This is a genomic window from Pseudomonas sp. 34 E 7 (assembly GCF_900005715.1).
Classification (GTDB): domain Bacteria; phylum Pseudomonadota; class Gammaproteobacteria; order Pseudomonadales; family Pseudomonadaceae; genus Aquipseudomonas; species Aquipseudomonas orientalis_A.
This window is the reverse complement of the sequence record NZ_CVTX01000076.1, coordinates 1-44082: the sequence shown is the minus strand read 5'-3', so window position 1 is coordinate 44082 and position 44082 is coordinate 1. Positions and strand designations below refer to the sequence as shown.

Below are 44082 nucleotides of genomic sequence, written 5' to 3'. Positions count from 1 at the left end.
CGCCGCAATGGGCCATCCCTGGCCCAGTGCGGCTAACCCGGCGTCCTGCCGGGTTGCCCACGGATTCAAGCCTGCGTTCGGCCAGCGTGGTTTACGGGGCGCCTGAGATCAAAAGCAAAAGCGCGGCGGCCTTAGAGCCGACCGGTATCGTGTGTCGATCCGCGATCCAAATGTGGGAGGGGGCTTGCCCCCGATGGCGGCCTCTGGGCCAGCCAGTATCTTGGATCAGACCGAGTACATATCCGTTGCTGCGGTAACGGCTGCTTAGGGTTCCGCCCTGACGGCGGCTCACTTTTGAAAAGCGCAAAAGTAAGCAAAACGCTCTTGCCCACCACTCGGCACCTCGCCTGCGTTCGGCCAGCGTGGTTTAACGGGGCGCCTAAGATCAAAAGCAAAAGCGCCGCGGCCTTAGAGCCGACCGGTATCGTGTGTCGATCCGCGATCCAAATGTGGGAGGGGGCTTGCCCCCGATGGCGGCCTCTGGGCCGACCAGGATGCCGGGGGCACATCCGCTCCTGCGTTCAGCCAGCATGGTTTGACGGGGCGCCTGAGAGCAAGATCAAGAGCGCCTCGCTTCGCATCGTGGTTACGTTTGGCGCTGCAGCGTTGTGTAGATGCCTATGGTCAGTAGCGAAGCCTGACGGTGGTGCCAAGCGTGCGTTCGCTGCCGGTCATGACGCCGTAGTCACCGGCGCCGAGCAATGAGTACACGGCGCTGATGTACTGGCGGTCGAAGGCGTTGCGCACCCAGCCTTCCACTTCCCAGGCACGGTCCTGGCTGCGTAACCCAAGGCGCAGGTTGGTCAGGCCGTAGCCGGGTTGATAGCTGCCTTCGCCGCCTTCGAGGGTGCCGTAGTAGCCGGTCCTGAAGCTGTAGTCGATAGCGCTGTAGGCTTGCAGTCCATACGCAAGCGGGTGGACGTGGTCGAGGCCGGCGCTGAAGCTCCATTGCGGCGCGTTGTAGAGACGATCGCCGCTGAGGTCGCAGTTCCACTGGCCCGAGGCCGGGGGGCACGGGGCGTTAGGGAAGCTGCGGTAGCGCGCATCGCTCCAGGCTATGCCCAGGCGGGCGGTGAGTGGGGCGGCGAGTTGCCAGGAGGAATCCAGTTCGATGCCGCGCAGGCGGACTTTGCCGACGTTGATCAGGTTGTCGCGCAGCGGTGGCGCGAACGGCGAGGTCGGCGGGCTGTAGGTGAGCGCCTGGTAGTTGTCGACGTCGGTCTGGTAGACGGCAAGGTCGAGCATCGCGCGCTCTTCCCAGAAGCGCGTCTTCACGCCCAGTTCCAGCGAGGTGGCGCGCTCCGGCTCGAACGTGGGGGCGGCGAACGGGCCGACCACGTCGAAGTTGATCCCGCCGGCCTTGTAGCCCCGCGACCCACTGACATAGCCCATCACCGCATCGTTGAAGCGGTAGCTGGCGCTGAGCAGGCTGGAGAGGCTGTGTTCTTCAATCGAATCTTCGCGGTAATAACCACCGCCGAGTGCGATGCCACGCAGCAATTGCCCGCCCGCCTGGAAAGCCGGAGGCAATCCATTCAGCGGAGCGAGGTGGCTGACGTCGCGCAAGATCCAGCCGTCCTTGCGTTCCTGGCTGTAGCGCAGGCCGCCGGTGAGTTCCAGCCGATCTATCGGACGCCAGGACACCTGACCGAAAACGGCGCGGCTGTCGCCTTTCTGTTCGCCATCGGAGCGTTGCCGGGCGCCCTCCAGCAGCATGGCCGGGACCTGGTCTGGCGCGGTGAAGGTGATGCCATAGTTTTTTTTCAGCGACGCCAGTTGGTCGCCGACGAACCATGGCGCGGCGTCCTTGCCGAATTCGACGTCGATCCTGCGGTCGAGCTGCTGACGCAGGAAATACAGCCCGGCGACATAATCGATGGACGGGCCGGCCGTGCCGGACACACGCCATTCCTGGCTGAACTGCCGGTGACCCAGCGCGGTTTCGGACTCGGCTACCGACAGCGCCGTGCTGTCGCCGTCGCGGGTCGCGCGGTAATCCCAGTCGCGGTAGGCGGTGATGCTGGTAAAACGCGTGGCCGCGTCCAGGTCCCGGTTCAATTCCAATGAGACACCGTTCTGCACGGTCTGCGGACGGCCCGGTGCGTCGACGCGTGTCTCGCGTTGGTAAGGGGAGGGTTCTGCCAGCGCATAGCCAAGGAACCTGGCGCGCTGGCGCGTCTGGGCGCTGTAGTGGTTGGCCAACAGCACATTGCCGGCCTCGTTTTGCTCGGTATGGTCGGCGATCAGGCGCGCGCTGAACTCCGGGTTCGGCGTCCACAGCAATTGCCCGCGCAGGCCCTGGCTGTCGGTGTCGCCGAGGCGCGTGCCATCCTGCAGGTTGCGCACTGAGCCATCAGCCGAACGGTTGAACACGTTGAGGCGCGCGGCCAGTACGTCATCCTGCAGCGGCCCGGAAACCACGCCGCGGTATTCGCGCAAACCGTGCTCGCCCTGGCTGGCTTCAAGGCTGGCTTCAGGTTCAAAGGTGGGTGGGCGGGTGATGATGCTCAGCGCGCCGGCGCTGGTGTTCTTGCCGAACAAGGTGCCTTGCGGCCCGCGCAGGACTTCGATGCGCTCGATGTCCATCAACTCGGTGAAGGCCATGCCCTGGCGCGCCAGGTAAACGCCATCGACGTAGGTGCCGACGCTGCCTTCCAGGCCATCGTTGTAGGGGGTGGCGCCCAAGCCGCGCAGTCCTAACCCGGCGAAGCGGGCGTCATGACCGGACACCACCAGGCCAGGTACTCGCTGCTGGATGTCCTGAAGCCGATGCAGGCCGGCCTCGTCCAGTTGATCACCATAGAGCACGCTGATTGGCATCGGTACGTCTTGCACCGCTTCCTCGCGGCGCCTGGCGGTGACGGTTGATTCATCCAGCGTGAGCAGGCCGGGTGCTTCTGGTGCGGCATGTGCCGGCGCCCAGGGCAGTGCCACAACACAGCCGAGCCAGAGCAGCCGATAACCCGGATCCGGCATGCTAAACCTCCGTGGCCATCTCGCGACGCACCGTGTCCGGGCAGGCCAGCGCCTTGACCCAGGCCAGCAATTCTCGGCTGTCGGCGGGCTTGAGCAGTACCGCGTCGAACGCCAGGGCATCCGGATAATCCTGCGGCCGGCGTGGCGGGACCGCTGAATACAGCATCACGGGCAGAGGCCCGCAGTGATTGCGCACCTGCCGCAGCAGCTCCCAGCCGTCCATGCCGGGCATCATCTGGTCGCTGATCAGCAGATCGACCGTTTGTGCAGCCAGGCAAGCCAGGGCGGCTTCGCCGTCCGCCGCCAGGCTCACGTCAAACCCATAGCCGGCCAGCAGGTCGTACAGCCATTCGTTGTTCTGCAAGGCGTCATCCACCAGCAGAATATGTTTGCCCCGGCCGTCGAGCGGCGCGGCGTTGTTGTCGACGATGCCCAGTTCCAGATCCTGTTCCCCGGCGCAGTTGAGTCGCAGGCAAAAACTGAAGTGGCTGCCGCCCCGTTCACTGGCCTTTGGTTCGAGCCGGCTGTCCATGCGCGCCAGCAACTGCGTGACAATCGACAAGCCCAGCCCGCTGCCGTCATAGCGCTGTGCATTGCGGCCCCGGCGGAACGGTTGCAGCAGGTGTTCGAACTCATGTGGGTCGATGCCGATACCGGTGTCGATCACGCTGAAGCGCAGCGCCACGCTCTCGGCCGTCGCGCCCGGGTCAGCGCTGACTTCAAAACGGATCTGGCCGTCGCGGGTGAACTTTGCCGCGTTCGCCAGCAGGTTCATGAGGATTTGCCGAAGACGTGTGAAGTCGGCCTCGACCAGTGGCGGCAGGTCATCGGCCAGCCGCGCTTCGAAGGTGTTGCCCTGGCGCGCGGCGAGAAAGCCGGCCTCATCAATGATTTCCTTGAGGAAACCGTACAGGTAACCCGGCGCGAGGGTCAGTTGCATGTGCTCCAGCTCGCCACGGGAAAATTCGAGCATCTCATCGATCAGTTCCAGTTGCTGGCGCGCATTGCGTTCGATCGTGGCTGGATAATCGCGATTCGGCCCGGCGTGCAGCAGGCGCGCATAGTCGATGATGCGTACCAGCGGCGAGCGCAGGTCGTGACTGATCCGTGCCATCAAGGCGCTGCGCGCCGCCAGGGATTCGCGCAACTGCGCGGTGCGCAGCGCCACCGTGGTTTCCAGGCGTTCGTGCTCGGCCTGGCGTTGTTGTTCAAGGCTGGACAGCGCGTGCCTTTCACGGTCGCGGCTGCGCACGACTTCCATGATCAGGGTGCACACCAGCAACGCCACGCCCGCCAACGTGGACGATAAGCTGTATTTGCTGGCCGGCGACTGCCAGGGCAACTGTTCCTGCGGGAAGAACATCCGCATCAGCAATTGGCCCAGCAAGAGCCCCGGCACCAGCCAGGCCATCCAGCTGTAACCCAGGCGTCGGCGCCAGGCCATGCATAACGTGGCGAGCAGCACGACATAAAAGCTGATCAGCGACCATTGGACCAGTTGTGCGCCCTGGACCGGATCGACATTCAGCCACCAGAGTCGGCCCAGAATGCAGCCCGACAGGGGCAACCCATAGCTCCAGCCAATGGCTTTGGGCAGGCGCGATACCTGCAGCAGCACGCGCATGTAGGCCACAAACAGGATGAACGAGATTACGCTGGCGCAGGTCAGCCACTCGCGCGTCCAGCCCAGCGCAGCGGGCCAGTAGACCAGGTAGCCGTTGAGGATGCCGGTCAGCAGGATGTAGCTGAGCACCGCGCCCGCATTCACGGTCAGCAACCGGGAGCGCAGGATCCAGCCGACGATCAGGCCGAACGGCACGACCAGCAGGACGATGCCAAGGGTGAGTCCGTCGCTCAGGTAGGTCTGTTGCTGACTGCGCAGCAGCGCCGGTTCCGACCACAGTTGCGGCTCCAGCAGCAGTTGGAAATGGCTGGTCACGCGGATGAGCACCGTGACGTGTTCCCCGGCGGCCAGCGAGATCGGGAACGCGGGCTGACGCGTGGGGGGCTGCGGCCAATCGGCCAAGGGATGGGCGCTGCCGGCACGTGCATCGCTCCAGTGTCCATCGGCGCGCTGGTAGACGCGAATGTCCTCCAGGCGCGGCGCCCCGACCACCAGCAGGCGCGAACATGTCACGTCGCTCGCGTTGGTGAGCTGCACGCGCAACCAGAACGCCGAGCGGCTATAGCCTTGGGTCGGCCAGCCTGGGCGTGGGGTGGCGAAACGCGCTTCGGGCAGTCGAGCAACATCGTCCACGCCCAAGCGGGCCTGGGTATCCTCGAACACATGCAGCGTGGGCATCAGGTCCAGGTGCTCGGCCCGGCACATATCCACGGGGGCGGCGCGCAGCAGGCCCGCGAACAGCAATGCCATTGTCAGCAACAGGCATTGTAGAAATCGCATCAGGCCTGCTCGTTGCCCAGCGAGTGCTGGCGGAACTGGCTGGGCGTCATGCCGATGCGCTGGCGGAATGCGGTGGTGAAGTTGCACGCATTGCGAAAGCCCACCAGTTCGGCGACGTCCTGCACGCTCATGGCGCTTTCGCAGAGCAGTGCCTGGCCCCGACGCAGCCTTGCATCGCGAATGTAGGCGAACACGGTCAGCCCCAGGTGCTCACGGAAAATCGCCGAGAGGCGTTTTTCATGGGTGCCGACTTTTTGTGCCAGGCAGGGCAGGGAGGGTATGTCGTCCAGTTGATGTTCAATCACTCGCATGGCCGCCCTCAACACGATTTCATCGCCTTGCGGTGCTGGCTCGGCCAGGCTGGCCTGAACGGGTGGCGGCGCTCGCCAGGTCAATTGCAGATGAATCCTGATACGTGCCAGCACTTCCTCGGGAGCGTAGGATTTGGGGATGTAGTCCACCGCGCCCACGGCCAGCCCTTCGAGGCGTTCCAGTGAGGTATTTGCCGATGACAGGAACAGGATCGGCGTATGCCGGGTGGCCGGCGCTTCGCGTAACAGCCTGCACAGGCTGAAGCCGTCCATGTGTGGCATGTGAACATCCAGCACGATCAGGTCCGGACGCAGGGCAAGTGCCCGTTGATAGCCCTGATGGGCATCGCTGGCAACCGAGACGCGCCAGGACTGGGTCTTGAGCAGAATGAGCGTGGCACGGATATCTTCAGGGGCGTCGTCGATCAGCAGAATATGCGGCACCGCGTCCTGCGCAGTCGCTGCCTGCCTGTCGTAGTGGCCATTGTTCATTCGCCAGGTTCTCTTATCTGTTTTGTTGCCGCGACATCGTCAGCGAACCCGGGGGGATTCGTCGGCAGGCCTTCGTTCGAGCGTTGTCTGCCTGCCGGATTGCCGCACTTTAGAGCGTTTTGCAGCGATAAGTCACGTCACGCCTTCTTGTGGAAATGCAGCTCTTCAGCCACGGCGATGAACTGGCGCAGCAGGCGGGTTTCGATCATTTCTTCTGTTCCTTCATTGAACTGATCAGCAGGCTTACATGGGCTCGACATTAACTTGATATTAATCAGGTATCAACTTTGGCCACCGTTAGTATTAAACAGGTTCGACAGACATTGTTAGGGTAAAGGGCACTCCAGAGGAAATAGCCAATGAACTTTACCGGAAGAACTGCGATTGTAACGGGCGCGGGTCGGGGGCTCGGCTTTAGTTATGCGCGCCGGTTAGCCACCTTGGGCGCCAACGTCGTGATCAGTGATGTCGGGGCCGATAAGCTCGGCGCAGGGGGCGATGGTTCGATTGCCATGCACGCGGTGCAAACCCTCAATGCGTTGAGCATGGAAGGTGCACCCGTGGGCATCCTGGTCAACGCGGTATCGCCGGTGGCCAAAACGCGTATGTGCGGCCCCGTCGATCTGGCCCGCGTCAAAGCCGCCAGTGCCGAGCAGGTTGTCCAACGCGGGAACGAAATCAAGGAGTGTTGAGTATTTCTACTCAGCAAGCGGTGACTTTTCCGAGGTCGAGTTCTCTGCTCTTTGGTGATGGGATCTTTCGACGTACGTTTTCGTACACCACGTGCTAAAGAAATAAAAAGCGCGCCGATATAATCGTTGAGGTTTGAGTAAACCAGGTGTTCTGCGGGTTTGCCTTCGTAGTGTGCATTTACACGCCTCTATACGGCCAGGGAAAGGCCCATCTCGGGACTTACACAATGCTCAACAAACTCAGCATTTCGCAAAAGCTCTATGTCAGCTTCTTCATTATTGTGTTGTTGATTGGACTGTTGGTAATAAGCGCTTACCGGGGCTTCGGGCAGGTTGAAGAGGCGACCAGGAGTAACGTTCACAGCTATGAGGTTCTCAGTGGCATTCAGGTAGCGCTTGAACAATTGATCAATATTGAAACCGGCATGCGCGGTTTTGTCATATCGTCAAAAGATGCTTTTCTGGAACCGACGATAGCGGGAGAAAAACGCTTTGGCGAAGTGTTGGCCCTACTGAAAAACCTGACGGCCGATAATGCGCAGCAACAGCAACGCCTCGCTGCATTGGGCGACGCCCAGAAGCGTTGGATCGACGAAGATGTCCACCCGATCATTGCCCAGCGCCGAGATTTGACCCAGCGCAATGCACCTGACGAAGAGCTGGACCAGCGCATTGCATCGGGCGCCGACAAGACCAAGATGGACAGCATGCGCGCTGTGTTATCGCAGATTGCTGACGCCGAGAACAAACTCCTGGATACCAGAACTCAGCAAATGACCGACGCCAAGCATTTTGCGTTGCTGGTCCTGTTTTGCGGCGGCGTTGCAGCGGCGATTCTGTCCGTGATTCTGGCCACGTCTTTGGGCCGAAGCACCACCGCGCGCCTGCAACTGGCGATTGACGCCGCCACGGCGATTGCCAACGGCAGACTCGACACCGTGATCGACACAAGCAGCCATGACGAGTTGCCCAAAGCCTTTGACCGTATGCAGAACCGCCTGCGTGAAATGATTCAACAGATCAGTCAGGCCGCCAGTCAACTGGTCGTGGCTGTGCAGCAAATATCCGGTGCATCCGAGCAGCTTTCCGGCGCCATTCAAGAACAATCAACGTCGGCGTCGATGATGGCGGCCACCGTCGAAGAACTGACGGTCAGTATTCATCACGTCTCCGAAAACGCGGATGAAGCCCACAAGTTGGCGACCCGTTCAGGCCAGCAGTCGAACGACGGTGCGCAGGTCATTGAAAATACCCTGTCCAGCATGATGGGGATTGCCAAGACGGTGCAGCTTTCCTCCACGCAGGTCGCGGGGTTGGGTCAACACTCGGAGCAAATTTCCTCGATCGTCAGTGTCATCCAGGGCATCGCTGATCAGACCAATCTACTGGCACTCAACGCCGCGATTGAGGCGGCCCGCGCGGGTGAGCAAGGTCGTGGGTTCGCGGTGGTAGCCGATGAGGTGCGGCTGCTGGCGCAGAACACTGGCAAGTCGACCAAGGAAATCGCGAGCATGATCGAGAAAATTCAGCTTGGCGTACGCGACACCGTTGAAAGCATGCGCAGCGGCGTTCAGGAAGTGGATCATGGCGTGGAAATGGCGGGTACTGCCGGTCACGCCATTGTCGATATCCGCGACAGCTCGGACAAAGTCCTGAAAGTGGTCGATCAAATCTCGTTTGCCTTGCGTGAACAAACGGCTGCAAGCCAGGATGTTGCGCGTAATGTCGAGCGCTCAGCGCAGATGGCTGAGCAAAATAATATGTCCGTCCAGGAGTTGCTTAAAACCAGCGGCGGATTAAAAAGCCTTGCCACCAGCCTGCAACTTGAAGTGAGCAAGTTTCAGCTCTAGCGTTCTGGTTGTTGGAGCAAGAGGCAAATACGCCAGCCGGAAAACAGACAGGTGTGTGGACGTGACGCCATTGTCCGGCGAACACACCTGTCTGCTGCCATCACCTGAGGTGAAGGTGTCGCAACTCATCGGGCAGGCGATCTGCCCCACCAGAACGCTGGTTGGCGAACAGCTCGTCTTCCAGTTCCGCGCGGGACTTTGCTGGGTATGAGGAGAACTCATATCCCCATGACTTTTAATGGTTACAGCCCCTTCGACCCCCGATGTTAAAAAATCGCAAACACAGCTCATCAATAACAAAAAGAGCGTTTGCAATCATGACTAAGCCCCTCTGCCGCGTCCTCGCCAGCCTCGTGTTGCGCTCTTCTTACCCCGATGTTTACCACGCGATCTTCAAGACCTGCGTGCGCTTCTGATCACCCAAAATAAATCCAAAAAGAGTAATGACTCATGAAAGAACTCGACCTGTACATCGGTGAAGGTTTTGAAGGACCAGGCGTGAACGCCGCACACATCAACATTCTGATCGGCCCGCGTAACGGTCCGGCGGGGCAGGCGTTTGCCAACAGCCTGGCGTCGCCGAGCCAGGGGCATTGCCCGTTCATGGTGATCGCCCAGCCGAACATCCCGGTCAAGCCGATGACGCTTTACGTCAACAAAGCTGCGATCAGCAGCGACTTGCATGGCAACGCCACCTGGGGCGCGTCCCAGGCCGGGATCGCCAAGGCTGTGTTGGAAGCGCTGCTGGACGGCACCTTGCCGCCGGAAGCCGAAGACGAGTGGGCGATTGTCACGGCCAACTGGGTCAACCCGGCCTGCGATGACCTCGATGCGGTGTACCTGAACAACTACAACGCCTGCCGCACCGCGATCCGCGCCGCCCTGACCGGCAAACCGGAAACCGCGCAACTGGCGGATGTGGTCGCTCACATCAGCAACCCTTTCTACACCCCAAAAGCCTGAGGTCTGCGCCATGCAATACATTCGTTTGGGCAACTCCGGCCTGCAAGTCTCCCGCCTGTGCCTGGGCACCATGAACATGGGCACCCCGGACTGGAAACCGTGGATCTTCGATGAAAAGCAAAGTGAGCCGATCGTCGCCCATGCCCTCGACAACGGGGTGAACTTCATTGACCTGGCAGACTTCTATTCCGCCGGCGTCGGCGAGGAAGTGGTGGGGCGCATCGTCAAGCGCCTGGCTCGCCGCGAAGACCTGGTGATCACCACCAAGGTTGGCTACGGCACCCGCAACGGCATCAATGCCAGCGGCCATTCGCGCAAGCACATCATGGACAGCATCGACGCTTCGCTCAAACGTCTGAACATGGATTACGTCGATGTGTTCATGCTGCATTACTTCGACCTGAATACCCCGGTCGAAGAAACCATGAGCGCCATGAATGACATCGTGCGCGCCGGCAAAGCCCGCTATATCGGTGTCTCGACCATGCTCACCGGACAACTGGCAAAAATCCTCATGGCCTGTGAGCGCAATGGTTGGGTCAAGCCGATCAACATGCAGTTGCAATTGAACTGCGCCTACCGCGAAGAAGAGCGCGAGATGATTCCGTTCTGCCGCGACCAAGGCCTCGGCGTCTCGGTGTTCAGCCCGCTGGCTCGCGGCTTGTTGACCGGCGATGTGCAATCGACCCGCAACCAGACCGACTTTTTCACCCAGCAGATGTACAGCGATGAAGCCTCGTTCGAGATCGCTCATTCGGTGCAGCGCGTGGCGCGGGCCCGTGGTGTCTCGAACGCGCAGATCGCTCAAGCCTGGGTTGCCAATCATCCGGGCGTCGATTGCATGCTGGTCGGCGCCGACACCACCGCGCAGTTCGACAGTGCCTTGGCAGCCTTGGAAACCAGGCTCGACGCCGAAGAACTGCATGAGTTGGAACGCAACTACACCCCGTGCGACGTGATCAACGATTACACCGCCGGCAAACGCATCCTGCGCTCGGCTCGTCCGGCTCTGGAACGCTTTACTCTGACCGAGGCTGTGGCATGAACACGCTGATCCGTAACGGCAATTTTATCGACGGCCAATGGTCGAGCGGTGGTGCGACCTATCCGGTGTTGAACCCGGCCAATGGCGAAGTGATCACTGACGTGCAAAAGGCCGGCGCCGAGGAAACCAACCTCGCCATCGCCGCCGCCAACCGTGCCTTGCCGGCCTGGCGAAAATTGACCGCCAAAGAACGCAGCCAGCGCCTCAAGCGCTGGAGCGAACTGATGTTGAGCAACCAGAAAGACCTGGCCACGTTGCTCAGCCGCGAACAGGGCAAACCGCTCGCTGAAGCCATGGGTGAAGTGGTCTACGCTGCAAGTTTTCTGGAATGGTTCGCCGAAGAAGCCAAGCGCGCTTACGGCGACGTAATCCCGAGCCATAAGGCTGATGCGCGAATCATTGTGGTCAAGGAGGCCATCGGCGTGGTTGCGGCGATCACCCCTTGGAACTTCCCGCTGGCGATGGTCACGCGCAAGGTCGGTCCGGCGCTGGCGGCGGGTTGCACAATGATTCTCAAACCATCGGAAGAGACGCCTTTGTCAGCTTTCGCCTTGGCGGTGTTGGCCGAGCAGGCGGGGATTCCGGCCGGCGTGTTCAACGTCATCTCGGGTGATGCAGTGGCGATTGGCGGCGCGCTGCAAGCGAGCGGCATCGTGCGCAAACTCTCGTTCACCGGCTCGACCCGCACCGGCAAGCTGCTGATGCGCCAAGCGGCGGATACGCTGAAAAAAGTCTCGCTGGAACTGGGCGGCAACGCGCCCTTCATTGTGTTCGACGACGCCGATCTGGACGCTGCCGTCAAAGGTGCGATGGCCTCGAAATTTCGCAACACCGGGCAGACCTGCGTCTGCGTGAACCGCTTCTTTATCCAGGACGGCGTGTACGAAGCGTTCACCGGCAAACTCGCCGAAGCGGTCGCCGCGATGCGCGTCGGCAGTGCACTGGACGGTGAAACCGAGCAAGGTCCACTGATCAACGCGGCGGCGTTGGCCAAGGTTGAGTTGCACGTGAGTGACGCCTTGAAGAAGGGCGCCACGTTGTTGTGCGGCGGTCGTCGTCATGCGCTGGGCGGCACCTTCTACGAGCCGACCATCCTCTGCGACGCCAACAGCGACATGCTGATCGCTCAGGATGAGACCTTCGGCCCGGTAGCGGCGTGCTTCCGCTTCAAGGACGAAGCCGAAGTATTGCAACGGGCCAATGACACACCCTACGGATTGTCGGCGTACTTCTACAGCCGCGACATTGGCCGCGTCTGGCGCATGGCCGAGGGCCTGGAGGCCGGCATGGTCGGAATCAACGAAGGCATCATCTCCACGGAAGTCGCGCCGTTCGGCGGCATCAAGGAGTCGGGCCTGGGGCGCGAAGGCTCCAGGTACGGTCTGGAAGACTATCTGGAAATCAAATACCTGTTGATGGGCGGCCTCTGACCCCCAACCGTAATCCCTGTGGGGGCGAGCGAACTCACTCCCACAGGTTCAAGCGCTGTCGATTCATTTCTCCGTCAATAACAACAATTGGAGACGAACATGTCCGCTCAATCGATAAAGATCGATGACCTGCCCATCGGGCGCTTTCATATCAAAATTGCCGGTCTCACGTTCGGCGCGCACTTCACCGACGGCTACATCCTCGGCCTGATCGGTATTGCTTTCACGTTGCTCAGCCCGCAGATGCAGCTCGATGCCTTCTGGCAAGGCCTGATCGGCGCTTCGGCACTGATTGGCCTGTTTCTTGGCAGCCTGTTCTTCGGCTGGATTTCCGACAAGGTAGGTCGGCAGAAAATCTTCCTGGTCAGTTTTGTCCTGATCACCATTGCTTCGGTCATGCAGTTCTACGCCGAAACTGCGATGCAGCTATTCCTCTGCAGGGTAATAATCGGCATCGGCCTGGGCGGCGACTTCAGCGTCGGCCATGCGATGCTCGCGGAGTTTTCGCCGAAAAAACACCGGGGCGTGTTGCTCGGTTCATTCAGCGTTATCTGGACTTTCGGCTACGTCGCCGCGACCTTCGTCGGCACCGCGATGCTCAGCCTGGGGGATGACGCCTGGCGCTGGATGCTGGCTTCATCGGCAATTCCGGCGGCGCTCATCCTGATCGCGCGAATCGGCACACCCGAGTCACCGCGCTGGCTGGTCAATCAGGGGCGGATCGCCGAAGCACGGGCGATTGTCAAAAAACACCTGGGTGATAATGTCGAACTCGATGAAACCCGCTCCACCGAAACCCGTTCCGGCTACGCGGTGCTGTTCAGTCGTGAATACCGTAAACGCACTGCTTTCAACTGCCTGTTCTTCGTCTGCATCGTCATGCCGTACTTCGCTATCTACACCTTCCTGCCGTCGATCCTGCAGAAGATGGGCTTGGCGGAGGGCTTTGGCACCGAGTTGATGCTCAACATGCTGCTGATCCTCGGCGCATTGATCGGCATCTGGTGCACGGTGAAGTTCTCGCGCCGAGGCTTCTTGATCAATTCGTTCATCATCCTCGCGGTAGCCTTGTTCCTGCTGGCGGTACTGCCGGGCAGTGCGGCGTTCCTGATGGTGCTGGTGTTCGGCGTGTTCACGCTGGTGTTGTCGGCGGTGAGCAATCTGGTGGGCGTGTTCCCGGCCGAGAGCTTTCCGACCGAAGTGCGGGCCAGCGGTATTGGCCTTGCTACGGCGGTGAGTCGTTTGGGCTCGGCGGTCAGCACGTTCCTGTTGCCGGTGAGCGTGGCCGGTATCGGCTTGAGTCCGACCATGGGCATATTGGCGGCTATTCTGGCGTTGGGGGCGATCATTTCCTGGGCTTGGGCGCCGGAGACCAAATCCCTGACGCTGAGCCAGGCGTGCAAGGCGCAGAGTCCGGTGGAGAGCGGGGCGCCCGTTGCGGTGAAAGTCGTCGCGCCCATCTAAAACCTACCACCAGCCCAATGTGGGAGCGGGTAAGCCCGATCCCACAGGGGACGTTGGTGTTCTATGGATTGCTGACCAACCCCAACCAGTCCGTAAACAGCCGCACTTTCGACAACCCCTGTTTATCATTCGCCACATCCAGCCAATACCCATAGGGCCCAAGCACTTCCACAGCAGTGATCGGCAACAGGCTGCCATTGGCCAGTTCCTTTTCAATCATCTGTCGGTCAATCACCGCCAGCCCACCGCCGGCCAGTGCCGTGTGGATCACCTGGTCCAACGTGCTGAACTCCAGCCCTTGCGTGGCATCGACATCCTCGCGGCCCATCGCCGCCAACCAGTTCTCCCACACCTTCAAGCGTTTGCCATCATGCAGGATGTGCAGCAGTGGAAACTGGCGCAGATCCGGCGGCAGGCCATTGACGAACAACTCCGGGCTGGCCACTGCCATATGCCGTTCCATCACCAGCAACTGACTGCTGCAATGGTTGGCCGCTTCCAGGCCGAAGCGGATGTGGCAGTCGATTTCCGCGAGGCTGTCGTTACCGTTCTGTTGGGTCACGCTGAGGCTGATGTCCGGGTAGCGTTGGCAGAATGCGCGCAAGTGCGACGACAACCAGCGCGTGGCCCAAGTCGGTGGCGCAACTATGCGCAGGCGTTGGCGCAGGTTGGGCACGCGCACCGCTTGCAGGGCGCGCTCGATGTGGTCGAAGGCGTCGCTCAGTTGCGGGGAGAGGGCCCGGCCGGTTTCGGTCAACGACAGGCCTTGGGGCGTGCGGATGAATAGCGTCACACCGAGATAGTCTTCAAGCTGCTTGATCTGACGGCTGACCGCGCCTTGGGTAACGTTCAACCCCAACGCTGCCTGGCTGAAACTGCGGTGCCGAGCAACTTCTTCAAAGACGCGCAGCATGTTGAGCGAGGGCAGTTGACGCATGAAAGGGTGACTCCATACCCGCCTTCGACGCGGTAGTGCGCGGGCAGGTTTATTGTTTTGGGTGAATATTTTGTATGGCGTATCTGACTCCTGTCTGAGGGGGGCTGCAAGTGGTGTTTGGGCAAAAGTCTTCGCGGGCAAGCCTTAATGCCGTGTAGGAGCGAGCTTGCTCGCGAAAAACGTCAACGATAACGTGTGCTTCCTGGATAAATGTGGCGCCTGTGGGTTCTTCGCGAGCAAGCTCGCTCCTACAAGGGATTGCGTGTTCCTTGCAGGAACGAGGTTTGCGCGCGAAGGCGTGCTCAAGAACGCCAAAAATCATGGATCAGAAGTAATACCCAATGTTCATGTACAGCTGATTCTCCCATTGGTTACTCCCACCAGCCGCCAGACTCTGGGTGTAGCTGCTGCCACCAATGTACGGATCATTTTTTCCGTACAACCATTCCGTCGCGATCCACAGTTTGCTGAAGGAAAACGAGGTCCCCAGAATCAATCGTTGCGACGTCTTGAACGCGTCGGCGGACTTGTCGAAGGCGCTGTAGTTGGCGTACAGCTTCACACCGCTTATCTGGTCGAACAGGTATTTGCCGGCGACGTCGTAGCTCAGGTCGGCGACGTACAAGTTGCCGCGACTGGCGACGTTGTAGGTGCCGTCGTATCCGCCGAGCGTAACCACTTCATCGCTGCCACGGTTGCGCGGCGACATCTGTTGCCGCGCCGCTTGCAATTGCACGCCCCATGGGCCGTTCTTGCCGAGGTAGTGCACGGCCACCGCGTTGCGGCGGCCATCGTTATCGGTGTCCTTGTTTTCCAGGGTCGAGGTCAGGCCGGAGAGGCCGATTTCGGATTTCCACCCGCCCAGGTCCAGGGCTTTGGCCACGCGCAGCACCACGGTATTGCGCTCCTGGTTGTCGCTGCCGTCGCCTACGTAGCTGTCGGCCCCGGACACCACGCTGGAATACGTCACCCCTTTGCTCGTGCCCTTGCCTTGCCACGCCGGGCGCAGGTAGTAGCCGGCCTGGATATTCCAGTCGCCACTTTGCTGGATGTACTTGGCGCCGACTTGTTGCACATCTTCCAGGCCGATGACGTTGCCCAGGGTTTCGTAAAAGGTGCTGCCGAAGTAAGGCTGCAACCCGAACGGCACGGTATTCAGGCCTACCTGCACTTGTTGGTCGGGATTGAACTTGTAGCCGACCCAGGCGAACTTGGCGAACTGGATATCGCCGTAATTCTTGGTGTACTGGTAGGGATAGGAGCGGCCGTAGAAGCGGTACTGGGCCTCGCCGATCCAGCTGTCAGAGTTGTACTTGGCGCTGAGGAACACCGTGTCCAGACCAAACTTCTGGATGTCGCGGTCCGGATCGTAATCCCAGCGCGCCCGGATGGCGCCGCCGAGGTCGAGGTTGTCGGTGACCTGTACTGCCATGGCCGGGGCCGCGAAGGCGCCGAGCAGCGGAATGAGGACGATGGAACGGACCGCAATCTGGGTGGTAGTGCGCACAGTGATACTCCTGATTTTTTAGTTATGGTTGGCAACAGCAGCCCACGCCGCAACGAACGCTGCGACTTGGTAAAAGGGTTATTGACTCAGTGGGTATGCGGTCGGATCAGCCTCAGCGCAGGTTCTGTGACAGGCACCACGGGAATCGCCGAAGCGCCGGGGGCCGCGGCGAGCAAGGTCTGTGTGTAGGTGTTTTGCGGACGCAGCAACACCTGTTCGGCCGTTCCATATTCCACGACTTCGCCCTGGCGCATCACCGCGATGTAGTCACTGATCTGCGCCGCCACGCGCAGGTCGTGGGTGATGAACAAGATGCTCAGGTTGAGGCGCTGTTGCAGCTCGGCGAGCAGCTCCAGCACCTGCTTTTGCACCGAGACATCCAGCGCCGAGACGCTTTCATCGGCGATCAACACTTCCGGGCGCATCGCCAGGGCACGCGCGATGCCGATGCGCTGGCGCTGACCGCCGGAGAACTGCCGGGGTTTGCGCTTGAGGGCGTCACGCTTAAGCCCGACCTGTTCCAGCAAATCACCGGCCTCGGTCCACGCATCCCTGGCCGACAAACCGCGCAATTGCGCCGCGCGGGCGATGATGTCGCCGACCCGATGGCGTGGATTGAGCGAGCCGTACGGGTCCTGGAAAATCATCTGAATCCGCCGCCGATTGGCCGCCAGCGCAGAGCCGCGCAACGCGAGAAAATCCGTGTCACCCACCCAGACGTGGCCGCTGTCGCTTTCCACCAGCCGAATCGCCGCTTTCACCAGGGTGCTTTTGCCCGAGCCTGACTCGCCGACAATCGCCAGCGTCTTGCCCCGTGGCAGTTGCAGCGAGACATCCTTGAGCGCCGGAATCAACCGGCCACCGACGTTATAGGTCTTGGTCAAGTGCTCGATGCGCAGCGCCAGCTCACCGTCGGCGCACGGCGCGTGCAGCTCTGGGTGCAGGGCCGGCACAGCGGCGATCAACTTGCGGGTGTACGGGTGTCTTGGCGAGTTGAGCACTTGATCGCGTTCACCGATTTCCACCAGCACGCCGCCCTCCATCACCGCGATGCGGTCAGCGATTTCCGCCACCACGCCGAAGTCGTGGGTGATGAACAGGATGCCGTGTTGACCACGACCGCGCAGGTCGCGGACCAGTTTCAGCACTTGGGCCTGTGTGGTCACATCCAGCGCCGTCGTCGGTTCGTCGGCAATCAGCAAATCCGGGTTCATCGCCAGCGCCATGGCTATCACCACCCGCTGGCATTGGCCGCCCGAGAGTTGATGCGGGAAGCTGTTGGCAATCCGTGGCGGGTCGGGCAATTGAGTCGAGTCGAGCAGGGCGAGCATGCGTTCGCGGCGCTCCGTGGCGGGCATCTGCGGCGCATGAATAGCGAAGATTTCTTCGACCTGCTGACCAATGCGAATCGCCGGGTTCAGCGCCGCCATCGGCTCCTGGAAAATCATCGCAATGCGGTTGCCGCGCAGCGTGCGCAGAGCGTTTTCATCCATGCGGCAGATATCGTCGCCGAGGAAATCAATCACGCCTTCACTGTGTCGCAGGCCTTTGGCGTAATCGCCCATGATCGCGGCCGAGAGTACCGATTTGCCGGAGCCCGACTCGCCGATCACACAGAGAATTTCGCCTTTGCGTACATCCAGGCTGATGCCCTTGACGGCGTGGCTACGATCGGCGCCGGCGGGCAGTTCGATGGAGAGGTTTTCCACGCTCAATACTTGTTGATGACTCATGCTCAGCTCCTTGCGCCTTTCTGGGCGTGCTCGTCCAGACCGTCCGCCAACAGGCTCAGGCCCAGCATCAGGGTGGAGATGGCAATGCACGGGAAGATCACCAAATGGGGGAAGGCGATGGCCATGCTGCGGCCTTCGTTGATCATGCCGCCCCAGTCCGGGGTCGGCGGCGGCAATCCGAGGCCGAGGAAGCCAAGGGCGCCGATCATGATCGCGGTGTAGCCGATGCGCAGGCAGAAATCGACGATCAACGGGCCGCCGCAATTGGGCAGGATTTCCACCAGCATGATCCGCAGTGCTCCTTCGCCCTGGGTGATGGCGCTGAGCACGTAATCCCGCGAGCGAATGTCGATGGTCAGTGCGCGCATGATCCGGAAGATCGCCGGGGCACTGGTGAAGGTCACCGCAATCAGAATGTTCAGCGCCGACGCGCCGAGGGCGATGATGATCACGATGTACAGCACCAGCACCGGGAACGACAACACAGTGTCGGCGACATAGGACAGCAGCGCATCGACCCAGCCATTGAAGTAGCCGGCGCACAGGCCCATGGCGATGCCGACGGCAAATGCGGTCAGCGTTGCCAGAATCGACCAGAACAACACGGTGCGCGTGCCCCAGATCAGCCGCGAGAGAATGTCCCGGCCGATCATGTCGGTACCGAGCAGAAAGTGCATCCCGTCGCCATCCGGCGTCATCGGCGTCAGCAGCGGGGTGAAGCTTTCCAGCGGATCATGGGGCGCCAACCACGGCGCGAACAGCGCCATCAGCACCCAGCCGCCGACCAGCAGCAAACCAAGTAACGCAAGGGGATGTTTGAACGAATTGAGGAAATTCATTGGCCACCTCCGCCAAGACTGCGCAACGTTATGCGCGGGTTGAGCCAGGTATAGGCCAGGTCAGAGAAGATTTTGGTCGCGCCGACTACGATGCCGCTGATCATTGCGCAGGCTTCGATCAGGTAGACGTCATGGTTCAGCGACGCGGTGTAGAGCAGCGAGCCGAAGCCTTTGTAGGCGAAGAACACCTCGACCACGATCACGTTCGACAGCAGCCACGGGATGTACAGCATGATCACGGTGATGGGGGCGATCAGCACGTTGCGCAGGGCATGGCGCAACACGATACGTGAGGTCGACGCGCCTTTGAGGCGGGCGGTGCGGATGTAGGGTGCCTGCATCACTTCGACCATCGAGGCCCGAGTGATCCGCGCCAGATAACCGATGCCGAACAGGCATAGCACCATCAGTGGCAGCGCCAGTTCCACTGGGTTGAAGCCGTCGCTCATGCTGCTCACGCCCGGCAGCCAGTTAAGCCAGAACACGAAAATCGCCGAGACAAACACCGCACTGGCGAAGTCCGGGATCGAGGTGGTGACGATCGACAGGAACGATACCAGTCGATCCACCGCCGAGCCCTGGCGAATCCCGGCCAGGATACCGAGTGTCAACGCCACCGGTACCATCACTGCCAACGCCAATCCAGCGAGGATCAATGTTTGCCCGAGGTTCGGCAGCAGCAGGTCGATCACCGGCTCACGAAAGTGCACCGAAGTGCCCCAGTCGCCGCTGAGAAAATCCTTCAGCCACACCAGGTAGCGCCAGACGAAAGGTTGGTTGTAACCGCGTTCCACCAGCCATGCGGCGCGCTGGTCGGCAGCGGAGTAGGGACCGAGGACGTTGATTGCAACGTCCTCAATGTTCAGTTCCAGGGCCAGGAACACGATCACTGACACCGACAGCAAGGTTGCCGCCAGCGCCAATAACTTACGCAATAGAAATTCAGCCATGCTGCACGCTCCGGCTAATCAAGGGATGGCGGCCCGCCGCAACTGAGTGGGCGGGCGCGTTCGGGGCGCTTGAATCAGGCGCTCAACCAGACTTGATCCATTGGGTAGAAGTCCGAGGGGTGAACCTCAAAGCCCTGGACCTTCTTGCTCGCGGCAGTGAACTTGTCGCCCCAGAACGGCTGGACCATGACGCAGGCCTCTTGCAGGATCTGCTCGACGCTTTGCATCGCTGCGGCCCGTTGTTTCGGGTCGATGATGCCCATGGCGTTGTCCAGCGCCGCGTCGAACGCCGGGTCGCTGTAGTGGCTTTCATTCCACGCCGCGCCGCTGCGGTAGGCCAGTTCCAGCGACATCACCCCAAGCGGGCGGTGCGCCCAGTAGGTGAGGCTGAACGCGGCCTTGTCCCAGATCGGCCAGTATTGCGTGGCGGGGATCACTTTGAGGTTGATGCGGATGCCGGCCTCGGCGCAGTTCTGCTGGAGGATCTGCGCGCAGTCCTGTTCATAGCGGCCCTGGGTGTTGCCGACGATCAGGTCGATGTCGATGCCGTTCGGGTGGCCGGCTTCGGCGAGCAGTTTCTTCGCCGCGGCCACGTCCCGCGCACGTTTGGGCAGCGGGAAGTATTCCGGGTGGGACGGGGCGACGTGGTGGTCTTCGCCCAATGTGCCCATGCCGCGATAGGCGATCTTCAGCATTTGCGCGTTGTCGGCACAGAGCACCACGGCTTTGCGAATGCGCAGGTCGTCGAACGGCTTCTGGTCGCAGGCCATGCGCATGACGATGGTTTGCGCCGACTTGCAAGTGAGCAATTGCGCGCCCGGCAAACGTTTCGCCAGGTCCAGTTCGGCCACCGTTACCCGGTACAACACGTCCACTTGCCCAGCCTGCAGCGCCGCGAGATGGGTGGAAATGTCGGTGCCCATGTCGACGTAGCGCAATTCGTCGAGGTTGGCCGGTTTGCGCCAGTAATCGGCACGCTTGGCGAAGGTCGCCTGTTTGTTGACCGCGAACGACACCAGCTTGAACGGCCCGGTGCCCAGTGGGTTTTTCGCCCAGTCGTCACCGGCCTTGAAGCTGCGGTGGACGATGGCGCAGGTGAAGGCGTTGAGCATTTCCGGGATCGCCAGCATCGGTCGCTTGAGCACCAGGCGGAACTGGAAGTCACTGACTTTTTCGAACGCTGTAATGTCCTGGAACGCGGTGCGGTTGACCGACTTGGAATCGGCGGCAATCCAGCGTTCGATATTGTGCTGCACGTCCTCGACGTTGAAGGTGTCGCCGTTGCTCCACTTCACGTCCTGGCGCAGGTTGAAGGTCCAGGTTTTCAGGTCCTCGGACGGGCTCCAGCTCTCGGCCAGGTACGGGTGAGTGATGTTGTCGGCATCGACCCAGGTCAGGAATTCGAGGCTGTTGCGCAGCAGGTTCGAGGCTTCGATCCAGGTGATCAGCATCGGGTCCTGGATTTCCTGGATGGCGCAGGCAAACCGCAGGCTGCCGCCCTGGCGCGGCGTTACCGCGTCAGCGGCATGGGCCGAATTACCGAGCAGCGCGGAACCGAGGAAAGTGCTGGCGCTGGCGGCGGTGACGCCCAGCAGCGCGGCGGTGCGCAGGAATTGGCGACGATTGATTTCGCCACGTTTGACTTGGGTGCACAGGTCGTTCACCGCTGGATGCGGCAGAGTGCCGTCCAGTGTTATTAAGTCTTTCATATGCCTCTCCGATAACGTGCAAAAGTGCGTTTTTCGACTGGCCGCAAGTGGGGCGAGCGGCAGACGCAGTCGGTTCGATGAACCGAGACTGTCAGTGGCCGGCAGCGCAAAGGCGCAGGCGTGACAGGCGTGAAGCCGGCAGTAGAGCAAGGCGCAACGAGATCAGAAGGACGGAGGCTGGGTATGACATAGGGCTGCTCTTATGTTGTTTTTATTAGAGATGTCCGCAGTTTTGTCATCTGGGCAACGATCGACAAACGATAAATTCAACGCTGAAACGTTCGATAAATGCATGTTACTGACCGTAAGGAAGGCTGCCGCTTGAGCTAGACAGGCCGGACGGAGGAGCGCGCGGGTACGAAACACTGCGCGGTGGCCGCAAACGCCCCTTGTTCCGGGTGGGAACAAGGGGAAAACCGGACGATGTCGAAGGAGGTTACGGCGCCGTCCGGGGCAACTCAGCGCGGCATCAGGCGCGGATCGAACGGGTAGTCCGAGAGCAATTCGATGCCGTTTTCGTGGATGTAGATCTGCTCTTCGAGCTTGACCCCTTCGCCGCCCGCATCGTGACCGATGTAGCTTTCCACGCAGATGGTCATGCCGGCTTCGAACACCCCGTCGTAACCCAGTGCATCAATATCTTCGCGGTGCACCACGTACGGGTATTCACCGGTCATGCCAACGCCGTGGGCCAGGGCGAAATAGCGGTTGGCCTTGTAGTTATCCGGGATTCTCCAGGCCAGCTCGGCGTATTCCTTGAAGCTGCGGCCGGCCTTGAGCATTTCCATGTTGGTCTGCACTTGTTCGTAAGCCAGTTTGTACAGCTCCTGTTGCTTGGCGGTGGCGGCTTGCTCGCCGCACAGGAAGGTCCGCGAAAAGTCCGCGTAGTAGCCGAAACGCCCGACCACGTCTGTGTCCAGCGCCACCAGGTCACCGGCTTCGATGGGCCGGGTGCTGCATTCCTGGAACCATGGATTGGTGCGCGGCCCGGAAGACAGCAGGCGGGTTTCGACGTAGTCGCCGTCGGTGGCGATCACGTGTTGGTGCAAGTGCGACCACAGTTCGTTTTCGCTGATGCCCGCCACCAGTTTGCTTTCCATCAAGCGCACGCCAGCCTCGGTAGCACGCAGGCTGGCGCGGATCATCTTCAACTCGTTCGGCACTTTGATGCAGCGCGCGCGCTCCAGCGGTTCCTGGGCGTCGAAGATCTGGTAGCCGAGTTTTTGCAGTTCGAACGCAGCGGCTGAAGTGGCGCTTTCGATGGCGACGCGTTTGTTGCCGCCGCCGTGCTGGCGTACCAGTTCACCGATTTCGGCGGCCCATTGCGCAGTGACGTTATTCAGGAAGCTGTCGCAGAAGTAATAGGAAATGGCTTTGGCCGGGCGCACTTCATCGACAGTGTTGAGCTGTTCGGCCAGGTGCAGGCAGCCGCCGAATTCGAACACCACCACCGGGCCTTCTGCCGGGATGAAGGCATAACGTGCCGGGTTGCGCGCCGAGTACACCTGCATGTTGCGCGAACCGGTGGCGTAGCGCATGTGGGTCGGGTCGAACAGCACGCACGCGGCGTAGTCGCGTTTTTTCAGTTCGTTGCGCACCCGTTGCAAACGGTCGAGCTGGATCTGCTGGATCTCGGCGTACGTCGGTTCGCAGTCGGCGGGGTTGCGGTTAGGGCCGGACAGACTCATAGGTGTTCCTCGCAGGGCAAATACGGTTAGTTTTTTCTAGGAGTTTTTGGGTGAGTCAGTCGAGCAACTGGTCGCTGCGCACCAGGTTGCGTTCGGCTTGCAGATGGGCTTCGGACAGGCGTCCGTAAAGCTGCTTGGTGCGCTGGGCGCGGCCGATGATTCCGGGTTTTTCGGAGTAGGCGAAGATCGCGGTATTGCGTTCAGTGGCGCCCTCGACGCGGGTGACCCGGTGCACCGAAAAGCGCCCCTTGAAGATCTGCAAGTCGCCGGGGTTGAGTTGCAGTTCCTGTACGCGGCTGCGGTCGTCGCCGCGCACCACGTTGCCGACGGCGCCAAGGTTTTCCTGGGTGCGCGAGCGGATCATCGGTGCGTACTCGAACAGACCGCCAGCCTCTGGCTTCTGGGTCATCATGCTGACGATGAATTCGTTGGTGTCGAAGTGCCAGGGCTGCTCGGTGCCTTCGGGCATCACGTTGATCACCAGCCCGGCGAACGGGTCGGCGTATTCGAAAATCTCCGGTTCGTCGAGGCAGGCACCGATAAAGCGTTTCATCATCGGCGAGACATACAGGCGATGAATGATCGCGTCCGGGGCAATCATGTCCCGGGTGACAAAACCGCTGGTGCGCTCCATGAATGTGCGGCGCGGGTCATCCTGGGGCAGGGTAGGGTCGTCTTCAGTGAAATAGGCGTTGACCTTGCGCACCGAGTAAAAGGTCTTGCCCGACAGTGCCTGACCTTCAGTACGGGCCCGTTCCAGCGCCTCGGGCCGCAGGAAATTCTTCAGCAGGCAGCAACCGTCCTTGGCGAGTTCGGCACGGGCGTGCTCGATCAGCGCCTGCAACCGGACATGGCCCGAATCATGTATGGGGTACAACTCGGTATTAATAATGTCGCTGATATCGCCCACTTCGGCGTCGGCAAGTTGAAGGCTCATGCAAGTCTCCTGGAACTATCAATTAACAGTGTTTGGCGTTGAATCGATAGTTGCTTAAAGAGGTGCGAAGTGGAAATTACAAGTTGTGATCGAATCCATCGGCAGGGGCGATAGTTATGTCAGGCGAACTGGATGGAAGCTTACTGAAAGTGTTTGTCGCGATAATCGAGTGCCAGGGATTTTCTGCGGCGGCCGAGCGTTTGCACAAAACCCAGTCGACCATCAGCCAGAATTTGCAGCGCCTGGAAGAGATTGTCGGCACGCCGTTGGTCCAGCGCACCAGTCGCTCGGTGAGCCTGACACCCTGTGGCGAGACATTTCTGATCTATGCGCGGCAAATCCTCAAGCTGCACGCTGATGCGATCAACGCCGTGCAACTGCCGGATGAGCAGGCGTGCATTCACGTCGGCATGCCCGAGGACTACGCCCAGTTTTGCCTGGCCGGGGTGTTGCGCGACTTTCAGGCGCAGTTCCCCCAGGTGCGGCCGGACGTCTGTTGCGAAATGTCGACCGCGCTGGTCAGCCGTTTACAGCGCGGTGAGCTGGACCTGGTGCTCGGCGTGCAACACGCCAATCTGCACGCGGGTGAATACCTCTGCGACGAACCGTTGGTGTGGGTGGCGGCTGAGGGGTGGTGCGCCGGTGCGGATGCTTCTGTGCCGCTGGCGGTGTATGCCGAGGGTTGCGCCTTTAGAGCCAACGCCGTGCGGGCGCTGGCCGAGGCCGGACTGGCGTGGCATGTGGTTTACACCAGCCAGAGCCCGCGTGGGATTGGGATTGCCATCGAACAGGGCCAGTCGGTCGGTGTCACGGCGCGACGCCTGGTGCCGTCGGGTTGGCAGGTGCTGGACGAGGCTCAGGGCTTTCCGCCGATTGAGCCTGCGCGGTTGATGTTCTGGCGTTCTGCACAGTGCCAGGCGCTGGCGGTGGAGGCTTTGGTGGACATTGTGGCGCGCCGGTTAGGCCGTTCAAAGTGGCTGGCCGAGCGCCGGTTCACAGCGTTGACGGCGGGCCATCAGCCCCAGCAATAACAGGCTGGCAGTGACCCAGCAGACGATCCAGCCATGCACCAGGCCAAACTGTCCGGTGGCTTGCAGCAGCCAGCCGCACAGCCAATTGGCGGTGGCGCTGCCCAAGCCATAACCGACCATGCTCAGGCTCACCACTTGCAGGCTTTGTACGGGGCTCAAGCGTGCGCTGAGGTAGGCGGCCATCAAGCCCCAGACCGGGAAATAGAACAGCGCGAACAGCCCGGCCGCCAGCCAGGTCAGATTCAAGCTTGGTTGCCAGAGTAGTGCGAGCATCGCCAGGCCGAAGGCGCCGATACTCAACGCCATTACTCTCAATGCCCCCCAGCGATCCGCCAGCGAACCCAACAACAATCCGCCGACAACCCCGCCAATCCCGATCAGTGTCCACAACGAGCCGGTGATCTGTGCGTTGGCGCCCAATCGTTCGCTGGCAAACGCCGAGAGGAAATTCAGGAACGGGCCGCTGATCCCGCCAATAAAGGCACTGAGCAGCAGTATGTGCAGCGCCACCGGGTATTCCACACACAGCTTCAACCATTGCCTGAGTATCCGGCGCAGCGACGGCGCGCTGCTTTGCTTGATGCGCTGGGCTGTCGCCAGCGGTGCCAGGACCCAAAAGGTCAGTAGGGTGACCATCAGTGTCAGCCCGGCGCAAACCAGCCAGAAGTGCCGCAGCGAGATGCCCTGCAACAAGGCGATCAGCACCCCGTTAAGGCAGATCGCAAACGCCGCACCTGACGACGCCAGGCCCAGCACGCGGCTGCGGTGGGAGGCGGGGATCACTTCGCCGACCAGTGCGGCGATGGCGTTCCAGTTCGCCACGGCGCAGGCCGAGACCAACGCCAGGCACAGCGCATACGGCAGCACCCACGGGGTGGCGACCGCCAAGGCCAGCAGTGCCGGGCTCAAGGCCATCGTCAGTTTTACCATGTTGCGTGGGCTGATCCACGCCGCGGCGATACCGCTGACAATCGACGCGCCCATGTAGAACAGTTGCAGCAGCGCCGCGATAAACGCGGCCTGGCTGTAGCTCAGCTCGAACACCTGGCGGATCTGGGGTAATAAGGCCGAATAGAGGAAAATACTGAAGCCGTGGGTGGTGGCGTTACACGCCGTAAAGATAAGCGCCAATAAAACAATACTTCTTGTGGGTGAGTGTGGGTTGATTGGCATGGAGTTGGCTCGGTCATTAATTGCTATGGAATGGGGCGTAAGTGCGAGGACTGCCCTAGGTAAGTGCGTTGACTGGGTCGGGCATTTAATTCAAATAAGACTAGCGTCTCTATAAATAAAACAGCCAGTGCTTAATAGTCATGAGTGTGCTGCGAAATACTCATGCTATTTATACGTCGGCGACAGCGGCAGGGCTGAAAGCGACGTCATTGAATCGTGCCGATTACCTGTGGCGAGGGAGCAGGGAGTCGCCCACCACAACACAAAAATGCATGTTACTCGGGAAATTTCCCGCAAGCCGTGGGATGCTTGGGGCTCGTCAGCCCCAGCGCGAGTCCTGTTCATGAAACGCAAAATGCCCGCACTCAATGCGCTCAAAGCCTTCGAAGTGGCCGGCAGTACCGGCAGTTTTACCCGGGCGGCGGAGCTGCTCAATGTCACTCAAAGTGCTGTCAGCCGCCAGGTGCGTCAGCTCGAAGAACAGCTCGGTGAGAATCTGCTGGAACGCCGGCACCACCACCTTGAACTGACCAGCGCCGGCCGGGTTCTGCTGCGGGCACTGCATCAATCCTTCGACAAAATCGAGCTGACGGTGCGCAGCATCCAGCAGAAGTCCCACGCTAATCGCCTGCACATCAACGCGCCGCCAACCTTCACCAGCCGCTGGTTGATGCCGCGCCTGGGACGGCTGCGGGAAAAACACCCCGAATTGGAGCTGAGCATTACCACGCGCTTGCAGGACAGCCTGGCGGAAACCAGCACGCTGGACTGCGCGATCCGCTTTGGCGATGGCGAATGGGATGGGCTGGACAGCTCTCTGCTGCTTCAGGAACGGCACATTGCGGTGTGCGCGTCGTCGTTGTATGCGCGGGAAGCGAGCGAGGGCGAAATCGACCTTAATCGCCTGACCTTGCTGCACGTGTTGGCCAGGGAAGATCAGCGTTATCTGACCTGGAAACACTGGCTCGACGCGGCGAAAATCAGCGGCGTGGATACCCAGGGCGGTTATGAATTCGACCTGCTGGACCTGGCGATTCGTGCGGCCACCGACGGCCTGGGTATCACCATTGCCGACTGGCACATGGTTGCCCCGGAGCTGGCCAGCGGGCAGTTGACCCAGGTACTGAACGTGCATGTGGAAGGGCATCAATCCTACTGGTTGGTGACCCGGCCGGAGCAGACCTTGATGCCGCAATTGCAGGTGTTCGCCCAGTGGTTGCAGGAAGAAATCTGGTTGGCGCAAAGGCAGCTCGAACCCTCCACCGCCGCCAGTTGACCCACCCAACCTTCAGGGGACATTTGATTCCTTCTCGGGGAACATGCATTTTTTGAATGTTACGCCGCTCGATAAATCGTTTGTTCAACCCCCTCAGGATGCCAAGACTGCGGGAACTGGATAAAAACAACGATGGGCGATGCACATGCGACTTGAGCGAAACTTTGTAAACGGTCACTTCATTGAGCCTGCCAGCGATGCGCTGATTGCAGTCTACAACCCGGCGACTGAAGCGTTGGTCGGTCAGGTTTCGGCCGCCACCCGTGCTGAAGCCACGGCAGCTGTCGAGGCTGCCGCCGCCGCCCAGAAGCGCTGGGGCAAACTCACCAGCATTGAACGCGCCGAGCATCTGCGTTCATTCGCCGACGCCCTGGAGGCCTGCGCCGAGAGCATCGGTGCTGCACTGGCCGCCGAGTCCGGCAAAAGTGTCAGCGACGCCAGCAACGAAGCCCGTTACGCCGCGCAAGTCACCCGATACCACGCCGAGTGGGCACGGCGGATCGAAGGCGAGATCATCCCCAGCGACACCCCGAACGAAAACCTCTTCCTGCACCGCGAGCCGATTGGTGTGGTCGCCTGCCTGATTCCTTTCAACTACCCGGTCTACACGTTGCTGCGAAAAATCGCCCCGGCACTGATTGCCGGTAATACCGTGGTGGTGCGCCCGAGTAACAACACCCCGACCTCCGCGTTTGAAATCGCCAAGGCTGTGCAGCAATCCGGTCTGCCCGCTGGGGTGGTCAACATACTGACCATGGACCATGCCACCGCCGCAACGGTCTGCACCCACAACGCCGTCGGCTTGATCACCCTGACCGGCAGTGTCAACGCCGGGCGCATGGTGCTTGATTATTGCAAGACCAACATCGCCAAACCGTCCCTGGAACTGGGCGGCAAAACTCCGGCAATCATTGAGGCCGATGCTGACCTTGAAGCCGCCGCCAGCGCTATCGTCGCGTCCAAGACCACTCACTGCGGTCAGGTGTGCACGGCGGTGGAGCGGGTTTATGTGCAGGAAAGTGTCTACGAACAATTTCTCGGGTTGCTCAAAGCCAAAATCAGCGCCGTGAAGTTTGGCGACCGCGCCACCGACGCCAACCTGATGGGTCCATTGGTCAACGCAAGTTCGCAGCAAAACATCCACGCCATGGTCGAGCGCGCCGTCGCCGACGGTGCTGTACTGGAAACAGGCGGTTTTTTGCCTGAGGGCAACGGCCATTTCTACCCGCCGACGCTGTTGAGCAATTGTCGCCAGGACATGGAAATCATCCAGGAAGAAATCTTCGGCCCGGTGCTGCCAGTGCTCAAGTACCGCGACATCGACGAAGCGCTGGCCATGGCCAACGATCACCAGTTCGGCCTGTCGTCGGTGCTGTACACCGAGAACTATCGCACCACCCTGAAAGTCGCCAACACCATCGAGGCCGGCGAGTTGTACATCAACCGGACCCCGGCCGACCCCTACCAGGGCTTCCACGCCGGATGGAAACGTTCGGGCCTGGGCGGTGATGACGGCAAGCACGGCATGCTCGAATTCACCCAGACCCGACTTGTGGTGATGAAGTACTGATCCACCCGCAATACGCCTCACGCCACACCTATAAAAACAATTATTGGGGCGCCCGGACCACCGGGCTGCCCGAGGTCTCACAGATGTCCAAGTCTGCAACCACTGTTGCCGCTGTTCAGGGTTCGAGCGCGGGTGCAAAAAGCCGCAGTGACACGGGAAGTCGCTACGTCCAGTTAATGCTGCTGGTGCTGGCCGCCGGGGCGATCTATCCGATCCTCTACCTGCGCCAGGTTTACCAGACCACCATGCTTGAGGTGTTCCAGATCAACCACAGCGAATTGGGTTATCTGTACTCGATGCTCGGGACGATTTTCCTGCTCAGCTATTTGCCGAGCGGTTGGCTGGCCGACCGGATCGCGCCACGGTTTTTGATTTTCTTTTCGCTGGTGGCCACCGGAGCCTTGGGGCTTTGGTACTCCACGGCACCCTCGATGACCGGTTTGATGATCATCTTCGGTTGCTGGGGCCTGACCACCGGCCTGACGTTCTGGGCCTCTGTGCTCAAGCGGGTGAAGATGATTGCTCATCACACTGAACAGGGCCGGTTCTTCGGCATCCTCGACGGCGGTCGCGGCCTGGTCGAGGCGTTGCTCGCAACGGTCGCCCTGGGGCTGTTCGCCTTCGCCACTGAAACCCGTGGCGAGTCCGCCGCTGAAGGTTTCAAGCACGTGGTCTACCTGTACGCCTGCACCTGTATCGCCATCGGTTGTGTGCTGGTGCTGATCAAGGACCCGAAGTCGATGGAGGACACCGCGCCAGTGGAAAAGGGCAAATACAACCTGCTCAGCGACCTGACCACACTGGTGAAAATCCCCGAGCTGTGGTTGGTGACGGCCATCGTGTTCTGCGGTTACCACATCTTCTGGGCGACCTACAGCTTCTCCGATTATTTGCAGGGCGGCGGCATGACCGCCGTCATGGCCGGCACCATCACCACCATCAAGCTGTGGATGCGCCCGATTGGCGGTATCGGTGGCGGCTGGCTCGGTGACAGGTTCTCGAACATTTCGGTGCTGATCGTGGCGCTGTTCCTCGCGACGTTGGCGATGGTCGGCCTGATCGTGTTCCCGGCGCTCAACAGCATGGGCCTGCTGGTCGGTACGGTGATCTTCATCGGCCTGATGACGTATGCGATTCGCGGTTTGTACTGGGCGATCCTCGACACCTGCAACATTCCGCTGCGTATCACCGGTCTGGCCATCGGCATTGTCTCGGTGGTCGGTTACCTGCCGGACGCCTTCATTCCATTAATCAACGGCTACCTCACCGAGCACTTCCCCGGCGCCCTTGGTTACAAGCTGTATTTCGGTTACATCGCCTCCGTCGGCGTGATCGGGACCCTCGCGGCCCTGACCTTGCGCGCGCGTATCAATCGTCAATCTTCGAATAAAACAGGTGCCTGAGATGAAAATCGTCGCCCTTGAAACCCATATTGTTGCCGTACCGCCACCGCACATCGGCGGCATGTACTGGCTGTTCGTCAAGCTCAAGACCGATTGCGGCATTGAAGGTGTCGGCGAAATCTACGCTGCGACCTTCGGCCCCAAAGCCATGCTGCCGATCATCGAAGACGTGTTTGAACGCTACTTGCTCAACCACGACCCGCATCACATCGAGCGTTTTTTCCGTCAGGCCTATTCGAGCGGTTTCACCCAGCGTCCCGACCTGACCATGATGGGCGTGGTCAGCGGCCTGGAAATGGCCTGCTGGGACATTATCGGCAAAGCGGCGAACAAGCCGGTCTATGAATTGCTTGGCGGCAAGGTCAATGAGCGCCTGCGTTCCTACACCTACCTGTACCCGGTCAACAGCCAGGGTGAGTACGACTACGACGACCCGGACCTGGCTGCCGAATGCGCCGTCGAGAACATGAATAAAGGCTTCACCGCCGTGAAGTTCGACCCGGCCGGGCCGTACACCGCGTACTCCGGGCACCAGATTTCGCTGCAAGTGCTGGAGCGCTGCGAAACCTTCTGCCGCAAGATCCGCGAAGCGGTGGGCGACAAGTGCGACCTGCTGTTCGGCACCCACGGGCAAATGGTCCCGTCCTCAGCGATTCGCCTGGCCAAGCGCCTGGAGAAGTACGACCCGTTGTGGTTTGAAGAACCGGTGCCACCGGGCCAGGAGGAGGCGATGGCGCAAGTCGCGGCCAAGACCACCATTCCGATTGCTACGGGCGAGCGGCTGACCACCAAGTACGAATTTTTCAAGCTGTTGCAGGCTGGCGGCGCGTCGATTCTGCAAATGAACGTCGCCCGCTGCGGCGGGCTCCTGGAAGCCAAGAAGATCGCGAGCATGGCCGAGGCCTATTACGCGCAGATCGCACCGCACCTTTATAACGGGCCGATTGGCGCGGCGGCGAGTTTCCAGTTGGCAACCTGCACCCCGAATTTTCTGATCCAGGAAAGCATCATGACCTGGGGCGGTTTCCACGCCGAGGTACTGACCAAGCCGCTGCAATGGGAGGACGGCTACATCATCCCGTCCACCGAGCCGGGCCTTGGGGTGGAGCTGAACATGGACGTGGTGCGCAGGCATTCGCCCTATACCGGTGAGCGTTTGCACCTGCAAATGGCGCCGGCCCCGGCAGACGTCAAAGACACATCGCCGGCCAGAGGCTGACGGGATTTCCCGTCGTTCAGTTGCGGGAATGGGTGTTTTTTAAATAACGACTTACGCGGTAACCGTGCATGACATACGACTACATCATCGCTGGCGCAGGCGCGGCCGGTTGCATCCTCGCCAACCGGCTATCGGCCTGCGGCCAATACACGGTGCTGCTGCTGGAAGCGGGCGGCAAGGACAGTTCGCTGTGGTTCAAGATCCCGGTTGGCTTCGCCAAGATGTATTACAACCCAACCTTCAACTGGATGTACTACAGCCAGCCGCAAAAGCAGCTCAACAACCGTGAAATTTATGCCCCGCGCGGCAAGGTCCAGGGCGGTTCCGGCTCGATCAATGCAATGGTCTACGTCCGTGGTCAGGCCCATGACTTCGATGACTGGGCCGCCAACGGCAACGATGGCTGGGGTTTCAAGGACGTGTTGCCGTATTTTCGCAAACTGGAAAACCATCCGTTGGGCGAAAGCGAATACCACGGCGGCAGCGGCCCGATCAGCATCACTCCGATGAAGGGAGAGACCCATCCAATCTGCGATGTGTTCCTCAAGGGTTGCGATGAACTCGGTTACCCGCAGAGTGACGACTTCAACGGGCCGAACTTCGAAGGCTCGGGCATCTACGATGTCAACACCAAGGACGGCCAGCGCAGTTCCAGTAGTTTTGCGCATCTGCATCCCGCACTCAGCCGCCCGAATCTGACGGTCGAGCATTACGCACTGGTGGATCGGGTAGTGTTCGAGAACGAGCGGGCCAGCGGTATTTGCGTGACCCAACACGGCGTGGTCCTCACCTTCCAGGCGCGCAAAGAGGTGATCCTCTGCGCCGGTGCCGTTGACACACCGAAGATTCTGCAACTGTCCGGTGTCGCCGATCAGGCGTTGCTGGCCAGGCACCAGATCCCGCTGGTCAAACACCTGCCGGCGGTGGGGCAGAACCTTCAGGATCACTTGTGCGTCAGCTACTACTACAAGGCCAACATTGCGACGCTTAATGACCAGCTCAGCTCGCTGTTCGGGCAGTTCAAGCTCGGCCTCAAATACCTGCTGACCCGCAAGGGCGCCTTGGCGATGAGCGTCAACCAGGCCGGCGGTTTCTTCCGTGGCAACGAGGCGCAGGCCAACCCGAACCTTCAGCTGTACTTCAATCCGCTGTCGTATCAGATCCCGAAAAACAACAAGGCCAGCCTCAAGCCAGAGCCGTACTCCGGCTTCCTGTTGTGTTTCAACCCCTGCCGTCCGACGAGTCGTGGGCATATCGAGATCCGGTCGAATAACCCCCGGGATGCGGCGCTGATCGATCCCAATTACTTGAGCACACAAAAGGACATCGACGAAGTGATCCAGGGCAGTCGGCTGATGCGCAAAATCATGCAGGCGCCGGCCTTGAAAAGCATCACGGTTGCCGAAGTCCTCCCGGGGCCGATGGTCGAAAGTGATGAACAGATGCTGCAGTACTTTCGCGAAAACAGCGGTTCGATCTATCACCTGTGCGGCTCGTGCGCGATGGGGGCGGATGTACAGACGTCAGTGGTCGATAAACGGCTTAAAGTCCATGGTCTCGATGGCCTGCGCATTGTTGATGCGTCGATTTTTCCCAATGTGACGAGCGGCAATACCCACGCCGCAGTGCTGATGGTAGCGGAGAAGGGCGCCGACCTGATTTTGCAGGACGCCTGATTCGTTGCCATCGTGATTGAAAGCCCGCCGTTTGTTTTTGCTCGAAGCGAACCTCAGGTCTGTTGCTGGAGAATGGGCAGGGTGGACTCGCGCGCTACGTGCAAGCAAATTTATTTTCATGGTAAAAAGTTTTATTGACTAAAATATTGTACGGGGTAATTATTTCTCTGCATCTGCTTCATGCAGAGTCATCTTCAGGGTTATCCCGATGAGTCATAAAGCTCAATTCTCCCTCGCGACTTCTTACGTCTTGGCCAATGAATCCTCATTGGCCACTCGCGTGGCGCCGCTGCTGATGCAGGGTTTTCCCGCCGCGCCGGAACACCGGGTAACGTGGAACAACTGGATGCGCGCGCCCTTCAATCAATGGGGGTTCCGTCATCTGTCTCGACTGCGCCCCAGCATTGATGTGTCGGCGGGGCCAGGGCCTGCCGGTCAGCTCCAGGAGGCCCCGCGCGCGCTGGATCAGCTGTGTTTCGACAGTGAGAGTGGGCTGGGCATCCGTGTGATCGAGCACCTCGTCGCCAGCCAGACGGACGCCTTTTTGGTGATGCAGGGTGACAGGGTGTTGTACGAGCGCTACTTCAACGGTCAGCGCGCCTGTGACCGGCACATCATGTTCTCGGTGACCAAGTCGTTGATCGGTACCTTGGGTGAACAGTTGGTGACGCGCGGCGCGCTCAACCCCGAGCGGCCGGCCGCTTACTACGTGCCTGAACTGGCGGGCAGCGCATTTGGCGATGCGACGGTGCGCCAATTGTTCGATATGGCGGTGGGCATCGACTACAGCGAAGTGTATGACGACCCCAATTCAGAAAGCTCGCAGTACGGCTATGCCTGCGGCTTTCAACCCGCACCGGCGCAGTACGCGCAGTTCGAATCGTTGTACCAGTACTTGCCATCCCTCAAGAAACGCGGCAGCCACGGCGGCTTTTTCCACTATGTGACGGCCACCACCGAAGCCTTGGCGTGGGTCATGGAACGTGCCTCGGGCAAGGCCTGCAGTCAGATGCTGGAGGAGGTCTGGGGGCGCCTGGGGTGCGAGCGCGACGGCTATTTCATGGCCGATCCGTGGGGGCGTAACGTGGCCGGGGCGGGGTTCAGCGCCACTTTGAGAGACATGGCGCGCTTCGGTCGCCTGCTGGCCAACAACGGTCGCCACGACGGTGCTGAGCTGCTGTCGCCCGAGACCGTGGCCCGTATCGCCGCCGGTGCGGACCCGGCGATCTACGCGCAAAATGCCGAGTTCTCCAGCTGGACCCCGGGGGCGTCCTATCGAAGCCAGTGGTACGTGTTCAACGACCACAGCCAGGCCCTGATGGCCGGGGGCATTCACGGCCAGTACCTGTTCATCGACAAGCCGTCCGGCGTAGTGATCGTCAAGCAATCGTCGCTCACCGATGCGGTCAGCCCGTTCGATACGGACAGCGTGCGCATGCTGCGCGCGATCGCCGCCCACCTGAGTCACTGACCCATGCCTAAAAAATAAGAGTCTTGCGTTCTATTCACCTGGCTTGCCCAGGTGTTGGCGGCGCCCTGCGTCGCCATTGACTGCCCTGTAACAACAATAATTCCACAGGAGCTTCTTATGGTATTCACCAAGCGTTTCTCTCGAGCGCTGTTGGCGGTCGGCTTACCTTTGACTACCCACGTTGCGTTGGCGGGCTACACCTTTGAGGACGGCGATCTCAAGGGCGAAGTCAATCTGACCGCAGGCGGGGCGACGTTGTTTACCCGTGGTGTCAACTTCGGCAGCGGCCAGGTCGATGCGCGCAACGGTAAAAACGGCGGCGCCCGGATCAACTGGCAAGAGGTCTACGTAAAACCGGGGGTCAAACTGGAGTATGCGTTGCAACCGGATTTCAGCCTGCTCGCGGGCGGCTCCCTGGTGGCGGCGAGCACCTTCGGCGACGGCGACGCGGGTGGCTTGACCCGCAGCTCCGATGGCAAGGCCGCAGCCGAAGAACTCTACGGCGGTTTTCGCGCCGGCGAGTGGAAGCTCACCGCCGGCCGCCAGAACTACATGATCGGTACGGGGTTCATCGTCATGGATGGCAACCTCGACCAGTTCAAGGATGGCGCCTACTGGCTCGCCCCGCGAACCGCCTTCAAGGATTCGGCGATCCTCGCCTGGGATCATGGCGCGCTGAAGTCCCAGGCCTTCACCTTGCGCACCGATGATGACTTGGGCGATTTCCGCATGACCGGCGTCAACCTGGACTACAACTTCGATGACCAGGTGACGCTCGGCGCCATGGCCATGAAGGTCAATGCCCTTGGCCCTCGAGGCAGCACGCTCCCGCGCCGTCGGGACGGCATGCAGGTGTACAACCTGCGGGCGCTCAACGCCAAGGTGCCCGGCTTACAGGCGCTGACGCTGAATGCCGAGTACGCGCTGGAGCGCGGCAGCGGCGAGGGCGTCGACTACGCTGCCAACGCCTGGTACGCCCAGGCCGACTATGCCTTCAGCACCGTGCCGCTGACGCCGATTCTCGGCTACCGCTACGCGAGCTTTTCCGGTGACGACAACCTCACCGACAACCGGCAAAAAGCCTGGGACCCACTGAGCAAAGGTTTCGTCGACTGGAGCACCTGGCTGGTCGGGGACGTGGTCGGCAACTACCTGCTGTTCAACAGCAACGAAAACGTCCAGCAGTTCTCCCTCAAGACCCACCTCAACGAAACCCTGACCCTGGGCGCGATTCACTACCAGTTCTGGCTGGACGAGAAAAACTACCTGGGCGCACCGGTCAGCGAGCGGCGCTTTGCTGACGAAAGTGTGGTTTTCCTCGACTGGACACCCACGCCGTCGTTCTATACGTCGCTGTCCTACAACTGGGTCAAGCCACTGGCCGCCGCCAAACAGGTGTTCGGCAACGACCAGATGTTCAGTGCGCTGGAACTGTATTTCACCTACCGCTATTAAGTGCTGCGAGCCATCGCGGCCGCGCTGGAGTGTTTTGATCATGAACAGATTTTTGCGTAACACCGTGCTGGGCGCTGTCGCCTCGTTGCTCATCAGTGGAGTTTGCCTGGCTGAAGAACGCACCGTACGGATCTACAACTGGATCGAATACCTGCCACCCGAAGTGCTCAAGAGTTTTCAGGAGGAAACCGGCATTCGCCCGATTTACGATGTGTTCGACAGCGTCGAAACCATGGAGTCCAAGCTGTTGACGGGCAACTCCGGATATGACGTGGTGTTTCCCGGTTCCGCCAACCTGGGACGCTTGATCACGGCCGGTGCCGTGCAGCCGCTGGATCGCAAGCAGTTGCCAAACTGGCAGCACCTGGACCCGCAATTCATGCAAACCCTGGAAACCGCAGGTGACTCCGGCAATCGCTACGCCGTGCCTTACCTGTGGGGCACCACGCTGATCGGTTACAACGTCGACAAGGTGCGCAAAGCCCTCGGCCCTGACGTGCAGATGAACAGCTGGGACATCATTTTCAAGGAAGAAAACCTCGCCAAGCTTGCCAGTTGTGGCGTGGGTTTTCTCGACGCCGCCAACGAGATCCTGCCGATTGCCTTGCACTACAAGGGCCTCGACCCCAATAGCCAGAAGCGCGAGGACTATGTACAAGCCCAGGCCCTGATGATGAAGATTCGCCCTTACGTCAGTTACTTCAACTCGTCGCGCTACGGCATGGACCTGGCCAACGGTGATATCTGTGTGGGCGTGGGCTGGTCCGGCGGTGTCGCACTGGCCACCCGACTGGCAGATGCCGCCGGCAAGGGCGTCAAGGTCGAGATGGCACTGCCCAGGGAAGGCGCGCCGATGTGGTCGGACGTGATGACGATCCCGGCCAAGGCACCCGATCTGGCGGAGGCCCATGCGTTCATCAATTACATCCTGCGCCCGGACGTGATTGCGCGCATCAGCAACAAGATCGGCTACCCCAACCCGAACAAGGACGCCACTGCGCTGGTGGACGCCAGCATCCGCAACGACCCGAACATGTATGTGCCGGACGAAGCGCGCAAGACCCTGTTCGCCCTGGAGCCGATCCCGGCTGCCGCGGAGCGCATCCGCACCCGCACCTGGACCGCCATCAAGAGCAACCGCTGATCAGTGTGGCCCGGTGCGTGCGCGCCGGGCTTGGAGCTTGCCATGACTGAACGGATGGACATTGCCCCCAACTTGCAGCGGGTGCTGACCCTTCGCGTCGCGATAGGGCCGGGCGTGATGCTGGGCGACAGCGTTGAAGGCCTGCGCTGCAATTACCCGATTGTGGGCGGGGATTTCGATGGGGTCGGCATCAGCGGCCAGGTCCTGGCGGGTGGAGAAGATTGCTTTCTTTTGCGCCCCGATGGCATCGGTCAACTGGATGCCCGCTACAGCGTAAGGACCGACGAAGGCGAGGTGATCAACATCCGTAACCGGGGTGTGCTGAGCATGACTGAGTACGGACGCCAACTGGAGCGCGACGGCCAATGGCCGATTCCTGAGACGGAGTACCGCTGCACCTGTACGCCGGTGTTCCAGGTGCCCAAGGGGCGGCTGGACTGGCTCACCCGTTCAAGTTTTATCGGCTTGGTGCATTACCCGTGCGCCGACCAGGTGGTGATTCGTTGCTATCGCTTTTACTGAGGCCCGACCCTGGAAGCTCTCAGGCCTGCATGCCGTAGAACAGCAACTCGGTGATACGCCTGACCTGCATCGAGTGTGCGTCGATATCCGGGTGTTCCTGGTTCACCAGCCGGAACAGTTGCAGGTGCGAATAATCGTTCAACAGGAACGCGGCCAATTCCACATCGAGTTGCGGGCGCAGCTTGCCGGCCTGTTGCAATTCCCGCAGCAATTCGCTGATCTCGGCCCTCAGTGCATCGTTCATGGCCCGATAGCCTTCGGGCAGTCCATTGCTGCCGCCGAACAGGATCAGCGGCAGCAGTTCACGCCACAGGCTGGGGTGCATGACTTCCAGTGCATAGCCGGTAAGAAGACGTTCCAGGTGGCAGAGCGCTTCGACCGGGTCGTCGATTTCGTGGATCCGGCTGCGGGTGTCGATGATCGCGCGTCGATCGGCGTGGTGCAGAATTTCCAGGATGATTTCCTGCTTGTTGCCGAAGTACTTGAACACCGTCGGCGGCGACACTCCGGCCTGGCTGGCGATCTGTTCGATGGTGGTGTTCTGGAAACCCTGGCGCTCAAACAGTTCGACCGCGGCTTTACTGATAGCTTGCCGGCGCTCGGCTTTCTGACGTTCACGCAGTCCGCTCACAGGAGATCCTTGTCACGAATAAAAAGAGGGGCGCGTGTCGGCCCCATACCCCTGCAAAATACTTAATTGGGTAAAGCTTTTAAAGCACTAATTGCCATTCAAGGGGTTTGCCGCTGGTGCTTCTTCATACGGTAGGCAAATTGAGCACGGCTGAGCCCCACGAGTCTGGCGGCCGCAGCCAGGTTGCCGGCGCTTTGTTGCAACGCTTCAGTGATCAGGCGCGATTCAAGGCCTTCGATGGAAACCCCCTGGTCCAACGGGTCGAGGGTACCCAGCAGCGTCGCGCGCGGCGCCTGCGCGGTATTCGACAGGCCGCCCTGGTCGTCGAGGCCATAGGGCTCGGCGGGCATCGGTTCGTTGCGAAACAGATGCACCAGGTCAATGGCCTGGCCTTCATCGCTGGCGATTAGGCCGCGTTCGATGAGGTTCTGCAGCTCGCGCACATTGCCCGCGAAGTCGTAGCGCAGCAACGTCTTCAGGGCGCGCATGGTCAGGCCTGCCGGGGTCCGGGCGTAGTCCTGGCAGAAGCGCGTCAGGAACGCATTGATCAGCAGCGGGATGTCGTCCCGGCGTTCACGCAGCGGGGGCAGGGCGATGGGGTATACATTCAGCCGGTAGAACAGGTCTTCGCGAAAGCTTCCGTCTGCCACCGCTTTACGCAGGTCGATATTGGTGGCGGCCACCACGCGCACATCCACCTTGATCCCGCGCACCCCGCCGACCCGTTCGATTTCCCGTTCCTGCAAGGCTCGCAGCAACTTGCTCTGCCCGGGCAGGCTGAGGCTGGTGATTTCATCCAGGAACAGGGTGCCACCCTGGGCCCGTTCGAACCGCCCGGGGCGTGAGTGCGTCGCGCCGGTGTAGGCGCCGCGTTCGACACCGAAGAGTTCGGCCTCCACCAGGTTATCCGGGATGGCGGCGCAATTGAGTGCCACAAACGGGCTGTCATGGCGACGACTGAGCTGGTGCAACTGGCGCGCAAACATCTCCTTGCCCACGCCGGACTCACCGCTGATCAACACCGTTGCCGGGGTCAGCGCGACCCGTTGCAGCGCTTGCATCGCCGCGTTGAACGCGGCACTGGCGCCCACCAACGGTTGCGGCTGGCGGGTTCCGCCACTGCTGGCGACGGGGCCTGCGAGCGTGGGGGTAGCAGGGCCAGTGACGGCCTGGGACACATTCAGGTAGCGTAGGTCCTGCTCGACATCACCCCATTGCTCGGCGGTCTTGCCAATCACGCGGCAACGGTGATGGCCCATGCCACGGCATTCCACTTCGCGGAAAATCACCATTTGCCCGAAGAGACCACTGACGAAGCCGATGGCATAGCCGGTTTCGGTCCAGCACACCGGGTCCTGGCCGATGCCGTAGGCCCCTACATGTTCATCGGCTTCGCACGAGTGGTGCCAGAGAAATTCCCCTTCATAGAACCCCGAATCGGCATCGAACTTGAAGTGCAGCGGTTCGACCTTGGTCATGCCTTCCAGGGTGTGCAGGTGAGTCCCGGCGCGAAACACCGCGGCGGCATCGGCCTGTGGCCAGCGCTCGCGGATCAAGCGCGCATCCCGTGCACCGGAGGCATAACCGGCGCGGGTGAACAGGCCCCGGGCCTGGTCCAGTCCCAGGCGCTCGATGACCTCGGCGCGCAGGGCGCCGAACGACGAACTGTGCAGCAACAACATGCGTTGATCGTTGAGCCAGATGCGCCCGTCTTCAGGGGAAAAGAACAGGCAGTCGGCCAGTTCCGCCGTGGTGGGCGAGCTGCTGTCACTGAGTTGGCGACTGTCGCCGCGCGGAGGGTAGGGCGCGGTGGCCGCCCGGTCGTCGGGCAGCGCGCTGTGGGGATTAGTCATTGTTATGCCCCTGCAAAGCGAGTGATCGATATGAGCAACTGCTCAGATAGTTATAAAACATAACCTTATCATTTGAACAAGTGGCAGAGCCCGGTTTTTTGCCGGTGAACGCCCCAGGCGTGTGAGCGCTGCGTGGCAGGCCTCGACCCAGAGCCCTCGCCGGTTTATGTAGGCGCCGTTGCGTGCAAGCGGCACAGCCTTTGCTCAAGACCTGATGCGGCGTGTGCACCCTGTGCAGACGATGACAATTACAAGAACCGGAGTTGCCAATGCCAGTGTCTGAGACCACCCCTTTTTTACAGCGGGCCATCGCGTCCGAATGCCTGTTCAACGGCGACTGGATTCCCGTTTCGGGATCTGTGATTGACGTGATTGAACCCGCCACCGGCCAACCCCTGATGCGCTGCGCCATGGCCAACGCGGCCGACATCGCCATCGCCTGCCGCAGTGCGGCTCTGGCGCAGCCTGCCTGGGCTGCGTTGGGCCCACGGGAGCGCGCCGAGGTATTTCGCAGAGCGGCGGACCTGGCCCAGCGGTCCTTCGCCGAGCTGGCGCTGTACGTCGCCCGGGAAACCGGCGGCGCGTTGTACAAGGGCGAGCACGAAGTGCGTGAAGCGATTGTGCTGCTGCATCAGGCGGCGGGGCTGTTGTCCCAACCTCACGGGGTGGTGCTGCCCAGTGCTGCAGGCCGACTGTCCTACGCACGGCGCCAGCCCCACGGCGTGGTCGGGGTGATTTCACCGTTCAACTTCCCGCTGGTGCTGTCACTGCGTTCAGTGGCTCCGGCGCTGGCGGCGGGCAATGCCGTGGTGCTCAAACCCGACCCACAGACTCCGGTCAGCGGGGGTTTTCTCATCGCCCGTCTGTTTGAGGAAGCGGGCTTGCCCAAGGGCCTGCTGCAGGTGTTGCCCGGCGCGGCGCCGGCGGGGGAAGCGCTGTGCCGCGATCCGAATGTGCGGATGATTGCATTCACCGGGTCCACGGCGGCGGGGCGCAAAGTCGCTGAAGTGGCCGGTCGACACCTGAAAAAGGTTGCACTGGAGCTGGGCGGGAAAAACCCGCTGATCATTCTCGAAGACGCCGACCTCGACCTGGCCGCGAGCAATGCAGCCTGGGGCGCCTGGCTGCATCAGGGGCAAATCTGCATGGCGACCGGGCTGATTCTCGTGCATCAATCCATCGCCGAAAGCCTCACCCGCAAGCTGGTGGACAAGGCCCGGGCGCTCACTGTGGGCAATGCCGCCCAGGGTGAAGCGGCGCTCGGCCCGTTGATCAACCAACGGCAACTGCAGCGCGTGCACGAGATCGTCAGTGACAGCGTACAGGCCGGCGCACGGCTGGAGGCGGGCGGCGACTATGACCGGTTGTTCTACCAGCCGACCGTGCTCAGTGGCGTACGTCCGGGCATGCGCGCCTTTGAGGAAGAGCTGTTCGGCCCGGTGGCCACGGTGGTCAGTTTCTCCACCGACGAGGAAGCGATCGAACTGGCCAACCGCACGGAGTACGGCCTTTCGGCCGCCATCATCTCGCCGTCGGTCGGGCGCGCCATGGCCATCGGTGAGCGGCTGGACTGCGGCCTGCTGCACATCAACGACCAGACCGTGGCCGACGAATGCATCAACCCGTTCGGCGGGCGCGGTGCCTCCGGCAACGGCGGCAGCGTCGGCGGGCCGGCCGACTGGGACGAGTACAGCCAGTGGCAGTGGGTCACGGTAAAAAATACGCCGCCTGTCTATCCATTCTGAGCCGTGGCCGTTCCGGGCCCTGGCTCATCGCTTTGATACACCCATGCCTATACAAAAATAAGAGGGCTTGAACATGAACCTGCACAACAAAACCCTGATTGTCACCGGCGTCGCTTCCGGTATTGGCGCCGAACTGGCACGGCTCGCGCGTTTCCAGGGCGCGACGGTGATCGGTGTGGATCGCCATGAACCGCAACTGACCCTGGATGGCTTCTTCCAGGCTGACCTGGGCGACCCGGCCAGCATTGATGCCCTGGTGGCGCGCCTGCCCGCGCGGGTCGACGGGCTGTGCAACATTGCCGGGGTGCCCGGTACGGCGCCCACGCAAGCGGTGGCCACGGTCAATTATCTGGGGCTGCGGCACCTGACTCAAGCGCTGCTGCCACGCATGCCGGCGGGCGGCAGCATCGTCAATGTCGCCTCGGTGCTTGGCGCGCAATGGCCGCAACGGCTGGAGCTGCACAAGGCGCTGGCCGCGACGTCCAGCTTCGAGGCGGGGCAGCAGTGGCTGGCGGCCAATCCGGTGGAGCAGGCCAGCTGTTATCAGTACTTCAAGGAAGCGCTGATCGTGTGGAGCTTCCAGCAATCCCAGGGCTGGTTTCGCGATCACTCGGTGCGTATCAACTGCGTGGCGCCGGGGCCGGTGTTTACCCCGATTCTCGGCGATTTCGTCAGCATGCTCGGGCCGCAGCGGGTGGCCGAGGACAGCCGGCGCATGACCCGCCCAGCCCTGGCCGATGAGGTGGCGGCGGTGATTGCCTTCCTCTGCTCGGACGCTTCGCGCTGGGTCAACGGGGTCAACCTGCCGGTGGATGGCGGGTTGGCCGCCACCTACGTGTAGGGCCTGCCACAGCGATAAATCCCGGTGCGGCCCCTCCGTGCCGGGAGTCTTGAACAACAACAAAAATACAGGACATACAAGATGCTCAAGCCTATCTTGCGGACGGTTGCGGCCACCACGTTTGTCGCACTGTCACCGATTGCACATGCTTATGACCTGCCCGGACTCAACCTGGGTACCACCAGTTTCTACGACGGCTCACCGGCCCCGGCGGGGCCCGGCTGGTACCTGGAGGAATACCTGACGTACTCCCGAGCGAGCCGTTTCAACGATGCCCACGGCAACAAGCTGGCGTTGCCCAGGCAGGATGTGGAAGTGGTGGCGCCCACCACGCAGATCATCTACGTCGGCCAGCCCCTGGCCAATGGCGCGATGCCCGGATTCACCCTGATCAACACCTCCCTGGCCCACGTGAATGTCGACGATGGGTTGAACAATGCGGCGCTGAGTTCCCGTGCCGGCTTTGGTGATCTGACGGTCGGTGCCTTCCTGCAACTGCCGACCCTGAGCCGCGCCGATGGCAGCCCGCTGCTGACCCAGCGTGTGGAGGCTGATGTGTCGATCCCGGTGGGCGCCTATGACCGCAATCGTTCGATCAACCCCGGCAGCAACTTCTGGTCATTCAACCCGTATTACGCGGCGACGTACTGGTTCAGCCCGAAATGGTCGGCGAGCGGGCGTTTCATGTACCTGTGGAATGGCAAGAATGATGATCCGCAGGCAGGCTTCGGGGATGTTTCCGATACCCAGGCCGGCCAGGCATTGCATGCCAATCTGACGCTGCAATATGCCTTGAACCAGCAACTGAGCGTGGGGGTCAACGGCTATTGGTTGAAGCAAATCACCGACACCCGGGTCGATGGACGCGCCGTGAGCGGGCGCCGGGAGAAGGTCTGGGCCATTGGCCCAGGCCTGGTCTATGCGTTCAGCAAGGAAGAGGTGCTATCGGTAAACGCCTACTTTGAACAGCAGGCTGAGAACCGCACTGAGGGCAACAAACTGGTGCTCAATTGGCTGCATAAGTTCTAGTGGGCGCCGTACGCACCATCACGCTGATGATGGTCAGTGCGGCAATCACCACCCCGGGGGACGTCGCCAGCAGTACCCCGGCGGTGCCGGCGCCGGCGGCAAGCAGTTGCCCGGCC

The 44082-nt window shown here is 61.0% G+C and carries 34 protein-coding genes and 2 pseudogenes; 20 read left to right on the top strand and 16 right to left on the bottom strand.

The window, feature by feature from the left end; all coding sequences use genetic code 11:
- Positions 1-624: 624 nt before the first annotated feature.
- From BFP96_RS03795 to BFP96_RS31085, 4 genes are all read right to left on the bottom strand, one after another.
- Entirely contained in the window at positions 625-2976 is a 2352-nt protein-coding gene (locus tag BFP96_RS03795) for a TonB-dependent receptor (protein ID WP_065935614.1), read from the bottom strand.
- 1 nt (position 2977) lies between these two features.
- Positions 2978-5380, bottom strand: coding sequence for a hybrid sensor histidine kinase/response regulator (locus tag BFP96_RS03790; RefSeq protein WP_083216572.1), 2403 nt, complete (start codon positions 5378-5380; stop codon positions 2978-2980).
- A complete protein-coding gene (locus BFP96_RS03785; RefSeq protein ID WP_065883080.1) occupies positions 5380-6183 on the bottom strand; it encodes a response regulator transcription factor in 804 nt (267 codons plus the stop codon). Before BFP96_RS03785 ends, BFP96_RS03790 begins: the two co-directional genes overlap by 1 nt.
- 137 nt (positions 6184-6320) lie before the next feature.
- Positions 6321-6443, bottom strand: coding sequence for a hypothetical protein (locus BFP96_RS31085; protein WP_256095207.1), 123 nt, complete (start codon positions 6441-6443; stop codon positions 6321-6323).
- Positions 6444-6542: 99 nt separating this feature from the next.
- Between BFP96_RS31085 and BFP96_RS31655 the strand changes: the two are divergent.
- The 7 genes and pseudogenes from BFP96_RS31655 to BFP96_RS03755 all read left to right on the top strand — a co-directional run.
- Positions 6543-6722: pseudogene (locus tag BFP96_RS31655) on the top strand (SDR family NAD(P)-dependent oxidoreductase); the annotation flags it as partial.
- Positions 6723-7102: 380 nt separating this feature from the next.
- The gene (locus BFP96_RS03775; RefSeq protein WP_065935612.1) at positions 7103-8725 is read left to right on the top strand and encodes a methyl-accepting chemotaxis protein; all 1623 of its coding nucleotides are present in this window, start codon (positions 7103-7105) and stop codon (positions 8723-8725) included.
- 61 nt (positions 8726-8786) lie between these two features.
- The gene (locus BFP96_RS30805; protein ID WP_158254517.1) at positions 8787-8936 is read left to right on the top strand and encodes a hypothetical protein; all 150 of its coding nucleotides are present in this window, start codon (positions 8787-8789) and stop codon (positions 8934-8936) included.
- A gap of 239 nt (positions 8937-9175) precedes the next feature.
- Complete coding sequence (gene fae / locus BFP96_RS03770; RefSeq protein ID WP_017845677.1) at positions 9176-9688, top strand: formaldehyde-activating enzyme; 513 nt, start codon at positions 9176-9178, stop codon at positions 9686-9688.
- A gap of 10 nt (positions 9689-9698) precedes the next feature.
- On the top strand, positions 9699-10733 hold the full coding sequence (locus tag BFP96_RS03765; RefSeq protein WP_065935611.1) for an aldo/keto reductase: 1035 nt from the start codon (positions 9699-9701) through the stop codon (positions 10731-10733).
- Positions 10730-12163, top strand: a complete 1434-nt coding sequence (locus BFP96_RS03760) for an NAD-dependent succinate-semialdehyde dehydrogenase (protein WP_065935610.1) — start codon at positions 10730-10732, stop codon at positions 12161-12163. The genes BFP96_RS03765 and BFP96_RS03760 overlap by 4 nt, the downstream gene beginning before the upstream one ends.
- Before the next feature lie 99 nt (positions 12164-12262).
- Positions 12263-13627 (top strand): MFS transporter, encoded by a 1365-nt coding sequence (locus tag BFP96_RS03755; protein ID WP_065896897.1) that lies wholly within the window; start codon positions 12263-12265, stop codon positions 13625-13627.
- Positions 13628-13688: 61 nt separating this feature from the next.
- Here BFP96_RS03755 and BFP96_RS03750 read toward each other — a convergent pair whose 3' ends face one another.
- The 8 genes from BFP96_RS03750 to BFP96_RS03715 form a co-directional block, all read right to left on the bottom strand.
- Positions 13689-14564, bottom strand: a complete 876-nt coding sequence (locus tag BFP96_RS03750; protein ID WP_065935609.1) for a LysR substrate-binding domain-containing protein — start codon at positions 14562-14564, stop codon at positions 13689-13691.
- 325 nt (positions 14565-14889) lie between these two features.
- Positions 14890-15996, bottom strand: coding sequence for a hypothetical protein (locus BFP96_RS03745; RefSeq protein WP_256095206.1), 1107 nt, complete (start codon positions 15994-15996; stop codon positions 14890-14892).
- A 161-nt stretch (positions 15997-16157) separates the two neighbouring features.
- Positions 16158-17804 carry a dipeptide ABC transporter ATP-binding protein gene (locus BFP96_RS03740; RefSeq protein WP_065935608.1) on the bottom strand — a complete coding sequence of 549 codons (1647 nt, stop codon included), beginning with the start codon at positions 17802-17804 and terminating at the stop codon, positions 16158-16160.
- Positions 17805-17806: 2 nt separating this feature from the next.
- The gene (locus BFP96_RS03735; protein WP_065896893.1) at positions 17807-18643 is read right to left on the bottom strand and encodes an ABC transporter permease; all 837 of its coding nucleotides are present in this window, start codon (positions 18641-18643) and stop codon (positions 17807-17809) included.
- Positions 18640-19593, bottom strand: coding sequence for an ABC transporter permease (locus tag BFP96_RS03730; RefSeq protein ID WP_065935607.1), 954 nt, complete (start codon positions 19591-19593; stop codon positions 18640-18642). The genes BFP96_RS03735 and BFP96_RS03730 overlap by 4 nt, the downstream gene beginning before the upstream one ends.
- A gap of 74 nt (positions 19594-19667) precedes the next feature.
- Positions 19668-21302 (bottom strand): ABC transporter substrate-binding protein, encoded by a 1635-nt coding sequence (locus BFP96_RS03725; protein WP_065935606.1) that lies wholly within the window; start codon positions 21300-21302, stop codon positions 19668-19670.
- 458 nt (positions 21303-21760) lie between these two features.
- Positions 21761-22990, bottom strand: a complete 1230-nt coding sequence (locus BFP96_RS03720) for a M24 family metallopeptidase (protein WP_065935605.1) — start codon at positions 22988-22990, stop codon at positions 21761-21763.
- Positions 22991-23045: 55 nt separating this feature from the next.
- Complete coding sequence (locus BFP96_RS03715; protein ID WP_065893296.1) at positions 23046-23927, bottom strand: HalD/BesD family halogenase; 882 nt, start codon at positions 23925-23927, stop codon at positions 23046-23048.
- Positions 23928-24043: 116 nt separating this feature from the next.
- On the opposite strand from BFP96_RS03715, the gene BFP96_RS03710 reads away from it, so the two are divergent.
- Entirely contained in the window at positions 24044-24958 is a 915-nt protein-coding gene (locus BFP96_RS03710; RefSeq protein ID WP_065935604.1) for a LysR family transcriptional regulator, read from the top strand.
- On the opposite strand, the gene BFP96_RS03705 is transcribed toward BFP96_RS03710, so the two are convergent.
- Positions 24896-26131 carry an MFS transporter gene (locus BFP96_RS03705; RefSeq protein ID WP_065893294.1) on the bottom strand — a complete coding sequence of 412 codons (1236 nt, stop codon included), beginning with the start codon at positions 26129-26131 and terminating at the stop codon, positions 24896-24898. The two genes, BFP96_RS03710 and BFP96_RS03705, sit on opposite strands and share 63 nt — an antisense overlap.
- 343 nt (positions 26132-26474) lie before the next feature.
- Between BFP96_RS03705 and BFP96_RS03700 the strand changes: the two genes are divergently transcribed.
- From BFP96_RS03700 to BFP96_RS03660, 9 genes are all read left to right on the top strand, one after another.
- Positions 26475-27407 carry a LysR substrate-binding domain-containing protein gene (locus BFP96_RS03700; RefSeq protein WP_065893293.1) on the top strand — a complete coding sequence of 311 codons (933 nt, stop codon included), beginning with the start codon at positions 26475-26477 and terminating at the stop codon, positions 27405-27407.
- A gap of 145 nt (positions 27408-27552) precedes the next feature.
- Entirely contained in the window at positions 27553-28977 is a 1425-nt protein-coding gene (gene aldA / locus BFP96_RS03695) for an aldehyde dehydrogenase (protein ID WP_065896931.1), read from the top strand.
- 83 nt (positions 28978-29060) lie between these two features.
- Positions 29061-30380, top strand: coding sequence for an MFS transporter (locus BFP96_RS03690; protein ID WP_065896890.1), 1320 nt, complete (start codon positions 29061-29063; stop codon positions 30378-30380).
- Position 30381: 1 nt separating this feature from the next.
- Positions 30382-31599, top strand: a complete 1218-nt coding sequence (locus BFP96_RS03685; RefSeq protein ID WP_065893291.1) for a mandelate racemase/muconate lactonizing enzyme family protein — start codon at positions 30382-30384, stop codon at positions 31597-31599.
- A 68-nt stretch (positions 31600-31667) separates the two neighbouring features.
- Positions 31668-33275: a GMC family oxidoreductase gene (locus tag BFP96_RS03680; protein WP_065935603.1), complete on the top strand. Its 1608-nt coding sequence runs from the start codon at positions 31668-31670 to the stop codon at positions 33273-33275.
- Between the two features lie 208 nt (positions 33276-33483).
- On the top strand, positions 33484-34746 hold the full coding sequence (locus BFP96_RS03675; protein WP_065893289.1) for a serine hydrolase domain-containing protein: 1263 nt from the start codon (positions 33484-33486) through the stop codon (positions 34744-34746).
- Between the two features lie 117 nt (positions 34747-34863).
- Positions 34864-36201, top strand: a complete 1338-nt coding sequence (locus BFP96_RS03670) for a hypothetical protein (protein ID WP_065935602.1) — start codon at positions 34864-34866, stop codon at positions 36199-36201.
- A 40-nt stretch (positions 36202-36241) separates the two neighbouring features.
- Positions 36242-37345: a polyamine ABC transporter substrate-binding protein gene (locus BFP96_RS03665; protein WP_065935601.1), complete on the top strand. Its 1104-nt coding sequence runs from the start codon at positions 36242-36244 to the stop codon at positions 37343-37345.
- A gap of 42 nt (positions 37346-37387) precedes the next feature.
- On the top strand, positions 37388-37867 hold the full coding sequence (locus tag BFP96_RS03660; protein WP_017139047.1) for a DUF3237 domain-containing protein: 480 nt from the start codon (positions 37388-37390) through the stop codon (positions 37865-37867).
- A gap of 19 nt (positions 37868-37886) precedes the next feature.
- Here the strand turns inward: BFP96_RS03660 and BFP96_RS03655 are convergent, their stop codons facing one another.
- Positions 37887-38498, bottom strand: coding sequence for a TetR/AcrR family transcriptional regulator (locus BFP96_RS03655; protein ID WP_065893286.1), 612 nt, complete (start codon positions 38496-38498; stop codon positions 37887-37889).
- A 98-nt stretch (positions 38499-38596) separates the two neighbouring features.
- Complete coding sequence (locus BFP96_RS03650) at positions 38597-40351, bottom strand: sigma-54-dependent Fis family transcriptional regulator (protein ID WP_065935600.1); 1755 nt, start codon at positions 40349-40351, stop codon at positions 38597-38599.
- 269 nt (positions 40352-40620) lie between these two features.
- Here BFP96_RS03650 and BFP96_RS03645 point away from each other — a divergent pair, with 269 nt between their 5' ends.
- From BFP96_RS03645 to BFP96_RS03635, 3 genes are all read left to right on the top strand, one after another.
- Complete coding sequence (locus BFP96_RS03645; protein WP_065935599.1) at positions 40621-42096, top strand: benzaldehyde dehydrogenase; 1476 nt, start codon at positions 40621-40623, stop codon at positions 42094-42096.
- Positions 42097-42169: 73 nt separating this feature from the next.
- Positions 42170-42937, top strand: coding sequence for a coniferyl-alcohol dehydrogenase (locus BFP96_RS03640; protein ID WP_065893283.1), 768 nt, complete (start codon positions 42170-42172; stop codon positions 42935-42937).
- A gap of 81 nt (positions 42938-43018) precedes the next feature.
- Entirely contained in the window at positions 43019-43966 is a 948-nt protein-coding gene (locus tag BFP96_RS03635) for a SphA family protein (RefSeq protein ID WP_065935598.1), read from the top strand.
- On the opposite strand, the pseudogene BFP96_RS31080 reads toward BFP96_RS03635, so the two are convergent.
- Positions 43944-44082 (bottom strand): annotated as a pseudogene (locus BFP96_RS31080) (3-(3-hydroxy-phenyl)propionate transporter MhpT); the annotation flags it as partial. The gene BFP96_RS03635 and the pseudogene BFP96_RS31080 overlap by 23 nt on opposite strands.

What these genes read in the sequence shown, in the direction of transcription:
- BFP96_RS03795 (WP_065935614.1), bottom strand. Translation starts at nt 2,976, where the DNA reads ATGCCGGATCCGGGTTATCGGCTGCTCTGGCTCGGCTGTGTTGTGGCA.
- BFP96_RS03790 (WP_083216572.1), bottom strand. Translation starts at nt 5,380, where the DNA reads ATGCGATTTCTACAATGCCTGTTGCTGACAATGGCATTGCTGTTCGCG.
- BFP96_RS03785 (WP_065883080.1), bottom strand. Translation starts at nt 6,183, where the DNA reads ATGAACAATGGCCACTACGACAGGCAGGCAGCGACTGCGCAGGACGCG.
- BFP96_RS31085 (WP_256095207.1), bottom strand. Translation starts at nt 6,443, where the DNA reads ATGTCGAGCCCATGTAAGCCTGCTGATCAGTTCAATGAAGGAACAGAA.
- BFP96_RS03775 (WP_065935612.1), top strand. Translation starts at nt 7,103, where the DNA reads ATGCTCAACAAACTCAGCATTTCGCAAAAGCTCTATGTCAGCTTCTTC.
- fae (WP_017845677.1), top strand. Translation starts at nt 9,176, where the DNA reads ATGAAAGAACTCGACCTGTACATCGGTGAAGGTTTTGAAGGACCAGGC.
- BFP96_RS03765 (WP_065935611.1), top strand. Translation starts at nt 9,699, where the DNA reads ATGCAATACATTCGTTTGGGCAACTCCGGCCTGCAAGTCTCCCGCCTG.
- BFP96_RS03760 (WP_065935610.1), top strand. Translation starts at nt 10,730, where the DNA reads ATGAACACGCTGATCCGTAACGGCAATTTTATCGACGGCCAATGGTCG.
- BFP96_RS03755 (WP_065896897.1), top strand. Translation starts at nt 12,263, where the DNA reads ATGTCCGCTCAATCGATAAAGATCGATGACCTGCCCATCGGGCGCTTT.
- BFP96_RS03750 (WP_065935609.1), bottom strand. Translation starts at nt 14,564, where the DNA reads ATGCGTCAACTGCCCTCGCTCAACATGCTGCGCGTCTTTGAAGAAGTT.
- BFP96_RS03745 (WP_256095206.1), bottom strand. Translation starts at nt 15,996, where the DNA reads ATGGCAGTACAGGTCACCGACAACCTCGACCTCGGCGGCGCCATCCGG.
- BFP96_RS03740 (WP_065935608.1), bottom strand. Translation starts at nt 17,804, where the DNA reads ATGAGTCATCAACAAGTATTGAGCGTGGAAAACCTCTCCATCGAACTG.
- BFP96_RS03735 (WP_065896893.1), bottom strand. Translation starts at nt 18,643, where the DNA reads ATGAATTTCCTCAATTCGTTCAAACATCCCCTTGCGTTACTTGGTTTG.
- BFP96_RS03730 (WP_065935607.1), bottom strand. Translation starts at nt 19,593, where the DNA reads ATGGCTGAATTTCTATTGCGTAAGTTATTGGCGCTGGCGGCAACCTTG.
- BFP96_RS03725 (WP_065935606.1), bottom strand. Translation starts at nt 21,302, where the DNA reads ATGAAAGACTTAATAACACTGGACGGCACTCTGCCGCATCCAGCGGTG.
- BFP96_RS03720 (WP_065935605.1), bottom strand. Translation starts at nt 22,990, where the DNA reads ATGAGTCTGTCCGGCCCTAACCGCAACCCCGCCGACTGCGAACCGACG.
- BFP96_RS03715 (WP_065893296.1), bottom strand. Translation starts at nt 23,927, where the DNA reads ATGAGCCTTCAACTTGCCGACGCCGAAGTGGGCGATATCAGCGACATT.
- BFP96_RS03710 (WP_065935604.1), top strand. Translation starts at nt 24,044, where the DNA reads ATGTCAGGCGAACTGGATGGAAGCTTACTGAAAGTGTTTGTCGCGATA.
- BFP96_RS03705 (WP_065893294.1), bottom strand. Translation starts at nt 26,131, where the DNA reads ATGCCAATCAACCCACACTCACCCACAAGAAGTATTGTTTTATTGGCG.
- BFP96_RS03700 (WP_065893293.1), top strand. Translation starts at nt 26,475, where the DNA reads ATGAAACGCAAAATGCCCGCACTCAATGCGCTCAAAGCCTTCGAAGTG.
- aldA (WP_065896931.1), top strand. Translation starts at nt 27,553, where the DNA reads ATGCGACTTGAGCGAAACTTTGTAAACGGTCACTTCATTGAGCCTGCC.
- BFP96_RS03690 (WP_065896890.1), top strand. Translation starts at nt 29,061, where the DNA reads ATGTCCAAGTCTGCAACCACTGTTGCCGCTGTTCAGGGTTCGAGCGCG.
- BFP96_RS03685 (WP_065893291.1), top strand. Translation starts at nt 30,382, where the DNA reads ATGAAAATCGTCGCCCTTGAAACCCATATTGTTGCCGTACCGCCACCG.
- BFP96_RS03680 (WP_065935603.1), top strand. Translation starts at nt 31,668, where the DNA reads ATGACATACGACTACATCATCGCTGGCGCAGGCGCGGCCGGTTGCATC.
- BFP96_RS03675 (WP_065893289.1), top strand. Translation starts at nt 33,484, where the DNA reads ATGAGTCATAAAGCTCAATTCTCCCTCGCGACTTCTTACGTCTTGGCC.
- BFP96_RS03670 (WP_065935602.1), top strand. Translation starts at nt 34,864, where the DNA reads ATGGTATTCACCAAGCGTTTCTCTCGAGCGCTGTTGGCGGTCGGCTTA.
- BFP96_RS03665 (WP_065935601.1), top strand. Translation starts at nt 36,242, where the DNA reads ATGAACAGATTTTTGCGTAACACCGTGCTGGGCGCTGTCGCCTCGTTG.
- BFP96_RS03660 (WP_017139047.1), top strand. Translation starts at nt 37,388, where the DNA reads ATGACTGAACGGATGGACATTGCCCCCAACTTGCAGCGGGTGCTGACC.
- BFP96_RS03650 (WP_065935600.1), bottom strand. Translation starts at nt 40,351, where the DNA reads ATGACTAATCCCCACAGCGCGCTGCCCGACGACCGGGCGGCCACCGCG.
- BFP96_RS03645 (WP_065935599.1), top strand. Translation starts at nt 40,621, where the DNA reads ATGCCAGTGTCTGAGACCACCCCTTTTTTACAGCGGGCCATCGCGTCC.
- BFP96_RS03640 (WP_065893283.1), top strand. Translation starts at nt 42,170, where the DNA reads ATGAACCTGCACAACAAAACCCTGATTGTCACCGGCGTCGCTTCCGGT.
- BFP96_RS03635 (WP_065935598.1), top strand. Translation starts at nt 43,019, where the DNA reads ATGCTCAAGCCTATCTTGCGGACGGTTGCGGCCACCACGTTTGTCGCA.